The organism is Nonomuraea aurantiaca, from assembly GCF_020215705.1.
Taxonomy (GTDB): Bacteria; Actinomycetota; Actinomycetes; order Streptosporangiales; family Streptosporangiaceae; genus Nonomuraea; species Nonomuraea aurantiaca.
In genome coordinates this window covers 336,536-392,254 of the sequence record NZ_JAIWNB010000004.1, presented here as the reverse complement: position 1 = coordinate 392,254, position 55,719 = coordinate 336,536, and the positions used below count along the sequence as shown (strand labels likewise).

57 protein-coding genes (2 of these 57 only partly in view) are annotated in these 55,719 nt (G+C 70.5%); 44 read left to right on the top strand and 13 right to left on the bottom strand.

From position 1 onward, the window contains the following. A protein-coding gene (locus LDL49_RS13705) for a PrsW family intramembrane metalloprotease (RefSeq protein WP_225291387.1) crosses the window boundary here: on the top strand, positions 1–973 show its 3' portion. 221 nt of this gene lie to the left of the window's left edge; the window shows 973 of its 1,194 coding nt (coding positions 222–1,194); its start codon lies off the left edge, out of view; its stop codon occupies positions 971–973. Here LDL49_RS13705 and LDL49_RS13700 read toward each other — a convergent pair. Both LDL49_RS13700 and LDL49_RS13695 read right to left on the bottom strand, forming a co-directional pair. After that, positions 949–1,587 (bottom strand): SanA/YdcF family protein, encoded by a 639-nt coding sequence (locus tag LDL49_RS13700; RefSeq protein WP_225291386.1) that lies wholly within the window; start codon positions 1,585–1,587, stop codon positions 949–951. The genes LDL49_RS13705 and LDL49_RS13700 overlap by 25 nt on opposite strands. A gap of 163 nt (positions 1,588–1,750) precedes the next feature. Continuing rightward, entirely contained in the window at positions 1,751–2,752 is a 1,002-nt protein-coding gene (locus LDL49_RS13695) for a COX15/CtaA family protein (protein ID WP_225291385.1), read from the bottom strand. A 97-nt stretch (positions 2,753–2,849) separates the two neighbouring features. On the opposite strand from LDL49_RS13695, the gene LDL49_RS13690 reads away from it, so the two are divergent. From LDL49_RS13690 to LDL49_RS13655, 8 genes are read left to right on the top strand one after another with little or no spacing between them, the layout of a single operon-like run. Continuing rightward, positions 2,850–4,061, top strand: a complete 1,212-nt coding sequence (locus tag LDL49_RS13690; protein WP_225291384.1) for an NAD(P)/FAD-dependent oxidoreductase — start codon at positions 2,850–2,852, stop codon at positions 4,059–4,061. Further along, a complete protein-coding gene (locus LDL49_RS13685; RefSeq protein ID WP_225291383.1) occupies positions 4,058–4,300 on the top strand; it encodes a (2Fe-2S)-binding protein in 243 nt (80 codons plus the stop codon). Before LDL49_RS13690 ends, LDL49_RS13685 begins: the two co-directional genes overlap by 4 nt. Then, positions 4,297–5,697: an NAD(P)/FAD-dependent oxidoreductase gene (locus tag LDL49_RS13680; RefSeq protein WP_225291382.1), complete on the top strand. Its 1,401-nt coding sequence runs from the start codon at positions 4,297–4,299 to the stop codon at positions 5,695–5,697. The genes LDL49_RS13685 and LDL49_RS13680 overlap by 4 nt, the downstream gene beginning before the upstream one ends. Before the next feature lie 16 nt (positions 5,698–5,713). Continuing rightward, positions 5,714–6,607: a dihydrodipicolinate synthase family protein gene (locus LDL49_RS13675; RefSeq protein WP_225291381.1), complete on the top strand. Its 894-nt coding sequence runs from the start codon at positions 5,714–5,716 to the stop codon at positions 6,605–6,607. Further along, positions 6,604–7,620: a proline racemase family protein gene (locus LDL49_RS13670; protein WP_225291380.1), complete on the top strand. Its 1,017-nt coding sequence runs from the start codon at positions 6,604–6,606 to the stop codon at positions 7,618–7,620. Before LDL49_RS13675 ends, LDL49_RS13670 begins: the two co-directional genes overlap by 4 nt. Then, positions 7,617–8,582, top strand: coding sequence for a proline racemase family protein (locus LDL49_RS13665; RefSeq protein ID WP_225291379.1), 966 nt, complete (start codon positions 7,617–7,619; stop codon positions 8,580–8,582). Before LDL49_RS13670 ends, LDL49_RS13665 begins: the two co-directional genes overlap by 4 nt. Next, positions 8,579–9,517, top strand: coding sequence for an ornithine cyclodeaminase family protein (locus LDL49_RS13660; protein WP_225291378.1), 939 nt, complete (start codon positions 8,579–8,581; stop codon positions 9,515–9,517). The genes LDL49_RS13665 and LDL49_RS13660 overlap by 4 nt, the downstream gene beginning before the upstream one ends. A gap of 58 nt (positions 9,518–9,575) precedes the next feature. Further along, positions 9,576–10,247, top strand: coding sequence for a GntR family transcriptional regulator (locus tag LDL49_RS13655; RefSeq protein ID WP_225291377.1), 672 nt, complete (start codon positions 9,576–9,578; stop codon positions 10,245–10,247). Positions 10,248–10,287: 40 nt separating this feature from the next. Here the strand turns inward: LDL49_RS13655 and LDL49_RS13650 are convergent, their stop codons facing one another. Next, a complete protein-coding gene (locus tag LDL49_RS13650) occupies positions 10,288–11,199 on the bottom strand; it encodes an EamA family transporter (protein ID WP_225291376.1) in 912 nt (303 codons plus the stop codon). Between the two features lie 135 nt (positions 11,200–11,334). Between LDL49_RS13650 and LDL49_RS13645 the strand changes: the two genes are divergently transcribed. Beyond that, entirely contained in the window at positions 11,335–12,504 is a 1,170-nt protein-coding gene (locus LDL49_RS13645) for an MFS transporter (RefSeq protein ID WP_225291375.1), read from the top strand. A gap of 3 nt (positions 12,505–12,507) precedes the next feature. Here the strand turns inward: LDL49_RS13645 and LDL49_RS13640 are convergent, their stop codons facing one another. Beyond that, on the bottom strand, positions 12,508–13,275 hold the full coding sequence (locus LDL49_RS13640; protein WP_225291374.1) for an ABC transporter permease: 768 nt from the start codon (positions 13,273–13,275) through the stop codon (positions 12,508–12,510). Continuing rightward, complete coding sequence (locus tag LDL49_RS13635) at positions 13,272–14,180, bottom strand: ABC transporter ATP-binding protein (RefSeq protein ID WP_225291373.1); 909 nt, start codon at positions 14,178–14,180, stop codon at positions 13,272–13,274. Before LDL49_RS13635 ends, LDL49_RS13640 begins: the two co-directional genes overlap by 4 nt. A gap of 204 nt (positions 14,181–14,384) precedes the next feature. On the opposite strand from LDL49_RS13635, the gene LDL49_RS13630 reads away from it, so the two are divergent. The 11 genes from LDL49_RS13630 to LDL49_RS13580 all read left to right on the top strand — a co-directional run bounded on the left by LDL49_RS13630 (position 14,385) and on the right by LDL49_RS13580 (position 25,222). Further along, positions 14,385–15,161, top strand: coding sequence for a VOC family protein (locus tag LDL49_RS13630; protein ID WP_225291372.1), 777 nt, complete (start codon positions 14,385–14,387; stop codon positions 15,159–15,161). A gap of 92 nt (positions 15,162–15,253) precedes the next feature. Then, positions 15,254–16,474, top strand: a complete 1,221-nt coding sequence (locus LDL49_RS13625; protein ID WP_225291371.1) for a multidrug effflux MFS transporter — start codon at positions 15,254–15,256, stop codon at positions 16,472–16,474. Positions 16,475–16,566: 92 nt separating this feature from the next. Further along, positions 16,567–17,280, top strand: coding sequence for a helix-turn-helix transcriptional regulator (locus LDL49_RS13620; RefSeq protein ID WP_225291448.1), 714 nt, complete (start codon positions 16,567–16,569; stop codon positions 17,278–17,280). Then, positions 17,277–18,689: a Fe-S cluster assembly protein SufB gene (gene sufB / locus LDL49_RS13615; protein ID WP_225291370.1), complete on the top strand. Its 1,413-nt coding sequence runs from the start codon at positions 17,277–17,279 to the stop codon at positions 18,687–18,689. Before LDL49_RS13620 ends, sufB begins: the two co-directional genes overlap by 4 nt. Further along, positions 18,689–19,813, top strand: coding sequence for a Fe-S cluster assembly protein SufD (gene sufD / locus LDL49_RS13610; protein ID WP_225291369.1), 1,125 nt, complete (start codon positions 18,689–18,691; stop codon positions 19,811–19,813). The genes sufB and sufD overlap by 1 nt, the downstream gene beginning before the upstream one ends. Beyond that, positions 19,810–20,127, top strand: coding sequence for a non-heme iron oxygenase ferredoxin subunit (locus LDL49_RS13605; RefSeq protein ID WP_225291368.1), 318 nt, complete (start codon positions 19,810–19,812; stop codon positions 20,125–20,127). The genes sufD and LDL49_RS13605 overlap by 4 nt, the downstream gene beginning before the upstream one ends. 4 nt (positions 20,128–20,131) lie before the next feature. Next, on the top strand, positions 20,132–20,878 hold the full coding sequence (sufC, locus tag LDL49_RS13600; RefSeq protein ID WP_225291367.1) for a Fe-S cluster assembly ATPase SufC: 747 nt from the start codon (positions 20,132–20,134) through the stop codon (positions 20,876–20,878). Beyond that, positions 20,875–22,137, top strand: coding sequence for a cysteine desulfurase (locus LDL49_RS13595; protein ID WP_308016116.1), 1,263 nt, complete (start codon positions 20,875–20,877; stop codon positions 22,135–22,137). The genes sufC and LDL49_RS13595 overlap by 4 nt, the downstream gene beginning before the upstream one ends. 2 nt (positions 22,138–22,139) lie before the next feature. Further along, positions 22,140–22,580 (top strand): Fe-S cluster assembly sulfur transfer protein SufU, encoded by a 441-nt coding sequence (sufU, locus tag LDL49_RS13590; protein WP_225291366.1) that lies wholly within the window; start codon positions 22,140–22,142, stop codon positions 22,578–22,580. Further along, on the top strand, positions 22,577–22,936 hold the full coding sequence (locus tag LDL49_RS13585) for a metal-sulfur cluster assembly factor (protein WP_214636283.1): 360 nt from the start codon (positions 22,577–22,579) through the stop codon (positions 22,934–22,936). The genes sufU and LDL49_RS13585 overlap by 4 nt, the downstream gene beginning before the upstream one ends. A 315-nt stretch (positions 22,937–23,251) precedes the next feature. After that, entirely contained in the window at positions 23,252–25,222 is a 1,971-nt protein-coding gene (locus tag LDL49_RS13580; RefSeq protein ID WP_225291365.1) for a DEAD/DEAH box helicase, read from the top strand. Positions 25,223–25,336: 114 nt separating this feature from the next. On the opposite strand, the gene LDL49_RS13575 is transcribed toward LDL49_RS13580, so the two are convergent. The 4 genes from LDL49_RS13575 to LDL49_RS58335 all read right to left on the bottom strand — a co-directional run bounded on the left by LDL49_RS13575 (position 25,337) and on the right by LDL49_RS58335 (position 29,021). Continuing rightward, on the bottom strand, positions 25,337–26,185 hold the full coding sequence (locus LDL49_RS13575) for a hypothetical protein (protein ID WP_225291364.1): 849 nt from the start codon (positions 26,183–26,185) through the stop codon (positions 25,337–25,339). Next, positions 26,182–26,958: a MerR family transcriptional regulator gene (locus tag LDL49_RS13570; protein WP_225291363.1), complete on the bottom strand. Its 777-nt coding sequence runs from the start codon at positions 26,956–26,958 to the stop codon at positions 26,182–26,184. The genes LDL49_RS13575 and LDL49_RS13570 overlap by 4 nt, the downstream gene beginning before the upstream one ends. 119 nt (positions 26,959–27,077) lie before the next feature. Further along, positions 27,078–27,911, bottom strand: a complete 834-nt coding sequence (locus LDL49_RS13565) for an MFS transporter (protein ID WP_225291362.1) — start codon at positions 27,909–27,911, stop codon at positions 27,078–27,080. Positions 27,912–27,989: 78 nt separating this feature from the next. Beyond that, a complete protein-coding gene (locus LDL49_RS58335; protein WP_225291361.1) occupies positions 27,990–29,021 on the bottom strand; it encodes a cytochrome P450 in 1,032 nt (343 codons plus the stop codon). 322 nt (positions 29,022–29,343) lie between these two features. Here LDL49_RS58335 and LDL49_RS13555 point away from each other — a divergent pair, with 322 nt between their 5' ends. From LDL49_RS13555 to LDL49_RS13525, 7 genes are all read left to right on the top strand, one after another. Then, positions 29,344–29,607 carry a phosphoribosyl-ATP diphosphatase gene (locus LDL49_RS13555; protein ID WP_214636287.1) on the top strand — a complete coding sequence of 88 codons (264 nt, stop codon included), beginning with the start codon at positions 29,344–29,346 and terminating at the stop codon, positions 29,605–29,607. A 62-nt stretch (positions 29,608–29,669) separates the two neighbouring features. Further along, complete coding sequence (gene hisG / locus LDL49_RS13550; RefSeq protein WP_225291360.1) at positions 29,670–30,515, top strand: ATP phosphoribosyltransferase; 846 nt, start codon at positions 29,670–29,672, stop codon at positions 30,513–30,515. Positions 30,516–30,558: 43 nt separating this feature from the next. Further along, positions 30,559–31,176 carry a carbonic anhydrase gene (locus LDL49_RS13545; protein WP_225291359.1) on the top strand — a complete coding sequence of 206 codons (618 nt, stop codon included), beginning with the start codon at positions 30,559–30,561 and terminating at the stop codon, positions 31,174–31,176. Positions 31,177–31,245: 69 nt separating this feature from the next. Continuing rightward, a complete protein-coding gene (locus tag LDL49_RS13540) occupies positions 31,246–32,130 on the top strand; it encodes an ABC transporter ATP-binding protein (RefSeq protein ID WP_225291358.1) in 885 nt (294 codons plus the stop codon). Further along, positions 32,130–32,864: an ABC transporter permease gene (locus LDL49_RS13535; RefSeq protein WP_225291357.1), complete on the top strand. Its 735-nt coding sequence runs from the start codon at positions 32,130–32,132 to the stop codon at positions 32,862–32,864. Before LDL49_RS13540 ends, LDL49_RS13535 begins: the two co-directional genes overlap by 1 nt. Further along, the gene (locus LDL49_RS13530; RefSeq protein ID WP_225291356.1) at positions 32,861–33,994 is read left to right on the top strand and encodes a sensor histidine kinase; all 1,134 of its coding nucleotides are present in this window, start codon (positions 32,861–32,863) and stop codon (positions 33,992–33,994) included. Before LDL49_RS13535 ends, LDL49_RS13530 begins: the two co-directional genes overlap by 4 nt. Beyond that, positions 33,991–34,596 (top strand): response regulator transcription factor, encoded by a 606-nt coding sequence (locus tag LDL49_RS13525; protein ID WP_225291355.1) that lies wholly within the window; start codon positions 33,991–33,993, stop codon positions 34,594–34,596. The genes LDL49_RS13530 and LDL49_RS13525 overlap by 4 nt, the downstream gene beginning before the upstream one ends. Here LDL49_RS13525 and LDL49_RS13520 read toward each other — a convergent pair. After that, positions 34,512–34,952, bottom strand: coding sequence for an endonuclease/exonuclease/phosphatase family protein (locus LDL49_RS13520; RefSeq protein ID WP_225291354.1), 441 nt, complete (start codon positions 34,950–34,952; stop codon positions 34,512–34,514). The two genes, LDL49_RS13525 and LDL49_RS13520, sit on opposite strands and share 85 nt — an antisense overlap. A 264-nt stretch (positions 34,953–35,216) precedes the next feature. Here LDL49_RS13520 and LDL49_RS13515 point away from each other — a divergent pair, with 264 nt between their 5' ends. The 13 genes from LDL49_RS13515 (at position 35,217) to LDL49_RS13455 (ending at position 50,384) form a co-directional block, all read left to right on the top strand. Further along, entirely contained in the window at positions 35,217–35,888 is a 672-nt protein-coding gene (locus LDL49_RS13515) for an acVLRF1 family peptidyl-tRNA hydrolase (protein ID WP_225291353.1), read from the top strand. Positions 35,889–36,158: 270 nt separating this feature from the next. Further along, the gene (locus tag LDL49_RS13510) at positions 36,159–37,226 is read left to right on the top strand and encodes a LacI family DNA-binding transcriptional regulator (protein ID WP_225291352.1); all 1,068 of its coding nucleotides are present in this window, start codon (positions 36,159–36,161) and stop codon (positions 37,224–37,226) included. Beyond that, the gene (locus tag LDL49_RS13505) at positions 37,223–37,879 is read left to right on the top strand and encodes a DUF1961 family protein (protein WP_225291351.1); all 657 of its coding nucleotides are present in this window, start codon (positions 37,223–37,225) and stop codon (positions 37,877–37,879) included. Before LDL49_RS13510 ends, LDL49_RS13505 begins: the two co-directional genes overlap by 4 nt. A gap of 144 nt (positions 37,880–38,023) precedes the next feature. Next, positions 38,024–38,632: a YesL family protein gene (locus LDL49_RS13500; protein ID WP_308016119.1), complete on the top strand. Its 609-nt coding sequence runs from the start codon at positions 38,024–38,026 to the stop codon at positions 38,630–38,632. Continuing rightward, positions 38,629–40,176, top strand: a complete 1,548-nt coding sequence (locus LDL49_RS13495) for an extracellular solute-binding protein (RefSeq protein WP_225291349.1) — start codon at positions 38,629–38,631, stop codon at positions 40,174–40,176. Before LDL49_RS13500 ends, LDL49_RS13495 begins: the two co-directional genes overlap by 4 nt. A 55-nt stretch (positions 40,177–40,231) precedes the next feature. Next, positions 40,232–41,203 carry an ABC transporter permease gene (locus tag LDL49_RS13490; protein WP_225291348.1) on the top strand — a complete coding sequence of 324 codons (972 nt, stop codon included), beginning with the start codon at positions 40,232–40,234 and terminating at the stop codon, positions 41,201–41,203. Between the two features lie 11 nt (positions 41,204–41,214). After that, entirely contained in the window at positions 41,215–42,099 is an 885-nt protein-coding gene (locus LDL49_RS13485) for a carbohydrate ABC transporter permease (protein WP_225291347.1), read from the top strand. Beyond that, the gene (locus LDL49_RS13480; protein WP_225291346.1) at positions 42,096–42,716 is read left to right on the top strand and encodes a rhamnogalacturonan acetylesterase; all 621 of its coding nucleotides are present in this window, start codon (positions 42,096–42,098) and stop codon (positions 42,714–42,716) included. Before LDL49_RS13485 ends, LDL49_RS13480 begins: the two co-directional genes overlap by 4 nt. After that, on the top strand, positions 42,713–45,373 hold the full coding sequence (locus tag LDL49_RS13475) for an exo-rhamnogalacturonan lyase family protein (RefSeq protein ID WP_225291345.1): 2,661 nt from the start codon (positions 42,713–42,715) through the stop codon (positions 45,371–45,373). The genes LDL49_RS13480 and LDL49_RS13475 overlap by 4 nt, the downstream gene beginning before the upstream one ends. 117 nt (positions 45,374–45,490) lie before the next feature. After that, complete coding sequence (locus LDL49_RS13470) at positions 45,491–47,089, top strand: ABC-F family ATP-binding cassette domain-containing protein (protein WP_225291344.1); 1,599 nt, start codon at positions 45,491–45,493, stop codon at positions 47,087–47,089. Positions 47,090–47,202: 113 nt separating this feature from the next. After that, complete coding sequence (locus LDL49_RS13465) at positions 47,203–47,418, top strand: helix-turn-helix domain-containing protein (RefSeq protein WP_020547488.1); 216 nt, start codon at positions 47,203–47,205, stop codon at positions 47,416–47,418. Positions 47,419–47,539: 121 nt separating this feature from the next. Then, positions 47,540–48,367: an enoyl-CoA hydratase/isomerase family protein gene (locus tag LDL49_RS13460; RefSeq protein ID WP_225291343.1), complete on the top strand. Its 828-nt coding sequence runs from the start codon at positions 47,540–47,542 to the stop codon at positions 48,365–48,367. A gap of 130 nt (positions 48,368–48,497) precedes the next feature. Continuing rightward, the gene (locus LDL49_RS13455) at positions 48,498–50,384 is read left to right on the top strand and encodes an ABC transporter ATP-binding protein (RefSeq protein WP_225291342.1); all 1,887 of its coding nucleotides are present in this window, start codon (positions 48,498–48,500) and stop codon (positions 50,382–50,384) included. On the opposite strand, the gene LDL49_RS13450 is transcribed toward LDL49_RS13455, so the two are convergent. Further along, on the bottom strand, positions 50,356–51,240 hold the full coding sequence (locus tag LDL49_RS13450; RefSeq protein ID WP_225291341.1) for a sulfotransferase family protein: 885 nt from the start codon (positions 51,238–51,240) through the stop codon (positions 50,356–50,358). The genes LDL49_RS13455 and LDL49_RS13450 overlap by 29 nt on opposite strands. 76 nt (positions 51,241–51,316) lie before the next feature. On the opposite strand from LDL49_RS13450, the gene LDL49_RS13445 reads away from it, so the two are divergent. Further along, positions 51,317–52,210: a S66 peptidase family protein gene (locus LDL49_RS13445; RefSeq protein WP_225291340.1), complete on the top strand. Its 894-nt coding sequence runs from the start codon at positions 51,317–51,319 to the stop codon at positions 52,208–52,210. 43 nt (positions 52,211–52,253) lie between these two features. Continuing rightward, complete coding sequence (locus LDL49_RS13440) at positions 52,254–53,123, top strand: hypothetical protein (RefSeq protein ID WP_225291339.1); 870 nt, start codon at positions 52,254–52,256, stop codon at positions 53,121–53,123. 15 nt (positions 53,124–53,138) lie between these two features. Here LDL49_RS13440 and LDL49_RS13435 read toward each other — a convergent pair whose 3' ends face one another. Both LDL49_RS13435 and yczE read right to left on the bottom strand, forming a co-directional pair. After that, positions 53,139–54,902, bottom strand: coding sequence for a glycoside hydrolase family 15 protein (locus LDL49_RS13435; protein ID WP_225291338.1), 1,764 nt, complete (start codon positions 54,900–54,902; stop codon positions 53,139–53,141). Between the two features lie 113 nt (positions 54,903–55,015). Then, a complete protein-coding gene (gene yczE, locus LDL49_RS13430) occupies positions 55,016–55,618 on the bottom strand; it encodes a membrane protein YczE (protein WP_225291337.1) in 603 nt (200 codons plus the stop codon). 64 nt (positions 55,619–55,682) lie between these two features. Here yczE and yczR point away from each other — a divergent pair, with 64 nt between their 5' ends. Beyond that, on the top strand, positions 55,683–55,719 hold the start of the coding sequence (gene yczR / locus LDL49_RS13425) for a MocR-like transcription factor YczR (RefSeq protein WP_225291336.1). 1,397 nt of this gene lie beyond the right edge of the window; only the first 37 of its 1,434 coding nucleotides appear in the window; it begins with the start codon at positions 55,683–55,685; its stop codon lies off the right edge, out of view.

Sequence of the window (55,719 nt, the reverse complement as noted above, 5' to 3'; positions counted from 1 at the left end):
CGGCGACCTCATCTTCGCCTTCGCCTGGGGGGCGGGCGTGGCGGTGCTGGTCGCGGGCGTGATCAACTCGCTCAACCTGCACTACATCATCGACGCGGCCAACCTGAGCGCGGCCAGCGCGCGCAACGTCGCCGCCACGTTCGGCGCCCCGGTGGTCGAGGAGACGATGAAGGGGCTGGTGCTGCTCGGCCTGCTCAGGTTCCGCCGGGCCGAGCTCGACGGGCCGACCGACGGCATCATCTACGCCAGCATGGTCGGCCTCGGCTTCGCGATGAGCGAGAACGTCAGCTACTACATCGCCGCGCTCAACTCCGACCAGGGCGGCATCGGGCTGGCCGTCACGGTGGTGCTGCGCGGCGTGCTGTCGCCGTTCGCGCACCCGCTGTTCACCTCGATGATCGGCGTCGCGGTCGCCTACGCCGCCCAGCGCCAGGGATCGGACCGGATCTTCTCCATCCTGGCCGGCTGGGTCGGCGCGATGCTCCTGCACGGCCTCTGGAACGGGCTGAGCTCCTACGGCGGCTTCCCCGGCCTGGTCATCGCCTACCTGGTGCTGCTGGTCGTGCTCGTGGTGCTGATCGCGCTGGTGATCGGGGACCGGCGGCGCATCGTCGCCCTGATCCAGCGCTACCTGCCGCCGTACGAGCCGACCAAGCTGGTCAACCAGGCCGACATCTTCATGCTGTCCGCCCTGTCGCGGCGCCGGCAGGCCAGGCAGTGGGCCAAGGTCCACGGCGGCAAGCGCGGACTGCGCGCGATGAGCGACTACCAGCTCGCCGCCACCGAGCTGGGCCTGCTGCACGAGCGGGCGGCCCGGCGGATGATCGACGAGCAGACCTTCCACGAGGAGCAGCGGGCCCTGCTCGAATGCATGAGCACCGCCAAGGCGAGCTTCCCGGTGCCCCCCGCCCACCTCGGAGCCGCGAGGCGGGGCACTCCGCCACCGGGCTACGCGCCCGGCGCTCCCGGCTGAGCCAGGATCGCGCGCAGCGAGGTCTCTCGCGGGCCGGGATAGACGGGGTCGGAGTGCAGCAGGAGCGCGTCGGCGAACGCCTTGCCGGTGGCGAACACCTCGCGGGCGGCCGAGGCGTAGGTGGTCACGGCCCACTGCTTGGCGGAGTCGTCGCCCACGCCGAAGGTCGCCAGGCCCGCCGTACGGCAGAGCGTGACCGCTCTCGGCAGGTGGAACACCTGCGTGACCACGGTCAGCCGCTCGGCGCCGAAGACCTTGCGGGCACGCACGCACGAGTCCCAGGTGTCGAACCCGGCGTAGTCGAGCACCATCACCGCCTCCGGCACGCCCTTGGCCCGCAGGTAGTCGCGCATGGCCGTCGGCTCGTCGTACTCCTTGCGGCTGTTGTCGCCCGACAGCAGCAGCGCCCTGACCTTGCCCGCGTGGTAGAGCTCGGCCGCGATGTCGAGCCTTCGGGCCAGCATGGACGAGGGGCGGCCGGCGTACAGGCCCGCGCCGAGCACGAGCGCCACCTGCGACGTGGGCACCCGCGCCAGCCAGCCGGCGGTGTCGGCCACCTCGCGGTGGTCCGAGCTGTCGAGCCACGCCCAGGTCATCGGTGCCAGGACGAGCACGCTGAGGAGTACCAGTCCTTGGTACAGGCGTCGCAGGGTCTTCCGAGCGGGACGGGCCCAAGCCACTCAGGGACCTCACAAGGTAGGGGGAGGTAGTCCCTCATACCTTGGCATAGCGGCCCAAAGTGTGGCCGGCGTTTCGGTGGGGGAGGGGCTCAGCGGCTCAGACTTTGGCCGCTGTCGCGGTGGGGGAGGGGGTGGCGGGGGCCGTCAGCGGGTCGCGGGTGCGCAGTGAGGTGACCACCCTGAGCGTGGCGATCCAGACCAGGGTCGAGCCGAGCACGTGCAGGCCCACCAGCAAGGCGGGCACCGCCAGGAAGTACTGGATGTAGCCGATCACGCCCTGGGCCAGCTCCACCATGAGCAGCGCCAGCGCCGCCCGGCGGGCCGCTCTGGGCGAGTCGGTCACGTGCAGCGCGAACAGCAGCGCGAACGACAGCCCCAGCACGATGTAGACGATGTCGGAGTGCAGGCGCACCACGCTCTCGATGTCGAGGTCGAAGCGGGAGGCCACCGCGTCGCCGGAATGCGGCCCCGTGCCGGTCACCAGCACCCCGGCCAGGAGCAGCACCGCCACCGCCGCGACCAGCACGAAGCCGAGGCGCCGGATGTCGCGGTGCGTCACCCTGCGAGCCGGGCCGTCGCCTTCGCCGGCCCGCGCGTAGAGCGTCCAGCAGGCGGCGATCAGCGCGATGGAGACCAGGAAGTGCACGCTGACCGTGAACGGGTTGAGCAGGCTCCTGACCACCAGCCCGCCCCACAGCGCCTGGAAGACGATGCCCGCGGGCTGCACCAGGGCCAGCCAGAGCAGCGAGCGGCGCCGCGGGACCAGCCGCATCGCCGCCACCACGCAGGCGAAACCCACCGCCAGCACCAGGAACGTGAGCAGCCGGTTGCCGAACTCGACGGCCATGGTGACGGCCGAGATCTCGGGATGCGCGACGGGCACGAAGCTGTCGGGCGTGCACCTCGGCCAGGTCGGGCAGCCGAGCCCCGAACCGGTGAGCCGCACGGCCGCGCCCGTCACGGTGATGCCCGCGTTGACCACCACGGACGCCAGTGCCCAGCCCCGCATCGACTGGGCGGTCGGCGCCCAGAAGGAGAACAGGCGCCGCACCAGGGCGTTTGGGTGGTCTGTGGGTAGTTTCACGTCGACGAGCTTCACGTGAACGATGGTAAGGGGCTGGTCGTCCGGTCCTTGACCCGGGAACGTGCTTCTCAAGCGGCATGGGTATGTGACATATTACAGATGGGAGGTGAGGATGTCGGATGTGATCGTCATCGGCGCCGGAGTGGTGGGCGCCGCGTGCGCCTATTACGCCGCACGGGCCGGGCTGGACGTGACCGTGGTGGACCGCGGCCCCGTGGCCGGAGGCACGACGGGCGCGGGCGAGGGCAACGTGCTGGTCTCGGACAAGGGGCCGGGCCCGGAGCTGGACCTCGCGCTGCTGTCCAACCGTCTGTGGGGGGAGCTGGCCGCGCTCGGCGAGTTCGAGTACGAGCCCAAGGGCGGCCTGGTCGTCGCCGAGACCGACGAGGTCCAGCGGCAGCTCGTCGAGCTGGCGGGCAAGCAGGGTGTCGAGTACACCGTCGTGCCCGCGGCCGGCCTGCGCGACTACGAGCCGCACCTGGCCGAGGGGCTCGCGGGCGGCGTCCACTACCCGCAGGACGCCCAGGTGCAGCCCATGCTGGCCGCCGCGCGGCTGCTCGGGCACGGCGCGGAGAGCTACGGCCACGGCACGCTCCACCTGCGCACCGGCGTCACCGTGACCGGGTTCACGCGGTCCGGGGACCGGGTGACGGGCGTACGCACCGACCAGGGCGACATCCTCGGCGGCGCGGTGGTCAACGCGGCCGGCACGTGGGGCGGCGAGATCGCCGGGCTCGCGGGCGTGGCGCTGCCGGTCCTGCCCAGGCGCGGGTTCATCCTCGTCACCGAGCCGCTGCGTGAGCCGCTGATCCGGCACAAGGTCTACACCGCCGCCTACGTCACCAACGTGGCCAGCGACTCCGCCGATCTGGAGACCTCGGCCGTCGTCGAGGGCACCCCGGCGGGGACCGTGCTCATCGGGGCCAGCAGGGAGCGGGTCGGCTTCGACCGCACGACCTCGCCCCGGGTGCTGGCCCGGCTGGCGGCCCAGGCCGTCGCCCTGTTCCCGGCGTTGCGGGAGGTGCGGGTGATCAGGTCGTACTGCGGGTTCCGGCCGTACTGTCCGGACCACCTGCCGGTGATCGGGCCGGATCCGCACGCGCCCGGGCTGTATCACGCGTGCGGGCACGAAGGGGCCGGGATCGGGCTCGCGCCCGCGACCGGGCTCCTGCTGTCCCAGCTGCTGACCGGCGCCCGCCCCGAACTCGACCTGCACCCCTTCCGCCCGGACCGCTTCGCGAACTCGTCCGGATCCCCGACCGCGACCCGGGGCGAGACCGAGACCTCCGCCGGGTCCTCCCGTGCGAGCGAGGAGTCCGCGTGACCTTCCAGATCACGATCGACGGCCGGGCCGTGCCGGTCGAGCCGGGGCAGACGATCGGCGCGGCCCTGCACGCCGCCGGGGTCCGCGCCTGGCGGACCACCCGCTTCGGCGGGCGGCCGCGCGGCCTGTTCTGCGGCATCGGCGTCTGCTTCGACTGTCTGATCACGGTGAACGGCCGCCCACCAGAACGCGCCTGCCTGCTGGAGGCCCGGCCCGGAGACGAGGTGACGACCGCATGAGCCCCACCGACGACCGTGTGGGCGTTCCCAACGACCGCATTCCCCACGACCGGGTTCGCGACGACTACACCTGCGATCTCGCCGTGGTCGGTGGCGGGCCCGCCGGAGTGGCGGGGGCCCTGACGGCGGCCCTGCGCGGCCTGAGCGTGGTCCTCGTCGACTCGGGTGCCCGCCTCGGCGGCCAGTACTTCCGCCACCCGCCCGGAGCGGCGCGCGGCGGCACACCGGGTCTGGACCGGTTCCTTAGGCAGGCCCGCGCGCTCGGCGAGCGGGCCGAGGTCCTGCTCGGGCACCAGGTGTGGACCGTGACGCGAGACGGCGACCGGCTCACCGTCCACTGCCGCACGCCGGACGGCCGCACGGTGGCGATCCGCTGCCGTGACCTCCTGATCGCCACCGGCGCCCACGACCGGCCGCTGCCCTTCCCCGGCTGGGACCTGCCCGGCGTCCTGACGGCGGGCGGCGCCCAGGCGCTGCTCAAGGGCAACGGCGTCGTCGCGGGCGGCCGGGTGGTCGTCGCCGGCACCGGGCCGTTCCTGCTGCCCGTGGCCACCGGCCTGGCGGGAGCGGGGGCCGAGGTGCTGGGGGTGTTCGAGGCCAACGGCGGCCTGGGCCTGGCCCGGCATCCGGTGCTGGCCGCGGGCAAGGCGGGGGAGGCGGCGGGCTACGGGCTGGCCATGGCCCGGCACCGCGTGCCGTACCGGACGCACCAGGCGGTGATCGCCGCCCACGGCGAGCGCGAGCTGGAGGCGGTCACCGTCGCGCGGCTCGACGCCGACTGGAACGTGCTCGCCACCCGCGAGCTGGCCTGCGACACGCTGGCCGTCGGCTACGGCTTCGTCCCCCAGATCGAGCTCGGCGTCGAGCTCGGCTGTGAGACCCGCCAAGACGCGGACGGCATGCCCGTGCTCGCGGTGGACGACCGCCAGCGCACCACGGCGCGCGGCGTCTGGGCGGCGGGCGAGCCGGTCGGCGTGGGCGGGCGGTACCTGGCCGAGCTGGAGGGCCGCATCGCCGGCCTGGCCGTGGCCGGCGTGCCGGTGCCGGGCGTGCTGGCCAGACGGCGCCGGCGGCTGCGCGCGTTCGGCGAGGCGCTGCATCACGCGTATCCGGTCAAACCGGGCTGGCAGGGCTGGCTGCGCGACGACACGCTGGTGTGCCGGTGCGAGGAGGTGCCGGTCGCCCGCGTACGCGCCGCGCTGGAGCTCGGCGCCACCGACGCGCGCTCGGTCAAGCTGCTGGCCAGGCCCGGCATGGGCTGGTGCCAGGGCCGGATCTGCGGCTACGCGGTCGCCTGCCTCGCCGGGGAGTCGCCCCGGCCCCCTCGCCGCCCCATCGCGCAACCCATCTCTCTCGGCGCTCTCGCCGAGCTCGATCTCGATTTCGATACACCCTGATTTGGAGGACTCTTTAATGACAAATCGCATTAAACCCTGGCACGGTGTCATGGTGGCCACGGCTCTCCCTCTGCGTGAGGACCTGTCCGTCGACTTCGACGGCTATGCGGAGCACTGCCGCTGGCTGGTCGAGAACGGCTGCGACGGCGTGGTCCCCAACGGGTCGCTGGGCGAGTACCAGACGCTCACCGCCGAGGAGCGGGCCAAGGTCATCGAGACGGCCGTCGAGACGGTCGGCGGGCCGAACGTGATGGCGGGCGTTGGCGCGTACGGCGCGGCGGAGTCGCGGCTGTGGGCCGAGCGCGCGGCCGCGGCCGGCTGCGGTTCGGTGCTGCTGCTGCCGCCCAACTCCTACCGGGCCGACGAGCGCTCCGTGATCGCGCACTACCGCGAGGTGGCCAAGGCCGGGGTGCCGATCGTGGCCTACAACAACCCGTACGACACCAAGGTGGACCTGACGCCCGCGCTGCTGGCCACCCTGCACGGCGAGGGCCTGATCGTGGCCGTGAAGGAGTTCAGCGGCGACCCGCGCCGGTCCTATGAGCTCGGCGAGCTGGCCCCCGGCCTCGACGTGCTGATCGGGTCCGACGACGTGCTGCTGGAACTGGCGATCGCCGGGGCTGTCGGCTGGGTCGCCGGCTACCCCAACGCGCTGCCCGCCTCCAGCGTCGCCCTCTACCGGGCCGCGCTGGCCGGTGACCTCGAGACCGCGCTGCCCCTGTACCGTACGCTCCACCCGCTGCTTCGCTGGGACTCCAAGACGGAGTTCGTGCAGGCCATCAAGCTGTCGATGGACATCGCGGGCCGTCACGGCGGGCCCTGCCGCCTGCCGCGCGTGCCGCTGACCGAGACGCAGGAGGCGGCCGTACGCGGTGCGACGGAGAAGGCGCTCGCGGAGGGCATGCGATGAGGACGAAGCGGGTCTTCCACGCCGTCGACTCGCACACCGAAGGCATGCCCACCCGCGTGATCACCGGCGGCGTGGGCGTGATCCCCGGCGCGAGCATGGCCGAGCGGCGCGTCTACTTCCGCGACCATCTCGACCACATCCGCAGGCTGCTGATGAACGAGCCGCGCGGCCACGCCGCCATGAGCGGCGCCATCCTGCAGCCGCCCACCCGGCCCGACGCCGACTGGGGCGTGCTGTTCATCGAGGTGTCCGGGCTGCTGCCGATGTGCGGTCACGGCACCATCGGCGTGGCGACCGTGCTGGTGGAGACCGGCATGGTGGAGGTCGTCGAGCCGGTCACCACCGTACGACTGGAGGTGCCCGCCGGGCTCGTCGAGGTGGACGTGGCCGTCGAGGACGGCATGGCCATGTCGGTGACGCTGCGCAACGTGCCCGCCTACTGCGACCGGCTCGACGCCGTCGTCACGGTGCCCGGCTTCGGCGACATCCGCTATGACCTGGCGTACGGGGGCAACTTCTACGCGATCGTCGACCTCGACGACTACGGCCTGCCCTTCGACCGCAAGGCCAAGAACGAGATCCTCGCCGCCGGGCTGGCCACGATGGCGGCGATCGACGCGGCCGACGAGCCCGTGCACCCCGAGGACGACCGCATCCGGGGCTGCCACCACGTCTACTTCGCCGCGCCGGGCTCGGACGCGCACCACTCGCGGCACGCGATGGCCATCTACCCGGGCTGGTTCGACCGCTCGCCGTGCGGCACCGGCACCAGCGCCCGGATGGCCCAGCTGCACGCCCGTGGCCAGCTGGCCGTGAGCGGGGGGCCGGGGAGCGGGGAGTTCGTCAACGAGTCGTTCATCGGGACCCGCTTCATCGGCCGCCTGCTGGGGGAGACCACCGTCGGCGGCCGGCCCGCGGTCGTGCCGGCCATCACCGGGCGCGCCTGGGTCACCGGCACCGCTCAATACTTCCTCGACCCGCGCGACCCGTTCCCCGAGGGATTCGAGCTGTGAGCGTCACCACGGTCGACTACCACACCGCCGGCGAGCCGTTCAGGATCGTCACCGGTGGCGCCCCGGACATCCCGGGCGCCACCGTCCTCGAACGCCGGGCCGCCGCACCTGGCGGCCCGGCCGAGCGGGTACGGCGGCTGCTCTGCCACGAGCCGCGCGGCCACGCCGACATGTACGGCTGCTTCCTGGTCCCGCCCGACGACCCCGGCGCCCACTTCGGCGCGCTGTTCTGGCACAAGGACGGTTACTCCACCGCCTGCGGCCACGGCACGATCGCGCTCGGCGTGCACGCCGTCCGCGAGGGCCTGGTCGAGGCGGACCCCGGCGGCGAGACGGACGTGGTCGTCGATGTGCCCTCGGGCCGCGTCACGGCCCGCGTGCGCGGCTCGCGGGACCGCGTCGAGTCGGTCACCTTCGTCAACGTCCCGTCGTACGCCATCGCGCGCGCCGTCCCCGTCGCCGGGGTCGAGGTCGACCTCGCCTACGGCGGAGCCATCTACGCCACCCTGCCCGCCTCGGCCGTCGGCCTGTCCGTCGAGGCCGGGAACCTGACGGAGTTCGTCGGTCACGGCCGCCGCGTCAAGGCCGCCCTGGCGGGCCACCCGGCCACCCGGCATCCGTCGGACGACCGGCTGTCCGGCGTCTACGGGGTGATCTTCTACGAGGACGAACCGGGTGAAGGACTGCGCCAGCGCAACGTGACCGTGTTCGCCGACGGTGAGGTGGACCGCTCGCCGTGCGGGTCCGGCACGGCCGCGCGGCTCGCCCTGCTGTACGACGACGGTCACCAGGGTCCGCTGATCCACACCGGCATCGCGGGCGGCACGTTCGTCGCCACCGTGGGGAAGGTGACGGACCAGGGCGTCGTCGCCGAGATCGAGGGCATGGCCTACCGCACCGGGCGGCACACCTTCGAGCTCGACCCCGAAGACCCCCTCGGCACCGGGTTCGTGCTGCGGTGAACGCGCTGCCCTACCTCGACGCCGCCACCATCGAGCGGCTGGTGCCCGTGGCGCGGGCCGTACGCATCCTGGAAGAGGCCCTGCGGGACGGGCTCGATCCGGAGGAGACGCCGCTGCGGCCGATCGTCGAGCTGCCCGCCGGGCAGCTCCTGCTGATGCCCGCCGCCGCGGGGCGGTACGCGGGCGTGAAGGCCGTCACCATCGCGCCCGGCAACGCCGAGCGCGGGCTGCCCCGCATCCAGGGGACGTACCTGCTGCTCGACGGCGACACCCTGAGCCCGCTGGCCGCCATGGACGGCATCACGCTCACCTCGCTGCGCACCCCGGCGGTCTCGGCGCTCGCCGTCAAGCACCTGGCCGGGCCGGACGCCCGTAACCTGGTGGTGTTCGGCACGGGCCCGCAGGCGTGGGGGCACATCCTCGCGCTGGGCGCGGTCCGGCCGGTCGAACGGGTCACGGTCATCGGCCGTGACCCCGAACGCGCCGAAAGCCTCGCCGCACGCTGCCGTGACCACGGCCTGCCGGCCCGCGCGGTGCACGGCCGGGCTCCGGATCTGAGTGCCGTGGCCGAGGCGGACCTGATCGCCTGCTGCACCACGGCCAGGGAGCCGCTCTTCCCCGGCGGGCTGGTCCGCGACGACGCCACGGTGGTCGCGGTCGGATCGCACGAACCGGAGGCCCGTGAGCTGGACGGAGACCTCGTCGCCCGCGCCACGGTCGTCGTCGAGGCCAGGTCGTCGGCGCTGGCCGAAGCGGGGGATGTGGTCATCCCGGTGCGCCAAGGTACGATCACCACCGGTCACCTCGCCGGGAACCTCGCCGACCTGATCGCCGGCCGGGTTCCTGCGGGCAGCGGTCCCCGCGTGTTCAAGAGCACCGGGATGGCGTGGGAGGACCTGGTGGTCGCCGCCGCCGCGTACGAGGCGTGGGTTTAGCGGCGTGCCCCCAGCGAGGGGTGATCAGCGGGCGTGTACTGAGCGAAGGGATGGCCGGATGGCTGCCGAGGACCGGCTCGACCTGCCGATGGTGGGCGAGCGGCAGAGCTTGCGCGAGCAGGTCGCGCACGCGCTCCGCGCCGCGTTGATCACGGGTGAGATGCGCCCGGGGGTGGTCTACTCCGCGCCGGTGCTGGCCGCGCAGTTCGGCGTCTCCGCCACGCCCGTCCGTGAGGCCATGCTCGACCTGGCCAAGGAGGGACTGGTCGAGGCGGTGCGCAACAAGGGCTTCCGGGTCACAGAGCTGTCCGACCGCGATCTCGACGAGCTGACCGAGATCCGGCAGCTCATCGAGGTGCCCACCGTGACCCGGCTGGCCGACAGCTCGCGCGCGGCCGACTTCGAGCGGCTGCGGCCCGTCGCCGAGGAGATCGTCGCCGCCGCCGAGCGGGGTGACCTGCTCGCGTACGTGGACGCCGACCTGCGCTTCCACGTGGAGCTGCTGACGCTGTCGGGCAACGCCCACCTGGTCGAGGTGGTCAAGGACCTGCGCAACCGGGCCCGGCTCTACGGCCTGTCGCAGCTGTCGGAGCGCGGCACGCTGTCGGACTCGGCCCGCGAGCACGTCGCGCTGCTCGACGCGCTCAAGGCCGGTGACACCGAGGCGGCCCGCCACATCATGTCGGAGCACATCCAGCACGTCCGCGGCATCTGGGCCGACCCGCACTGATCACCTGGGGGCCGACCCGCATTGATCGCCTCCGGCGAGGCTACTTGGTCGGGCGGGTCGTGCCCAGGCTCGCGGCCACGATGCAGATGATCGCCGCCCACTGCTGCGCGTGCAGCATCTCGCTCAGCACCAGCAGGCCGACCAGCGCGGCCGCCGCGGGCTCCAGGCTCATCAGGATGCCGAACACGTGTTTCGGCATCCGCCGCAGCGCCTGCATCTCCAGCGAGTACGGGATCACCGACGACAGCAGCCCCACCCCCAGCCCGATCAGCAGCAGATGCGGCTGGAGCAGGTCGCCGCCGCCCGACGCGATGCCCACCGGCGCGACCACCACGGCCGACACGATCATCGCGACCGACAGCCCGGTGGTGCCGGGGAAGCGCCGCCCCACCGAGGCCGACAGCAGGATGTAGGCCGCCCACAGCACTCCCGCCCCCAGCGCGAACCCGATGCCGATCCAGCTCACCGACGCCGACTGGCCCCAGGGCGCGAGCAGCGCCACGCCCGTGGCCGCCAGGCCGATCCACACCAGGTCGAGCCGCCGCCTGGAGGCCGCGACCGCCACGCCCAGCGGCCCGAGGAACTCGATCGCCACCGCGATCCCCAGGGGCAGCCGCGCTATCGCCTCGTAGAACGACAGGTTCATCAGCGCCAGCGTCACGCCGAAGACGAGCCCGACCCCCATGTCACGCCACGACATCCCCTTCAGCTTCGGCCTGGCCACCGCGCCCATGATCAGCGCACCCGCCCCGATGCGCAGGAACACCACCGCGCTCGGCGGCAGGGCCGCGAACAACTCCTTGGCGAAGCCCGCCCCCAGCTGCACGGAGAAGATCGCCAGCAGCACCAGCCCGGAAGGCGGGATCGAGTCTGCGGCGCTGCGCAGCACACTGCCGGGTCTGGGCAGGCCCGATCCCCGGTCGAAGGGATCATCGAGGGCGAAGGCGCTCACGGCACTCCTCAATAGGCAGGACGGCTCAGTAGCGGAACGGCGGTTAGAACGGTACCGAGCTGGGCCGACATTCCCCCACTAGGGTGGTATTAATACGCACTGAACCGTTGAAGCCGACCATTCGACCATGGAGTCATGACCGCACCCCCGGCCTCCCTCGTCCGTCCTCCGCTCGTGCTGTCCGCGGCCACCTTCGTCAGCAGCTTCGACCGGTTCGCCGTGAACCCCATGCTCGTCCTGATCGCCGCCGACCTCGGCGTCCCACTGTCGGCGGCGGTCGCGGTCGCCAGCGGCTACTACCTGGCCTACGGCCTGACGCAGCCGCTGTGGGGCGTGCTCTCCGACCGGTTCGGCCGGGTGCGGGTGATGCGGGCGGCGATGTTCGGCGCCGCGCTGGCCGGAGTGGCCTCCGCCCTGATGCCGGTGCTGGGCGCCCTGGTGGTGTCGAGGATCGTGGCGGGCGCCTGCTTCGGCGCGGTGATCCCCACCTCGCTCACGTACGTCGGCGACACGGTCGCGCCCGTCGTCCGGCAGCGCGCCCTGTCGGACCTGATGGGCGCGGGAGCCCTGGGCATCGCCATGGCCACCGGTCTGGGCGGCGTGCTCGCCGACCTGGTCGACTGGCACGTGGCGTTCACCGTGCCCGCGGCGTGCGCGCTGGCCTGCGCGCTCGCGCTGCGCTCCCTGCCCGAGCCGCCCCGGGCCGAGATCGGCGGGCTGGGCAGGCACGTGGGCGCGGTGCTGCGCGAGCCGTGGGCGCTGCTGGTGTTCGGGCTGGCCTTCGTGGAGGGCGCGGTGCTGCTCGGCACGATGTCCTTCCTCGCCACGGCTCTGGAGCATGACGGCGTCAGGGCGGCGGTCGCCGGTCTGGCCACCGCCACCTACGGCCTGGGCCTGTGGGTGTTCACCAGGCTGGTCAAACGCCTGTCGCGGACGTGGTCCCCGGCCGCGCTCATCGCCGTCGGGGGAGCGCACCTCTGCGCCGGGTACGCGCTCGTGGCGGTCCACGTCAACCTGGCGACCGTCGGCGTCACCGCGCTGCTGCTGGGCGTCGGGTGGTCGTTCATGCACTCCTCGCTGCAGACCTGGATCACCACCGTCGCGCCCAACGCCAGGGGGACCAGCGTGGCCTTCTTCGCCGCGGCGCTGTTCGTCGGCAGCGCGGTGTCGTCGTGGGCGGGCGGCCCGGCCGCTCAGGACGGCAGGTACGCACTGCTGTTCGGCGTCTCGGCGGCCGTGGCGGTGCCGCTCACCGTGGTCGCCGTCATCGGCCGCCACCGCTACGGGGTCACCGGCCGCGCCTGACACTTACTCCCAGCGGAACGTGCGCGCGGCGATGCCCAGCGACAGCACCGCCCAGGCGGCCAGCACCGCCAGCGCCCCCAGCGGCAGGGCCGCGCCCCCGGCGAGCACGGCACGCAGCCCGCCCGTCAGCGCCGAGATCGGCAGCACCTCCAGGGCCGGCCGCATCCCGGCGGGGAACTTCGACAGGGGGAAGATCACCCCGCCCGCGCCGAGCAGCACGAGGTAGACGAGGTTGGCCGCGGCCAGCGTCGCCTCGGCCCGCAGCACCCCCGCCATGAGCAGCCCCAGCCCGCTGAACGCCGCCGTCCCCAGCAGCACGAGCAGCAGCGCCCCGACCGGCGAGCCCTGGGGCCGCCAGCCGAGCGCCAGCGCGACCGCCACGATCACCACGACCTGGACGCCCTCGACCGCGAGCACCGCCACCGTCTTGGCCAGCAGCAGCCCGGCCCGCGACAGAGGAGTCGCGCCGAGCCGCTTCAGCACGCCGTAGCGGCGCTCGAAGCCCGTCGCGATCGCCTGCCCGGTGAACGCCGTCGACATGATCGCCAGCGCGAGCACCCCCGGCGCGAGGAAGTCGATCCGCCGGCCCCCGCCGACGTCGATCAGCGGAGCCAGCGAGAACCCGACGAGCAGCAGTACCGGGATGATCAGCGTCAGCAGCAGCTGCTCGCCGTTGCGCAGCGTCGCGCGCGTCTCGGCCGCCGCCTGCGCCAGCACCATGCGGGCGAACGGCGCCGCCGCCGGGGCGGGGGTGAAGTCGAGCGTGGTCATCGCAGCTCCCTGCCGGTCAGCTCCAGGAAGACGTCTTCGAGCGTGCGGCGCTCGATGCTCAGGTCGTCGGCCATGACGCCCTCCGCGGCGCACCAGGTCGTCACGGTCGCCAGCAGCTCCGGGCCCACCTGGCCCTCGATGATGTAGTGGCCGGCGGGCGACTCCTTGGCCGCGCTGCCTCCCGGCAAGGCGTGGAGCAGCTCATCCAGCGAGAGCCCCGGCCGGGCACGGAAGCGCAGCTGCCGCTCGGCCCCGGTCAGCGACGCCGGGCTGCCCTCGGCCACCACCCGGCCCCGATCGATGATCACCACGTGGTCGGCCAGCCGTTCGGCCTCGTCCATGTGGTGGGTGGTGAGCACCACGGAGACCCCCGCGGCCCGCAGCTCGCCCACCAGGTCCCAGCAGGCGTGCCTGGCCTGCGGGTCGAGCCCGGCCGTCGGCTCGTCGAGGAACACCAGCTCCGGCCGGCCGATCACCGCCGCGGCCAGGGAGAGCCGTTGCTGCTGGCCGCCCGACAGGCGGCGGTAAGGGGTGCGGGCGTGGTCGGCCAGGCCGAGCCGTACCAGAAGGGCGCCGGCGTCGAGCGGGCGGGCGTAGAAGCGCGCGACCAGGCGCAGCCACTCCCCGCAGCGCACCGCGGGCGGCACGCCGCCCGCCTGGAGCATCACGCCCACCCGGGGCCGCAGCGCGGGTTGGTCGGGCGGCAGGCCCAGGACGCGTACGGTGCCGGAGTCGGCCCTGCGGAACCCCTCGCAGATCTCCACCGTGGAGGTCTTGCCGGCGCCGTTGGGCCCGAGCACGGCGGTGACCGCGCCCCGCTCGGCGCGCAGCGACAGGCCGTCGACCGCCGTGGCGCCGCCGTAACGCTTGACCAGGTCGATGAGCTCGACGGCTGGGGATTCCATGGCCACGAGTTTAGGGACTGTCCGCGGCGGTCCGCCTGGCAACCCTGCCCGGCCGCACCCGGCCGATCTGGGGGCCGATCGCGGGGCCGATCGCGTGACTGATCCTGTGGCCGGATATGGACAGCTGTTGACCCGGCCGTTTCCCGGAAAGTCCCCACCAGGAGTGAAAGTCTGAGAGTGACGTCCACATCACAGGAGGTTGCCATGTCACAGCGCAGTGGCTATGAGCCCGGTGTTCCGTGCTGGGTGGATCTGTCGAGCACCGACGTCGAGGCGTCCGCCCGCTTCTACGACGGCGTCTTCGGCTGGCAGGCGGAGATGATCGACGACCCGGCGGCCGGCGGCTACGGCCAGTTCACCTACGACGGCGAGAAGGTCGCCGGAGTGGGCCCGGCCATGGGGCAGGGCATGCCCTCGACCTGGAACACCTACATCGCCGTCGACGACGCCGCCGCCGCGGCCGACCGGGTCAAGAACTCGGGCGGGACCGTCATCATGGAGCCCATGCAGGTGTTCGAGGAAGGCACCATGGCCGTCTTCCAGGCGCCCGACGGGTCGTTCGTCTCGGTCTGGCAGGCCGGCCGCCACAAGGGCGCCGAGCTGGTCAACGAGCCGGTCGCGTTCTGCTGGAACGAGCTCGTCACCCGCGACGTCGCGAGCGCGGAGCGGTTCTATTCGGCCGTCTTCGGCTGGACCGCGCGCCATCAGGAGACGGAGGGCGTCAAGTACACCGAGTGGCGGCTCGGGGACGCGAGCATCGCCGGCATGATCGAGCTGTCGCCGAACTATCCGCCGCAGACGCCGTCCCACTGGATGACGTACTTCGCCGTCGACGACCTCGACGCCACCGTCGCCGCCGCCGAGCGCGCGGGCGCCACGATCCTCGTCGCCGCCATGGACGCGCCTCCCGGGCGGTTCGCCATGCTCACCGACCCGCAGGGTGCGGCACTGTCCGTGATCCAACTCCACGAAGTCAGCTAAATATCCCATAACCGGGAATTAGGCAGACCGGATCTTGGTTCCATCCCTCGGCCCTCGTGGGTCACAAGCCTGCGAGGGAGAGGGGTTCACGCATGTCCGTGGCAGAAGCCACGCCGCTCACGTCACCTGTGGTCAAGGGGAACCGGCGCGGACTGCTGTTGATCATTCTCGGAGCGCTGTCGGCCATCGGCCCGCTCTCGATCGACATGTACCTGCCCGCGCTGCCCGCCATCACCGGCGAGCTGGTCAGCACGCCCGCCCAGGTACAGCTGACGCTGACCGCCTGCCTCATCGGCGTCTCCGTCGGCCAGGTGGTCGCCGGGCCGGTGAGCGACGTGCGCGGCCGCCGGCTGCCGCTGATCGTGGGCGTGGCCGGGTACACGCTCGCCTCGCTGCTGTGCGCCTTCGCCCCCTCGGTGCCCGTGCTCATCGTCTTCCGCCTGCTGCAGGGCGTTCTCGGCGGCGCGGCCCTGGTCATCGTCCGGGCCGTCGTCCGCGACCTGTACGACGGCGCCGCCATCGCGCGCATCTTCGCCACCCTCATGCTCGTCAGCGGCCTCGCGCCGATCCTGGCCCCGATCGCGGGCGCGCAGCTGCTCGGCTTCACCTCCTGGCGCGGGGTGTTCGTCGCGCTGAGCCTGGCCGGGATCGTGCTGCTCGCGGCCGTGCTCGGCGGGGTCCGTGAGACGCTGCCCGCGTACGAGCGGGAGAGCGGCGGGCTCGGTCACACCGTGCGCGTCTTCTGGCAGCTGCTGCGCGACCGCTCGTTCATGGGCGGCGCGCTGACCGCCGGGCTGGCCTTCGCCGCCATGTTCGGCTACATCTCCGGCTCGCCGTTCGTGCTGCAGGAGGTCTACCACGCCACCCCGCAGCAGTATTCGCTCATCTTCGGGCTCAACGCGCTCGGCCTGACCCTCATGGCCCAGGTCGGCGGCCGGCTCTCGGGGCGGGTGCCGCCGGCCCGGCTGGTGGCCGTCGGCCTGTGCGTGGGCCTGGCCGGCGCGGGGCTGCTGCTGGCCGCGGCCATGATCGGCATGGGGCTGGCGGGCATCGTCGTCGGGCTGTTCGTCATCATGTGCGGCCAGGGCCTGGTGCTGCCGGGCACCGGCGCGCTGGCCCTGGCCGGCCAGCCGCAGCAGATCGCGGGCAGCGCCTCCGCCCTGCTCGGCGTGCTCCAGTTCGCGCTGGGCGCCCTGGCCGCGCCGCTGGTCGGCCTGGTGGGATCGGGTTCGGCGGTGCCGATGGCGTCGGTGATGCTGGGGCTCATCGCCTGCTCGGCCGTGTCGTTCCTGGTCATCGGCAGAGTTAGGTAAGCCTACCCTGCGTGAGAAATTCCATTCCTCCGTCTTCCTGGATCCATTTGTGAATCGGGAAGGAATTACGGCACACTGATGTTGTGAAAAACGTGCCCACGTCGATCGAGCCCGGACACGAGCGCGGCACCCGCGCCCGTGTGGCACGGCTGATCCTTGAGCACGGTCCCGTCGCGGCGGCCGCGTTGGGCGAGCGGCTCGGGCTCACGCCCGCCGCCGTCCGCCGGCACCTCGACGCGCTGCTGGCCGACGGGATGATCGAGCCCCGCACCGTGCGCCCGCACGGGCAGCGCGGGAGAGGGCGGCCGGCCAAGCTGTTCGCCATCACCGACGCGGGGCGCAGTGCTTTCGAGCACGCCTACGACGACCTGGCCGGCAGTGCGCTGCGTTTCCTGGCCGAGCGCGTGGGCGAGGAAGCCGTGACCGACTTCGCCCGTTCGCAGGTGTCCAGCCTGCTGCGGCGCCTGGAGCCGGTCATGCGGACGGTGCCGGCCGACCAGCGCGTACAAGTGCTGGCGCAGGCGCTGTCGGCGGACGGATACGCCGCCTCGGCCACCAAGGCCAATCTGGGCGGCGACCAGCTCTGCCAGCATCACTGCCCGGTGGCGCACGTGGCCGCGGAGTTCCCGCAGCTGTGTGAGGCCGAGACCGAGGCGTTCGCGCAGCTGCTCGGCACCCCCGTGCAGCGCCTGGCCACGATCGCGCACGGCGACGGGGTCTGCACCACACATGTGAGCCCGCACGCGCTGGGTCTTGCGACGAGCAGGGCCACCCATAGCGACAAAAGCAAGGAGACCGGAAGGTGACTGTCACCGACCGCCCGGAGCTGGAAGGCCTCGGGAATTACAAGTTCGGCTGGTCCGACTCGGATGCCGCAGGGGCGGTGGCCAAGCGCGGCCTGTCCGAGGAGGTCGTACGCAACATCTCCGCGCTCAAGAACGAGCCGGAGTGGATGCTCGACCTTCGCCTGAAGGGCCTCCGCCTGTTCGGCAAGAAGCCCCTGCCCACCTGGGGTTCCGACCTCACGGGCATCGACTTCGACAACATCAAATACTTCGTGCGCTCGACCGAGAAGCAGGCCGCTTCCTGGGACGAGCTGCCCGACGACATCAAGAACACCTACGACAAGCTCGGCATCCCCGAGGCGGAGAAGCAGCGCCTCATCGCCGGTGTCGCCGCCCAGTACGAATCCGAGGTCGTCTATCACAAGATCCGTGAGGACCTCGAGGAGAAGGGCGTCATCTTCGTCGACACCGACACGGGCCTGAGGGAGCACGAGGAGCTCTTCAAGGAGTACTTCGGCTCGGTCATCCCGGTGGGCGACAACAAGTTCGCCGCCCTCAACAGCTCCGTGTGGTCCGGTGGCTCGTTCATCTACGTGCCGCCGAACATCGAGGTCGAGATCCCGCTGCAGGCCTACTTCCGGATCAACACCGAGAACATGGGCCAGTTCGAGCGGACCCTGATCATCGTCGACGAGGGCAGCTACGTCCATTACGTCGAGGGCTGCACCGCGCCGATCTACTCCTCCGACTCGCTGCACTCCGCGGTCGTCGAGATCGTCGTGAAGAAGAACGCCCGCTGCCGTTACACGACCATCCAGAACTGGTCCAACAACGTCTACAACCTGGTCACCAAGCGCGCCGTCGCCTACGAGGGCGCGACCATGGAGTGGATCGACGGCAACATCGGCTCCAAGGTCACCATGAAATACCCGGCCGTCTACCTGATGGGCGAGCACGCCAAGGGTGAGACGCTGAGCGTCGCCTTCGCGGGCGAGGGCCAGCACCAGGACGCCGGGTCCAAGATGGTGCACCTGGCTCCGCACACCAGCTCCACCGTGATCTCCAAGTCGGTGGCGCGTGGCGGCGGCCGCACCTCCTACCGCGGTCTCGTGCAGATCGAGGAGGGTGCCCACGGCAGCGCCAGCACGGTCAAGTGCGACGCGCTCCTGGTCGACCAGATCAGCCGCTCCGACACCTACCCCTACGTCGACGTCCGCGAGGACGACGTCTCGATGGGTCACGAGGCCACGGTCTCCAAGGTGAGCGAGGACCAGCTGTTCTACCTCATGAGCCGCGGTCTCAACGAGGACGAGGCGATGGCGATGATCGTGCGCGGCTTCGTCGAGCCGATCGCGCGCGAGCTCCCCATGGAGTACGCCCTCGAGCTGAACCGCCTCATCGAGCTGCAGATGGAAGGAGCCGTCGGCTGATGGGCCTGACCGAGAAGCCCTTGTCGACCCTGCACGAGAAGGCGTCCTACGACCTGGACGACTTCGAGGTCCCCACGGGGCGCGAAGAGGCGTGGCGCTTCACGCCGCTGTCGCGCCTGAAGGGCCTGCACAGCGGCAAGGCGGAGATCACCGGACGGGTGCTCACCCAGGCCTACACCCCGGCGGGCGTCACCGCCGAGTGGGTCGGGCGTGAGGACGCGCGCATCGGCAAGGCGTACGTGCCGGCCGACCGCGTCAGCGCGCAGGCCTACAACGCCTTCGAGAAGGCGCTGGTCGTGACCGTGCCCAAGGAGGCCGTGCCCGCCGAGCACATCCGCATCGAGGTGCGCGGCGGCGGCACCGACGGGGCCACCTACGGCCACGTCGTGGTCGTGGTCGAGCCCCTGGCCGAGGCCGTGGTCGTCATCGAGCACCAGGGCAGCGCGGTCTACGCCGACAACATCGAGTTCGTCGTCGGCGACGGCGCCACCCTCAAGGTCGTCAGCCTGCAGGACTGGGACGACGACGCCGTACACGTCTCCCACCACCACGCCCAGCTCGCCAAGGACGCCACGTTCAAGGGCTTCGCGGTGACCCTGGGCGGCGACCTGGTGCGCCTGTCGCCGAGCGTGTCCTACACCGGCCCGGGCGGCGACGCCGACCTGTCCGGCGTCTACTTCGTCGACGCGGGCCAGCACCTGGAGCACCGTCTCCTGGTCGACCACTCGCAGCCCCACTGCAAGAGCAACGTCGACTACCGCGGCGCCCTGCAGGGCGAGGACGCGCACGCCGTGTGGATCGGCGACGTGATCATCAGGGTCGAGGCCGAGGGCACCGACACCTATGAGCTCAACCGCAACCTGATCCTGACCGACGGCGCCCGCGCCGACTCGGTGCCCAACCTGGAGATCCTCACCGGCGAGGTGGCCGGCGCCGGCCACGCCAGCGCCTCCGGGCGCCTCGACGACGAGCACATCTTCTACCTGCAGGCCCGCGGCATCCCCTTCGACGAGGCCCGTCGCCTGGTCATCCGGGGCTTCCTCGGTCAGCTCATCGAGAAGATCCAGGTGGCCGAGATCCGTGACCGCGTCATGAACGCGGTGGAGGCGGAGCTCGCGCGATGAGTTTCGAGAAGGTGTGCAAGGTCGAGGACATCCCCGACGGCGGGGTCCTCGGCCTCGAGGTCGGGGAGACCCCGGTCGCGCTCGTCCGCAAGGGCGGCGAGGTGTTCGCCCTGCACGACGTCTGCTCCCACGCCGAGGTGAAGCTCAGCGAGGGAGAGGTCTACGACGGCACCCTCGAGTGCTGGCTGCACGGCTCGTGCTTCGACATCCGCTCGGGCAAGCCCACCGGCCCGCCCGCCATCAGACCCGTGAACGTCTACACAGTCCAGATCGACGGCGACGACGTCCTCGTCTCGCTCTCGAAGGAGTCATAAACACATGTCCACCCTTGAGATCCGTGACCTGAAGGTCGCCGTCGAGGACAAGGAAATCCTGCGCGGCGTCAACCTCACCGTGCAGTCGGGCAAGACCCACGCCGTGATGGGGCCCAACGGCTCGGGCAAGTCCACGCTCGCCTACGCCATCGCCGGCCACCCGAAATACACCATCACCGGCGGTGAGGTGCTGCTCGACGGCGTCGACCTGCTGGAGCTGACCGTCGACGAGCGGGCCCGCGCCGGCCTGTTCCTCGCCATGCAGTACCCGGTCGAGGTGCCCGGCGTGTCGGTCTCCAACTTCCTGCGCTCCGCGGTCACCGCGGTCCGCGGCGAGGCGCCCAAGCTGCGCCAGTTCGCCAAGGACCTCAAGACCGGCATGGACGCGCTGGCCATCGACGCCGAGTTCGCCCAGCGCAACCTCAACGAGGGCTTCTCCGGCGGCGAGAAGAAGCGCCACGAGATCCTCCAGCTGGAGCTGCTCCAGCCGAAGATCGCGGTGCTCGACGAGACCGACTCCGGCCTCGACGTCGACGCGCTGCGCGTGGTGTCCGAGGGCATCAACCGCTTCCGCGCCGCGGGCGACACGGGCATCCTGCTGATCACGCACTACACCCGCATCCTGCGGTACGTGAAGCCCGACTTCGTCCACGTCTTCGCCGGCGGCAAGATCGTGGAGGAGGGCGGGCCGGAGCTGGCCGACAAGCTCGAGGCCGAGGGCTACGAGCAGTACACGAAGGCATCTGTATGACTTCCACCAGCTTGGACGTGGAGAGGATCAGGAAGGACTTCCCGGTTCTCTCCCGCGAGCTGCCCGGCGGGCGTCCGCTCGTCTACCTCGACTCGGGCAACTCCTCACAGAAGCCCACGGCGGTCGTCGAGACCGTCCGTGAGCACCTGGCGATGCACTACAGCAACGTCGGGCGGGCCATGCACGCGCTCGGCGCGGAGTCGACCGAGGCCTACGAGAGCGCGCGCGACAAGGTGGCCGAGTTCATCGGCGCCCCGTCGCGCGACGAGGTGATCTTCACCAAGAACGCCTCTGAGGCGCTCAACCTGGTCGCCTACTCCTTCGGCAACCCGGGCAACACCGACCCCCGCTTCACCCTCGGCCCCGGCGACGAGGTGGTCATCTCCGAGATGGAGCACCACTCCAACATCGTGCCGTGGCAGTTCCTGGTGCAGCGCACCGGGGCGACGCTCAAGTGGTTCGGCGTCACGGACGACGGCCGCCTCGATATTGCGGATATTTCAGGACTGATCACTGAGCGCACGAAGATCGTGTCGATCGCGCACCAGTCCAACGTGCTCGGCACCATCAACCCAGTCGCCGACGTGCTCCGCCGGGCCCGCGAGGTGGGCGCGCTGGTGATGCTCGACGCCTCCCAGTCGGTCCCGCACCACGCCGTCGACATGGCCGCGCTGGGCGCCGACTTCGTGGCCTTCACCGGCCACAAGATGGTCGGACCCTCGGGCATCGGCGTGCTCTGGGGCCGGGCCGAGCTGCTCGATGCCATGCCCCCGTTCATGGGCGGCGGCGAGATGATCGAGGCCGTCTGGATGGACCACTCGACGTACGCGCCGGTGCCGCACAAGTTCGAGGCGGGCACGCCGCCGATCGTCGAGGCCATCGGCCTCGGCGCGGCCGTCGACTACCTGACCGGTGTCGGCATGGAGGCCATCGAGGCGCACGAGCGCGGCCTGACGGCCTACGCGCTCGACGCGCTGCGTGAGGTGCCCACGCTGCGCCTGATCGGACCCGACTCGCTCGACCAGCGGGGCGCCACCCTGTCGTTCACGCTCGACGGCATCCACCCGCACGACGTCGGGCAGCTGCTCGACGACGAGTTCGGCATCGCGGTGCGGGTCGGCCACCACTGCGCGCGACCGCTCCACCTGCGCTTCGGAATACCGGCGACCACCAGGGCGTCGTTCTATCTGTACAACACCACGGACGAGATCGACGCCTTGGTCCGCGGCCTCCATCACGTTCAGAAGGTGTTCGCATAGCCATGATCGGCGAGTCGATGTACCAGGAACTGATCCTGGAACACTACAAGCACCCGCAGGGGCGGGGGCTGCGTGACCCCTACGACGCCGAGGTTCACCACGTGAACCCCACGTGCGGCGACGAGATCACGCTCCGGGTCAAGCTGGGCGACGCCGGCAAGATCGAGGACGTCTCCTACGACGGGCAGGGCTGCTCGATCAGCCAGGCCGCCGCTTCGGTGCTGCACGAGCTGACCACCGGCTCGACGGTCGAGGAGACGCTGTCGGTGGTCGACGAGTTCACCCGGCTCATGCAGGGCAGGGGCAAGGTGGAGGCCGACGAGGACGTGCTCGGCGACGCGGTGGCGTTCGCGGGCGTGGCCAAGTTCCCGGCGCGCGTCAAGTGCGCGCTGCTGTCGTGGATGGCCTACAAGGACGCTGTAGTGAGGAGTGCTGCGCGATGAGCAAGCCGGTGGAGACACCGACCGGGTTCGACGGTGAGGCCACCGTCGACGAGGTCATGGAGGCGCTCAAGGACGTCGTCGACCCCGAACTCGGCATCAACGTCGTCGACCTGGGCCTGATCTACGGGCTCAATCTCGACCCCGCCGAGGGCGGCCGGCCCGTGGCCACCATCGACATGACGCTGACCAGCGCGGCCTGCCCGCTGACCGATGTCATCGAGGATCAGGCGCATTCCGCGCTCGAGGGCATGGTTTCGGATGTTAAGATCAATTGGGTCTGGCTCCCGCCGTGGGGACCGGACAAGATCACTGACGAAGGGCGCGAGCAACTTCGTATGCTAGGCTTCAACGTCTGATCGTTGCTGTACGGCTGGCATCTCGGTGTCAGCCGCTTCAGCCTGCCAAAGTCTGAAATTCAGACAAGTCGGGGAATACATGGTGTCTTCCCCGTGTTGGCAACACGTGCACCTAGCGCACCAATGTGCGTTCCACTGCCGCCTGCGGCCGGCAAATGGGTGCGCGTAGACGGCCCGTCCTCCGGGCCAGTCCCCACCCAGCAGGTGCCGACCACCTGCGCCTCGCAATGAAGTACGGCACCGCCGTACGTCCCGGCTCGTCCTTTTCGCAGAAGTGACGCGCCACTTCGACTGAAAGGCACGAAGTTCGTGACCATGCTTGACGCTGTCCTGCCCGAGTTCAACGAGGTCCTGCCCGAGCTCGACGAGAGCACCCCCGAGGCGGGTCCCGGGTTCGAGGAGCTCGGCCTGCCCAAGCCGCTCGTCACCGGGCTGGCCAAGCAGGGCATTGCCAGCCCGTTCCCCATCCAGAGCGCGACCATCCCCGACGTCCTCACCGGCGCCAACGTTCTCGGCCGCGGCCAGACCGGCTCCGGCAAGACCCTCGCCTTCGGGCTGCCCCTCATGGCCCGCATCTCCGGCGTCCGGCCCACCCCGGGCCGCCCCCGCGCGATGATCCTCGTCCCCACCCGTGAGCTCGCGCTCCAGGTGCACGACGCCCTCGAGCCGCTCGGCCGGGGCCTCGGCCTGCGGATGAAGGTCATCGTCGGCGGCATGTCGATGGGCAAGCAGATCGAGGCGCTGCGCCGCGGCGTCGACGTCGTCATCGCCACCCCCGGCCGGCTGGGCGACCTCATCCGGCAGGGTGAGTGCTCGCTGGGCGACATCGAGGTCAGTGTCCTCGACGAGGCCGACCACATGTGCGACCTCGGCTTCTTCCCCGTCGTCACCGAGCTGCTCGCGCAGACCCCGGCCGACGGGCAGCGGTTGCTGTTCTCGGCCACGCTCGACGGCGACGTCGACAAGCTGGTGCGGCGCTTCCTCAAGGACCCGATCACGCACTCGGTGGCTCCCGCGACCTCCCCGGTCGAGCTCATGGAGCACCACGTGATCCAGGTGACGCGCGACGACAAGTTCGACGTCACCGCGGAGATCGCCAACCGCGAGGGCCGTACGATCATCTTCGTCCGCACCCAGCACGGCGTCGACCGGCTGTGCAAGCAGCTGGCCCGCGTCGGCATCAAGTCGGGCGGCCTGCACGGCGGCAAGCGCCAGAACCAGCGCACCCGCATCCTGGCCGAGTTCCGTGAGGGCTCCGTCAACGTGCTCGTCTGCACCGACGTCGCGGCGCGCGGCATCCACGTCGACAACATCAGCCTCGTGCTGCACGTCGACCCGCCGCAGGACCACAAGAGCTACCTGCACCGCGGCGGCCGCACCGCCCGCGCCGGCGAGAAGGGCACCGTGGTCACCCTGGTGCTGCCGAGCGAGCGCCGTTCGACCGACCAGCTCACCCGCCGGGCCGGGATCCACCCGTTCCGCCTCAAGGCCGAGCCGGGTCACCCCCGTCTGGCCGAGGTGACGGGCGCCCGGGTCCCGAGCGGCGAGCCCGTCCCGGTCTGGGAGCCCGACGTCCGCAAGCCGCTGCGTCCCCGCCGCGAAGGCGGCCACAGCGGCTCCGAGCGTCGCGGGCGCCGTCCGCGCCGCGAGTTCGACGGCGAGCGCCGTCCGCGTCGCCACGAGGACGGGCAGCGCCCCTTCGTCGCGGGCGACGACCGGCGCCCCCGTCGTCACGACGTGGACGACCGCTACCCGCGCCGGCACGCCGAGGGCGGCTCGCAGGAGCCCCGCACCTTCGGCGGCGACGACCGGGGCGGCGACCGCGGCCAGGGCGGCGGCTTCCGTGGCGGTGACCGTGGTCCGCGTGGCGGCGGCTACCGCGGCGACGACCGCCCGGCCCGCTCGGACGCGCCGCGTGGCGGCTACCGCTCCGACGACCGTCAGAGCGCACCTCGCTCGGACGACCGTCAGGGTGGCGGCTACCGTTCCAACGACCGTCAGGGTGGCTTCCGCTCGGACGACCGTCAGGGTGGCTTCCGTTCCGACGACCGCGGCCCGCGTGGCGGCGGCTACCGCTCCGACGACCGCGGCACCCGCGCTCCCGCCGGCGACCGTGGCCGTCCGTTCTCGGCCGACCGCGACCGCCCCGCCCGCACCGACGACCGCCCGCGCGACGGCTACCGCTCCGGCGGGGCCCGCTCGGACGAGCGTGGCGGCTACCGCTCCGACGACCGTGGCCAGGGCGGCGGCTTCCGCAGCGGCACCGGCCGCCGCTTCGACCGCTGACCCCGGCGGGCCACCGGTGAACGCCGGTGGCCGACGCTGACCGACGCACGGCGCTGCCCGCCGTACCCCTTCATCGGGGGTACGGCGGGCAGCGCCGTTTTCTGCTCGTGGGCCTCAGGGTTCGGGCACGTGTTCCCGGCGGGGTCGCAGCGCGTGGATCGCGGCGCTGGGATCGTCGGCGAAGAAGCGGATCACGCGGGCCTCGGCGCGGCGGCCGAGGGGGCGGACGGCGGTGATCGGTTCGGCCAGTTCGAGGATCAGGTTGGTCTGGGAGGCCACCGCCACGGCCAGCCGGTCGCCCTCCACCTTGATCGTGCCGTGCTCGTTGAAGTTGCGGACCTGGCGTACCTCGGCGATCTGCTCGCGCGGGACGCGCAGGTCGAAGAACGCGCCGTAGCGGATGCGCACCTCGTCGGCGGAGACGACGTGGGGCCGGGTGACGCAGGCCGCGATGACCGAGAGCACGATGAGGACCGTGTAGGCGTCGGCCACGAGGAACACGGTACGCAAGCCGACCGGCGCGCCGAACGCCCGCAGCAGGATCTCCGCGCCCACCAGCTCCACGACCATCGCGAACAGGAAGATCATCATGGTCGGGGTCTGCGCGCGGGAGTAGGAGAGGGCGGTGGCGCCGTACGGCACGCCGTGGCGGCGCCGTACGACCCACAGGGCGAGGCTGACCATGCCCTTCGCGTCGAACCCCATGATCCGTCGCACCTGATCGGGGACCAGCCGCCCATAGGCCGCCCGCAACGCCGTCCGCCGGCTCGCGCCGGCCCGGCGCTCGGCTCCGAACAGCCGGTAGAGGGTCGCCGCCTCCAGGACGAGCACGGCGAGGACGGCCGCCTCGGCTGTCGCGCTCAGCGGGCGGGGCAGCGCCACGCCGGACACGAGCAGGACCGCGAGCAGCAGCTCCATGGGCGCCATGGCGAACAGCACGGCGCGCGCGATCCGCACCATCATCCTCGCTCCCTCAGCATGACCATCACCAGCCGGAACACCTCGGCCTGGGCGGCGGACATCTCGCTGTACATCGTCGTCAGCCACTCCCCGCCACCCACGTTCTCGGTGGTGGGCGGGCGCAGGCGATCGGGAGCCGCGTCCAGGTTCGCGAGCATCGCCGTCACCATCTCCCCGGGAAGGTGGGCGGCGAGCGTGGCGACGCGGGAGTCGCCGGGGTCGGCGTCGGCGAGCTCGTCCAGCCGCGCGTAGAGGGCGTGCCCCCGGGCGACCGCCTCGGGTTCGGTGAGCGGGCGGAACAGATCGATGAACTCGGCCCGGTCGGCGGGGTCGGCCACGGTGTCCATCAGAGCCAGCAGCTCCCGGTCCATTTCCGCGAACTTCGAGCCCTCGACGGAGAGATCGCGCAGGACCGTCGCCATTTCCGGCGACACCGTGGAGTCGGGATGCACATCCGTCTCCGCCAGCAGCGCGGCCAGCCGGTTCCGTCTGGCGCCGATCGTCTCCTGCTGCCGGGCCAGGTCGGCGTCCAGCTCCAGGAGCACTTCCCGCAGCTCGCGGCCCTGGTCGTCGGCCAGGACGTCGCGGATCTCGTCCAGGGACATGCCCAGCTCGGCCAGCCGGCGCACGCGGGTCAGAGCCACCGCGTCCCGCAGCCGGTACTCCCGGTAGCCGTTGGCCAGCCGCTCGGGCTCGGGGAGAAGGTTCAGGTGGTGGTAATGGCGCACGGTCCGGGTGGACACCCCGGCCAGCGTGGCAAGCTCGCCGATCCTCATGACCCCTATTGGACACGTTGACGCTACGACAAGGTCAAGCGGTGACGGTTCGTCGTGGCTGAGGTCCTTTGAGGGGGAGAGGAAGGACGGAGTTCCGGCGAACGGTCGTGGGTGCCGCGCTAGCGGGGCCGGAGCAGTGGTACCAGGGCGAGCCCGGCCACTGCGGCGGCCGTGATGACCACCGGCGGCGCGAGCAGCTGGGCGGCCGAGCCCGCCACGGCGAAGCCGATGCCCTGCCAGAACATCAGTCCCGCGGTCTGGATGCTCAGCGCCCGGCCCACCACCTCCTCCGGGGCCGCGTCCATGAGGAGCTGGTCCAGGCCCAGGTGGTGCGCCAGACCCATGCCCGACAGCACGATCAGCCCGACCGCGAGCGGCAGCCCGGGACGCAGGCCGAAGGCGAGTTGCGGCAGGAACATCAGCAGCACCAGCGGCACGACCAGCCGCAGCCGGCGGGCGGGCGAGGGGATCCACAGGCACAGCACTTCACCCAGGACCGTGCCGACCGGCAGGGCCGACATGAGCAGCCCCAGCCCCACCGTCCCGAACCCCGCCAGCTGGGCGTACGGGGCCGCCAGCGCCTCGGGTGTCACCCCGATGGCGGGCACGGCCCAGCCGAACACCAGGACGCGGCGCAGCCGTACCAGCCGGAAGACCCGCCCGAGTCCCGCCAGCGAGTCGCGTACGAGCGAGAGTGACCGGGCCGAGGCGGCGGCGGGACGGGCCTCGACCCCCACGGCGAGCAGCGCGGCCGACACCAGGAAGGCGCCCGTGTTGAGGAGCAGGGCGGCGCGCGGGGTCAGCGCGATGAGCAGCAGCCCGCCGAGCGCGAACCCGCCCACCTGCGCGGCCTGCGCCACCAGCCGGAACAGGCTGCGGCCCGCGATGTAGACCTCGCCGCCGAGGACGCGCGGCAGAACCGCGGCCCGCGCGCCCGCGAAGACCGGGGCCACCAGGCCCATCCCGAACGGTCGCCGTGGCCTGTCCCGGACCACGGCGACCGTCGATCAGTAGGCGTATCGCATGCCTGGTCACCTCCCCAGCTCGACGGGCAGCGTCCGTACCCCGCGCAGGGTGCCGCTGTCCCACATCACCGGCTCGGCGCACGGCCTGACGGCCGGATAGTCGCGAGCGAGCTCCGTGAACAGCGCCCTGGTCTGCATGGCGGCGACACCGGCCCCCAAACAGGCGTGCAGTCCGCGGCCGAAGCCGAGGTGGGGATTGGGGGTACGGTCCAGTCGAAGGGCGTCGGGGTCGGAGAACGCGGCGGGGTCGCGGTTGGCGGCGCCGATGATCAGGGTCACGCCCTCTCCCTTGCGGACCTTCCGGCCGCCGACTTGGGCGTCGGTCAGGCAGCCGCGGGCAAGCACCTGCACCTGGCTGGTATAGCGAATCAACTCTTCAACCGCTAAATCGGGATTTTTGGAGAATTCGCGGAGGCTGCCGGGATTGTCAGTCAGGGCCAGGAGTGAGAGCGTCAGCAACCGGGCCGATGATTCGAAGCCGGCGTGGAAGATGGAGCGGAGCGAATTCAGCAGCAGGCGGCGGTGGACACTGGCGCTGGGTAGCTTTTTACTGATATATGCGAACATGCCGTCCGGGCGATGTTCGACCATCCAGCGTTCCATTAACGCGTCGAGTTCGGCCCGCGCGGCCAGGCCCGCCGGTATCACCTCGGGGCGCAGACCGCCGTCCATGGTGTCGATGACAGGTGGGGAAACGGAGTGGAGCCAGTCGAGATCCGGGGGATCCACTCCCAGCACCTCACAGATCGTCTCCACGGTCAGCGGGATGGCCAGCCGGTGGACGAAGTCGAACTCGGTGCCCGCCAGCGCCGCCACGTGCCGCCGTATCCGCTGCTCGGTACGTACGGCCAGCGCCGCGTGGTCCTGGGCCCGGTAGGCGGCGGTGAGCAGCCGCCGCACGGGCGGGTGGTCGGGCGGATCGACGGTCTGCAGCATGACCAGCTCGGCGGGCGTCCGCTCGCCGAGCCGCCGCCAGTCGGAGGTGAAGCGGTCGAGCCCTTTCAGTACGGCGGCGCAGTCGGCATACCGGGTGAGCACCCAGGTGCCGAGTTCGCCATACCAGAAGAACGGCTCCGTTTCCCGCCAGGCGGCATAGACAGGTGCTGGATTCCGGAGTATTTCCGGTTTTAGTAGGACACGGAGCGAATGCGGAAAGGGACTTTCCGTCGACACTAAGTCTCCATAAATCGATAAAATTGCTCCAAACAATTGATTTAGCCGGTGTGACAATAGATGAGTAAGAAGGGATAGTCAACAGTGCTTTAGTCGCACGGCCGTCTCGCGTGGCGGACGGGGGCCCGTTGACCCGCGCGCGCAGACTAGGCTTGTCACGCATGCCAGCCGACCGACGAGAGAGATCATGAAGACCTTCGAAGAGCTGTTCGCCGAGCTGTCAGAGAAGGCACGCACCCGGCCCGCGGGTTCGGGCACCGTGGCCGCGCTCGACGCCGGCGTCCATGCCATCGGCAAGAAGGTCGTCGAGGAGGCCGCCGAGAGCTGGATGGCCGCCGAGCACGAGTCGAGCGACCGAGCCGCCGAGGAGATCTCCCAGCTGCTCTACCACGTGCAGGTGCTCATGCTCGCCAAGGGCATCGGGCTGGACGAGGTGTACAAGCATCTCTAGGGCGTCCGCGCCCGTCAGCCCGTACACCTAACAGCCCGCGAGACATCAAGGACACCACGGACATGTTGCGTCTGGCCGTACCCAACAAGGGCGCGCTCAGTGAGGCCGCCCAGACCATGCTCAAGGAGGCCGGCTACCGGTCCCGCAAGGACAGCAAGGAGCTCGTCGTCGTCGACGAGGACAACGGTTGCGAGCTGTTCTTCCTGCGCCCGCGCGACATCGCGGTCTACGTCGGCGAGGGCACGCTCGACGCCGGCATCACCGGCCGGGACATGCGCGTCGACTCCGGCGCCCCCGTCGAGGAGATCATGCCGCTGGGCTTCGGCGGCTCCACCTTCCGGCTGGCCGCCAGGGCGGGTGCCATGACCTCGGTCAAGGACCTCGACGGTCTGCGCATCGCCACCTCCTACGCCGGGGTGCTCGGCAAATACCTGTCGGAGTCCGGTGTCGACGCCCGCGTCATCAAGCTCGACGGTGCGGTCGAGACCGCCATCAGGCTGGGTGTCGCCGACGCGGTCGCCGACGTCGTGGAGACCGGCACCACGCTGCGCAACGTCGGCCTGGAGGTGTTCGGTGAGCCGATCATGCGCTCCGAGGCCGTGCTGATCAGGCAGCAGGGCAACGGCGCGGACGCCGGCGTCGAGCAGCTCGTCCGCCGCCTGCAGGGCGTCGTGCACGCCCGCGACTTCGTGATGATGGACTACGACATCCGCGCCGAGCGGATCGAGGAGGCCATCGCGCTCACACCCGGCATGGAGGGGCCCACGGTCTCGCCGCTGCACCGCGAGGGCTGGGTCGCCGTCCGCGTGATGGTCCGGCGGCGCGGGCACCAGCAGGTGATGGACCAGCTCTGGGAGATCGGGGCAAGGGCCATCCTGGCCACCGACATCTACGCCTGCCGCCTCTGAGATCTGTCCGCTAGGTGATGTCCCGTCCGGGAATCACCTAGCTGTGGGTGACGAAACGCTTGCTCGTAGTTATATCCCGTTCTGTGATGCCGCCGCCCTGCAGGCCTGGGCGGCGTTGCAGCGCGGCAACCGGCGCTGGGCGGCGGGCGCGTCCCGCCGCCCCCGCCAGGACCCCGCCCGCAGGAGGCAGGTGGCGGCGGGGCAGTCTCCCTACGCGGTGGTGCTGTCGTGCATCGACTCGCGGGTGCCGCCCGAGGTCGTCTTCGACGCCGGGCTGGGCGATCTGCTCGTCGTCCGTACGGCGGCGCACACCGTCGACCGGCTCGTCACCGCGGCGGTCCAGTACGGCCCGCAGGACTTACGCGCCAGGCTCGTCGTCGTCCTGGGACACCAGCGCTGCGGCGCCGTCACCGCGGCGGCCAGGGCGCTGCGCGAGCGGGAGGCACTGCCCGGAGAGCTGCCCAGCATCGTCGCCGCCCTCGAACCCGTCTACACCGGCTCCAGCGGTGAGGTGGACGACGGTGAGGTGGACGACATGGTTCATGCGCACATCGTACGGACGGTGTCGGTGCTGAGAGCCGACGTCCTGTTATCCGGCAAGGCCACCGTGGTCGGCGCCTACTACAGCCTCGACACGGGCCTGGTGCGGCGCGTCGCCTGACAAATGTCACCGCCAACCCTGGAGGTAACGCACTAACCCGGAAAGATCCACCGCCCTAGCGTTGATGCCATGAACGCCATCGTGTTCGACCACGTCAGCAAGGACTACGGGGACGTCCTTGCCGTCGACGATGTGTCCCTCTCGATAGAGCCCGGCAAGACCGTGGCCCTGCTCGGCCCCAACGGCGCCGGCAAGTCGACCTCCATCAACATGCTGCTCGGCCTGCTGCGGCCCTCCAAGGGGACGGTCAGCGTGTACGGCCGCACACCCCGCCAGGCCGTCGCGGCCGGCCAGATGGGCGCCATGCTGCAGAGCGGCCAGCTCATCCCCGAGCTGACGGTCAAGGAGCTCATCGACCTGATCCGCAACCTGTACCCCCAGCCGCTGGACCTGGAGGAGATCCTCAAGCTGGCCGACCTCACCGACCTGGTGAACCGGCGCGCGAACAAGCTGTCGGGCGGCCAGTCCCAGCGCGTCAGGTTCGCCCTGGCGATCGCGGGCGCGCCCAAGACGCTGCTGCTGGACGAGCCGACCGCGGCCATGGACGTGGAGTCCCGGCTGCGGTTCTGGGAAAGCATGCGCGCGTACGCGGCGGGCGGCCGGACCGTGCTGTTCGCCACGCACTACCTGGAGGAGGCCGACGAGCACTCCGACCGGGTGATCGTCATCGCCAGGGGCAAGGTGGCGGCCGACGGCACCGCCGCGCAGATCAAGGCGGGCGTCGGCGGGCAGGTCATCCGCTTCACCCTCGGCGAGCAGCCCGCGGCCGGGCTCGACCTGCTGCCCGGCGTCACGGCGGTAGAGATCGCCGCGGGCACGGCCACGCTGCGTACCTCCGACGCCGACGCGACCCTCGCCGGGCTCTACCGGGGCACCACGCTCGACGTGCGCGGCCTCCACCTCGCCGGCGCCGACCTAGAGGACGCCTTCCTCGCCCTCACCAGGGAGTCCTGATGCTCTACTACGCCAAGACCGAGGCGCTGCGGATGCTGCGCAACCGCCGATACATCATCTTCGTGGTGCTGTTCCCCGTCGTGTTCTACCTGATCAACGCCAACATCTACGGCACCCAGACCGACTCGGCCGGCGTGCGGATGAGCACCTACCTGCTGGTGTCGATGGCCGCCTACGGCGCGCTCGCCTCGTCCATGATGAGCTCGGCCGTGCCCTGGGCGCAGGAGCGACAGTCCGGCTGGCTGCGTCAGCTGCAGATCACTCCGCTGCCGAGCTGGGCGATCATCGTCACCAAGCTCGGCGCCGCGATGGTCCTCGTGCTGCCGTCCCTGCTGCTGGTCAGCGTGGCGGCCGTGCTGCAGCAGGGCGTGTCGATGCCCGCCGGCCAGTGGGTGGCGCTGCTGCTGTCGCTGTGGGTGGGCGCGATCCCGTTCATCGCGCTCGGGTTGTTCATCGGCTCCCTGCTGAGCGCCGACGCCGCCCAGCCCGCCGCGATGATCTGTATGTTCGCCCTGTCGCTGCTCGGCGGCCTCTGGTTTCCCATCGACGCCATCGGCGGCACGATGCGGACCATCGCCGGCTTCATGCCCTCCTACCACTACGCCAGCCTCGGCTGGAACGTGATCGCGGGCCACGGCGTGTCCATGTCCGACGCGCTGATCGTGGTGGTGTGGGGGATCGTGCTCGGCGGCGCCGCCGCCTACGCCTACCGGCGGGCTACTGTTCGGGCATGAGTTGGACCAACAGGTTCACCTTCGGCGGGACGGGTGAGACCTCGTCCCGCTACCGGCGGCTGTACGGGATCTCCTTCGGAATGGTCTACCTGTTCCTCCTGGTGGCGGAGATCCTGAGCGGGGAGTTCCACGGGGCCAAGGCCGTCTGGGCGTGGCTGTCTCTGATCGCGTTCGTGATCTCGTACCTGGCGACCGTCGTGAGCCCGCGCAGCATGACGGAGCGGTCGCGGTCGACGTACCCGCTGCTCGCCCTCACCACGGCGCAGGCGGTGGTCGGCGCGTTGGTCTTCGGCGGCGGCTGGCTGGCCCTGCCCATATACGTCACGGTGCTCTTCGCCATGATCCTGCCGCCCCGGCGGGCGGGCTTCGGCATCGCCGGAATGCTGGCGGTCGTCGTCGGCTGCGGGTTGCTGCACCATTCCGACGGCACCACCCTCCTCATCCTGGGGCTGGAGGTGGTCACGCTGGGCATGCTGTTCATCGGCGTACGCAACACCAGGCTGCTGGCCGGGCAACTTCGCGAGGCGCAGGGCGAGGTGGCCCGGCTCGCCGCGGCGGACGAGCGGCTGCGCATCGCCCGTGACCTGCACGACCTGCTCGGCCACAGCCTGTCGCTGATCGTGCTCAAGAGCGAGCTGGCCGGGCGGCTGGCCGAGGACTCGCCGAAGGTGCTCCAGGAGATCCAGGACATCGAGTCCGTCGCCAGGAAGGCGCTGACGGAGGTGCGCGAGGCCGTCACCGGCTACCGGCAGCGCAGCCTGCCGGAAGAGCTCGACAACGCCAGGACCGTGCTGCGGGCGGCGGGCGTGGAGCCGCTGGTGCGGGTCTCGGGCACGCCGCTGCCCGGCCTGCTCGACGGCCTGTTCGGCTGGGCGGTGCGCGAGGGCACCACCAACGTCGTACGGCACGCGCGGGCGCGCAGCTGCCGGATCGAGGTGACGTACGACGGCGAACACGCCATCCTGGAGATCATGGACGACGGGCGGGGCGAGGAGCCGTTCCGGCTCGGCAGCGGTTTGCAGGGGCTGACCGAGCGGGTGCGGGAAGCGGGCGGGAACGTCGAGGTGGGACCGGGAGCCAAGGCGGGCTTCCGGCTGCGGGTGCTGGTCCCCGTGGGAGCGGCGGCGTGATCCGCGTGATCCTGGCCGAGGACCAGGCCATGGTGCGCGGCGCCCTGGCGTCGCTGCTCGGCCTGGAGCCCGACATCGAGGTCGTCGGCGAGGCGGCCGACGGCGAGGCGGCCGTGGCCGTCGCGGTCCAGCAACTGCCTGACATCGCGCTGCTCGACATCGAGATGCCCGTCATGGACGGCCTCAGCGCGAGCGCCAAGATCACCTCACAGGTGCCCGGCTGCCGGGTGATGATCCTGACCACGTTCGGCCGTCCGGGTTACCTGCGAACCGCCATGGAGGCGGGGGCGGTGGCCTTCCTGGTCAAGGACAGCCCGGCCCGGGAGCTGGCGGCGGCGATCAGGCGCGTGCACGCGGGGGAGCGGGTCATCGACCCGGGCCTGGCGGCGGCGGCGCTCAGCGCGGGGCCCAACCCGCTGTCGGTGCGTGAGCGGGACGTGCTGGCCGCCGCGGTGGACGGCTCGACCATCGGCGACATCGCCCGGCACCTGCACCTTTCGGAGGGCACCGTACGCAACTACCTGTCGTCGGCCATCCAGAAGACCCATGCCCGCAACCGCATCGAGGCGGTCCAGCGCGCGAAGTCACAGGGTTGGCTCTGAGGTTCTAATAACGCAGCCAGCTCGCAGAACAGCACGCTGCCCGCCATCGCTTTGCCCGGCTTCCCAGTGCCCGCCCGCGCGCCGCCCGGCAGTGCGTGCTCCCCGCGGCGGGTGATCGGCCAGCGCGACAGTACCGCGCAGGGCAGCGGGCCCGAGGAGTGCGCCTCGTGGTAGCCGAGACCCGTCACCTGGCCCGCCCACTCCTGCATGGTGATCACATCGGGGTCGAGCTCCCCGACGAGCTTGCCGATGCCCGCGGACCGTTCGGCGTGCGGGCCGTACTCGCCCCAGACGTTCCAGGTCAGCACGCGCATGGTGGTCTCGATCAGCGGCCCGTACGGCTGGGCCCAGTCCATGTAACCACTTTTATCCTGTATTGATCATCCTGCCCAGGCCACGTGCCGGATGAGGTCCGACACCCGGACGATGCCCAGGCAGCGGTTCAGCTCGTCGGTCACCACCAGGTCGTCGTAGATCACCGATATTTCGTTCGGAGTTCCCGGCCCGGGGGAGGGGTGGGCGCGGACCCTGGTCGGCTGGCTTTCTGGCAGGCGGGCTCCAGTCGGCCTTCCGGCACGTGGGCTCCGGTCTCCTGGTCCCCGGTCGGCTAGCCTTCACCCATGAGTGCGCGACCGGCGAAGGGCGGCGGCCGGTGGGTGTCCGTGGTGCCCGAGCGCGTACACCCGTGGATCGACGGCTTCGCCGACCGGCACGGTCCGTTCGAGGCCACCGGTGACGAGCTGGTCGTGCGCCTGGTGGCCGCCGACGGGGCGCTGGCGGAGCTGCACGTGCCCTTCCCGCCCCTGCAGCTCGGCCCACCGTACGTGACCAGGCTGGTCACCCACGCGCGGGCCGAGCGGCGCGTGGGGGTGATCCTGGTACGGATGGGCGGCTACGCGACGGGCATGTTCCATGGGTCGCGGCTGGTGGTGTCCAAGGTCGGGTCCCGCCTGGTCCAGGGGCGTACCGCGGCGGGCGGCTGGTCGCAGCAGCGCTTCGCCAGACGCCGCCAGAACCAGGCGGACCAGGCCTTCGAGGCGGCGGCCGAGACCGTGTTGCGCGTCCTGTCGCCGTGCCTGGGCGAGCTGGACGCGGTCGTGCTCGGCGGCGACCGCCGGGCCGTGGACACGCTGCGCGCCGACCGGCGCCTGGCAGGCCTGCTGGCGCTGGAGACGGAGCCGTTCCTCGTCGTCCCCGACCCGAAGCTGGCCGTACTCAAGGACACGCCCGCACTGTTCCGCGCGGTACGCATCCGTGTGGTGGACCCACCCACTACGGGCGGGGAGTCGTAAGCGGTACGCATCCAGGTCGTGCGCGGGGCCGCGTCCTGACGATCTCCGAGGCGACGGAGAGGGAGCATGACCGACCTCAAGGCCACGTCCGCCGGGGGAAGTGGTGAGCCCTGAAGGCCCGAGTGGTGACCCTGAGGACACGTCCGTCGGGGGAGCACTGACCGTGAGGGTATCTTCGCCGGAAGATCGGTGTCTTGAGTCGATTCAAAAAGATCATGAGTAAGGCTATGATAAGCCGCGTTCAACTATGGAGCGGCCTCGTGAGGATCAATGTCGACCACGAACATCAAGGAGGTCGCGCAGCGGGCACGCGTCTCCGTGGGCACCGTGAGCAACGTGCTCAACCGCCCCGAGATCGTCTCACCCGCCACGCGTAAGCGCGTCTTCGACGCGATCCGCGAGCTGGGTTTCGTCCGCAACGAGGTGGCTCGCCACCTGCGGGTCGGCCGCAGCCGCACGGTCGGCCTGATCGTGCTCGACGTGGCCAACCCGTTCTTCGCCGACGTCGCGCAGGGTGCCGACGCCCTGGCGGACGAGCACGACACCATGGTGGTGCTGTGCAACAGCGCCGCCGACCCGGCCCGCGAGCTGCGCCACCTCGACCAGCTCGAACAGCAGCGGGTGATGGGCATACTGATCACGCCGGTCGACGCGAGCAGTCCGAGGCTGGCGGAGCTCGCCGCCAGGGGCACGCCCGTGGTGCTCGTCGACAGTGCGGCCACCGGGCTCCAGTGCTCGGTGGCGGTCGACGATCGGCTCGGCGGTCACATCGCCGGAGTCCACCTGATCGAGCGGGGGCACCGCAAGATCCTGTTCGTCGGCGGGCCGCGGTCGATCAAGCAGGTGGGGGACCGGCATTTAGGGATCATGAGCGCCGTCTCCGAGGCCCGGGACACCGAGCCGGGCGGGGGAGTCGAGCCCGGCGGCGGGCCGGGTGGCGGGGTCGAGCTGGTCGCCTGGTTCATGCCCGCGCTGAGCGTGACCCACGGGCGGATCGCGGGTGAGCGCGTGGCGGCGCTGCCCGTCGAGGAGCGGCCGACGGCCGCCTTCTGCGCCAACGACCTGCTGGCCCTGGGGTTCCTGCAGGCCATGGCCGCGCACGGGCTGCGGGTGCCGCACGACATGGCGATCGTCGGCTACGACGACATCGACTTCGCCGCGGCGGCGACCGTGCCCTTGTCGTCGGTCGGCCAGCCACGCGAGCTGCTCGGGCGTACGGCCATCGACCTGCTGCTGGAGGAGGTGGCGGAGCCCGAGCTGCACCGGCACCGGCAGGTCATCTTCCAGCCGGACCTGGTGGTGCGGCAGTCCAGCGACCTGCACAGGAGCCCACCTTGACGGAGATCTACCGCAACCCGCTCGCCGGCCCCGACGACCTGGCGGGATTCCGCCTGGAGGGGGATGGCGCGACGACGTTCCCGATGGGGCGGATGCGGCTGGAGAGCCTCAGACCGCCCGCCGACGGGCAGGCGGCCAACGTGGTGCTGTGGTGCCCCGAGGACCTGCCCGCCGACGTACGGATCGAATGGGACTTCTGGCCGGTCAGGGAGCCGGGGCTGTGCATCATGTTCTTCCATGCCCGCGGCCGGGGTGGTGAGGATCTGTTCGACCCGGGCCTCGCGCCGCGCAGCGGTCCTTACGAGCAGTATCACCACGGCGACATCGACGCCTACCACGTGTCCTATTTCCGGCGGATGTGGCCGTCGGAGCGCGCTCTGCACACCTGCAACCTGCGCAAGAGCCACGGGTTTCACCTGGTCACGCAGGGCGCCGACCCGCTGCCCGCGGCGCTGGACGCCGCCGGGCCGTACGCCGTGCGCCTGGACGTCCTGGGCGGCGAGATCACCTTCTCGATCAACGGTGTGGTCTCGTTCCGCTGGACGGACGACGGGAGCGTCGGCGGTCCCGCGCTGCGCGGCGGCAAGATCGGATTCCGGCAGATGGCCCCGATGATCGGGGAGTATGCGAATCTGCGGGTTTCACGTCATTGACATTGAGTCGATTCAACACTAATTTCGCACCAACCGCCGTTCACCCGTATGAAACGGACAAGGAACGGCGGCGCAACACTCCACCCCCGTGTCCGCGCACACGCCACGAGAAGGTGGTGCCGGATGAACCATCCCGCCACGTCGATCAGGATTCAGGCTGCCTGCTCAGAGCTCATCTGGGCGGCCCGGCTGAACCTCCTCTGGATCGTGTTCACCCTCCTGGGTGGCGTGATCCTCGGGCTCGGGCCCGCCACCGTCGCCGCCTACACGCTCGCCCGGCGGCACAGCCAGGGTGAATCGTTTCAGGCTTGGCCGGAGTTCTGGACCGTCTACCGGCGGGAGTTCGTCCGCGCCTCGCTGCTGATCCTGCCGGTGGCGGTGCTCGGCACCATTCTCGTGGGCAACTACCTGTACTTCTCCGCTCTCGGACCTGGTTCGGAAGCGTTGCGGATCGCGACCTTGGTGGCGATGGTGGCGCTGGCCGGGGTGGGGACCTATCTCGGGCCGCTCTACGCGCACTATGAGCTACCGCTGTGGGCCTACCTGCCCAAAGCGTCGCTGTTAGCGCTCACTCGGCCGGCCTCGTCAGTGGTGCTGCTGTTCGCGCTCGCAACCATCGTCTTCGTGACCTCGGCGGCGCCCGTTCTCACCGCGGTGATCAGCATCGGTGCGTGGATCTATCTCAACACGTGGCTCTGCCTGCGTTTCTTCGAGGAGAACGAGGCGCGCCTGCATTCGAAAGGGAACTCATGAGCGCATCTCGTCGCCGGCTGATCGCCGGTGCACTAACGCTGACGGCGGCGCTACTCGCGTCCGCGTGCTCCAGCGGCGGTGGGGGGAGTGAGGCCGACAGCGGCACGGTGACCATGATGGTCCCGCTGTTCGGCACGGCCCCCGACCCCAAGGGCGAGATGCAGCAGGCGGTCGAAAAGCTCGTCGGCAAGAAGCTCCAGATCACCTGGGTGCCCAACGCCGACTACAACGACAAGACCAACGTCACGCTGGCCTCGGACAAGATGCCGCAGATCATGGTCATCCAAGGCGACAAGACCTCGTCGTTCGTCCGCGCCGCCCAGGCTGGGGCGTTCTGGGACCTGACCGACAAGCTGGACAAGTATCCGAACCTGAAGAACCGGGACGCGCAGACGGTCCGGAACTCCTCCACCAACGGCAAGATCTACGGTCTCTACCGGATCCGTCCCCTGCTCCGCTCGGCCGTAGTGATCAACAAGCAGTGGATGGACAAGCTCGGGCTGAAGACGCCTGAGACCGTCGACGACCTCTATGACATCGCCAAGGCGTTCACGGAGAAGGACCCCGATGGCAACGGCAAGAAGGACACCTACGGACTTATCATCCCGAAGTGGCCGTCCCCGCAGTACGCCAGCTCCAGCCCGTACGACGTGATCGAGACCTGGTTCGGCGCCCCGAACGGCTGGGGTGAGCGAGGCGGCAAGCTCGTCCCCGGCTTCGACACCCCCGAGTTCGTCGAGGCGAACAAGTTCGTCAAGAAGATGGTCGACGAGGGCTTGGTCAACCCCGACTACGCCACCCTCGACTCGGCCAAGTGGAACGACCCGTTCATCCAGGGCAAGGGCGGCATCATCATCGATGTCAACGTCCGCGGCACCAACCTCCTCGACCTGCTCAAGGAGCAGGACCCCAACGACTTCGACAAGGTCCTCACGGTCGGCAACCTCAAGCGCTCGGACGGCAAGAAGTTCTCCTCCCCGTTCACCGGCTACAACGGCGTCATCGCCATCCCGCGGCAGAGCGTGCAGACCGAGCAGCAGCTCGATGAAGTGCTGACGGTCCTGAACAAGATGGCCTCCAAGGAGGGCGGGATCCTGCTGAGCAACGGGCTCGAGGGCCGCAACTTCAAGGTCCAGGACGGCTACGCCGCCCGCGTCAACCAGGACGACCCCAAGGTCAAGCAGATCCAGCAGGACGTGGACAAGGCGTTCATCCAGCTCGGCACCACAGCCAGCGTCGGCCTCGGCGCCTACCCGGACCTGTACCCGGACAAGCCGCACCAGGACCAGGTCACGCTGCGCACCAAGCTGGCCGAAGAGGACCTGAAGACCGCCGTGCACAATCCGGCGCTCCCGGTCATGGCGCCCACCACCATCGCCAAGGGCCAGACCCTCGACCCGATCATCACCGACGCCCGGATCAAGTTCATCTCCGGCGCGATCGACGAGGCGGGGCTGAAGGCCGAGATCAAGCGCTGGTACGACAACGGCGGCACCCAGATCGCCGCTGAGACCAACGACCTGGTCTCCAAACTCGGCAACTGATCTCGCCCAAGGGGCCCGGGACACTCCCGGGCCCCTTCTGTGAAAGGAGGTGGCTGTGGCCACCGACCTGGCGCCGCCTCCCGTGAAGGCGGCCACCAAGCCCGGGCGTCCCCGCGAGAGGCTGACCTTCCGGACCGCCATGCTGCGTTACCGCTGGCTGTACCTGATGCTGCTGCCCGGTCTCGCGTACTTCGTCGTCTTCAAGTACCTGCCGATGTACGGCGTGACCATCGCCTTCCAGGACTTCCTGCCGTTCCTCGGCTACTCCGGCAGCCCGTGGGTCGGCTTCAAGCACTTCGAGGAGCTGTTCAACGGGCCGGACTTCGGCCGCCTGATGTTCAACACGCTCATCCTGGCGCTGCTGACGGCGGTCTTCGTCTTCCCCGCGCCGATCATCGTCGCGCTTATGCTGAACGAGCTGCGGCACAGCGTGCTCAAGCGGTCGATCCAGTCGCTGGTCTACATTCCGCACTTCTTGTCTTGGACGATCGTTGCCTCGCTGACGTACCTGCTGTTCTCCGTGGACTTCGGGGTGATCGCCACCTTCTTCCACGAGCTGCTCGGCGGCAAGAAGGTCGACTATGTGGCCCAGCCCGACTGGTTCCGGCCGATCATCGTCTTCCAGCTGCTGTGGAAGCAGACCGGCTGGGGCACGATCATCTACCTGGCCGCGCTCGCGGGCGTGAACACCGACCTGTACGAGGCGGCCCGCATGGACGGCGCCGGGCGCTTCCGGCAGTTCTGGCACATCACGCTGCCCGCGATCCGGCCCACGATCGTGGTGATGGCCGTCCTGACCTCGGGTCACCTGCTCGACACCGGTTTCGAGCAGATCTGGCTGATGACCGGCGCGCTGAACCGCTCGTCGGCGGACGTGTTCGACACCTTCGTCTACTACATGGGCATCACCCAGGGCGCCTTCAGCTACTCCACGGCCGTCGGCCTGTTCAAGGGACTGGTGGGCGTCCTCCTGATCTTCGGCTCCAACTGGCTGGCCAAGCGCCTCGGCCAGCGTGGACTGTTCTAAGGAGCGCTTGAATGCCCAACCAGTCGCCCACACACCAGCACACGCTCAGCAGCCGCGTGTTCGATGTGCTCAACATCGCCGTGCTGCTGTTCCTGGCGCTGATCACGATCCTGCCGCTGCTGTACGTGCTGGCCGGGTCGTTCGCCTCGGAGGCGGAGATCGCCTCGCGGCCGTTCTTCCTGTGGCCGGAGAAGTTCGTCACCACCACTTACGAGTACATCTTCGACTCGGGCACGTTCGTCCGGGCACTGCTCACCACGATCTGCGTGACGGCGGTGGGCACGGTGGTGCAGGTGCTGCTGACGTTCACGATGGCCTACCCGCTGGCCAAGCGGTACCTGCCGGGACGGACACTGGTCCTGAACCTGGTCATCTTCACGCTGGTCTTCACCGGCGGCATGATCCCCACCTACCTGGTGGTGCGGGACCTGGGGCTGCTCGACAGCTACTGGGCGCTGATCCTGCCGTTGGCGATCAATCCGTTCTATCTGATCATCGTGAAGAGCTTCTTCCAGGAGTTGCCGCAGGCGCTGGAAGAGGCGGCGCGCATCGACGGCTGCAACGAGATGGGCGTCTTCTTCAAGATCGTGCTGCCTCTGTCGAAGCCGATCATCGCGACGTTCTCGCTGTTCTACGCGGTGGGCATCTGGAACGACTACATGTCGCCGCTGCTGTACATCGACGACTCCAAGAAGTGGACGCTGCAGGTGCTCGTCAGGCAGCTGACCAGCCCTGACGCCCAGAACGCGATGGCCATGCTGGAGTCGGTGTTCTTCCCCACCCAGGGGCTGAAGTTCGCGGTGGTCGTCATCGCGACGCTGCCGATCCTGTTCTTCTACCCGTTCCTGCAGAAGCACTTCTCCAAGGGCGTGCTGCTCGGGTCGGTCAAGGAGTGACCCGCACCGTGCTGCTGGCGGGTGACTCGACGGTCGCCTCCTGCCCGGCGTTCGAGGCGCCGATGTCGGGCTGGGGCGCGCAGCTCGGCGCCCATGTCGGCGGCCCGGTGCGCAACTTCGCCAAGGGCGGCGCCACCACGGCCAGCCACCGGGCGGAGGGGTTGTGGGCGGCGCTCCTGCGGGAGGCCGCCCTCGGCGACGTCGTGGTGCTCCAGTTCGGGCACAACGATCAGAAGGAGCCTGACCTGCCGTACCGCGACAACCTGCGCGCCTTCGTCGAGGAGGCGCGTGGGGCGGGGGCGCTGCCGGTGCTGTGCACGCCGGTGCAGCGGCGCAGGTTCGACGGCGAACGGCTGGTGCCGACGCATGGCGGCTATCCCGGCCAGGTGCGCGAGCTGGCGGCGGCCGAGGGTCTGCCGCTGATCGACCTGACCGCCGCGACCACCGAGCTGTACGAGCGGCTCGGTCCCGAGGGCTCCAAGGCCCTGTTCACCCATTTCGCGCCCGGCGAGCACCCGCTCTATCCCGATGGCGTCGCCGACGACACCCACTTCTGCTTTCGCGGCGCCGACGAGGTGGCGGCGATCGTCGCCGGGCGACTCAAGGAGATCTGTTGACCACGCTGAACTGGCTCGACCACCCCAAGGAACAGGGCGTGACCTGGGGGGTCCCGTGGGCGCGCGGCACGGTGGAGCGCGACTCGCCGTTCGCGCTCACCGATCCCGAGGGCCGCGCGGTGCCGGTGCAGAGCTGGGTGACCGCCACCTGGCCGGACGGGTCGGTCAAGTGGTCGGCGCACGCGATCGCGCCCCAGGCCCGGCCCGCCGCGTCGTACGAGCTGACGGTGGCGCGGCCGGCCGCCGACCAGGGCGAGCTCACGGCGGCCCAGCCAGGCGCCGACCAGGACAACGCGGCAGGAGTGAACGCGGCAGGACTGCCGGAGCGGTCCGTCACCGTCGTCCGTGAGGACGGCGTGCTGCGGGTGAGCACCGGACCCGTCACCTGGACGATCGAGGAGGCGGGTGACACGCTGGCCCGCTCCGTCTCCCACGGCTCCCGCGAGATCGCCAGGGACGTCCGCCTGGTCAGCCTCCACCAGGACGGCCCCACCCCGGACGAGGGCGGCACCGTCACCCGCGAGCAGGCCACGGGCATCGTCCGCGAGGTCACCGTCGAGCAGGACGGACCCGTCCGGGCCGTGGTCCGCCTGACGGGCGACCACGGCGGGCGGCTGCCGTTCACCGTCCGCCTGTACTTCTACGCGGGCGCCGAGGACGTGCGCGTCATGCACACCTTCGTCTGGGACGGCGACCCGGAGCGCGACTTCCTGGCCGGGCTCGGCCTGCGCGCCGACGTGGTCATGCGCGACGAGCTCCACGACCGCCACGTACGGCTGGCCGGGCAGGACGGCTTCCTCACCGAGGCGGTACGCGGCCTGACCGGGCTGCGCCGCGACCCCGGAGAGGACGTGCGGCGGGCCCAGGTCGAGGGCAGGCCGTGCGGCCCGATCGGCAACCCCGAGGTGGCCGATCGCCTGCACCTCATCCCCGCCTGGAACGACTACACCCTCGACCAGACCTCGGCCGACGGCTTCACCCTGCGCAAACGCACCGCCGACGGCCACGCCTGGGTGACCGTCCCATCGGGCACCCGCTCGGCCGGGTACGGCTACCTCGGCGGCGCGAGCGGCGGCCTCGGCTTCGGCCTGCGCGACTTCTGGCGGCTGCACCCGGCCCGGCTCGACGTCAGAGGCGCCGCCACGGATCTGGCCACCGCGACCGTCTGGCTCTGGTCGCCCTCCGCGCCCGCCATGGACCTGCGCTTCTACCACGACGGGATGGGCCAGGACACCTTCGCCGAGCAGCTGGAGGGCCTGGAGATCACCTACGAGGACTACGAGCCGGGCTTCGGCCACGCCCAGGGCATCGCGCGTACCCACGAGCTCACGCTGCGCGTCCACGACGCCACGCCGTCATCAAAGTCTCTGGCCGGGCACGCGGACGCGATGAACGAGCCCGCGCTGCTGGCCGCCGCCCCGGAACGCGTCCGCGAGGCGGGCGTGTTCGGCGACTGGGCGCTGCCGGACCGCTCCACCCCCGCCCGTGCCGAGATCGAGGACCGGCTGGACCTGCTGTTCGACTTCTACCGGCGCGAGTGGGAGCAGCGCAGGTGGTACGGGTTCTGGGACTACGGCGACGTCATGCACACCTACGACGCCGACCGGCACACCTGGCGCTACGACGTCGGCGGCTACGCGTGGGACAACTCCGAGCTCTCGCCCGACCTGTGGCTCTGGTACCAGTATCTGCGCACGGGACGGGCCGACGTCTTCCGCTTCGCCGAGGCCATGACCCGCCACACCGGTGAGGTCGACGTCTATCACCTCGGCCGCTGGAAGGGCCTGGGCACCAGGCACAACGTGCAGCACTGGGGCTGCAGCGCCAAGCAGCTGCGCATCTCCAACGCCGCCTACCGGCGCTTTCTCTACTACCTGACCGCCGACGAGCGCACCGGCGACCTGCTCGACGAGCTGGCCAGGCCCGAGGAGACGTTCCTCGTGATCGACCCCACGCGCAAGGTGCGCGAGGACGTCTACACCCCCGATCCGTCCGCCCTGGCGGTCGGGCTCGGCACCGACTGGGGCGCGCTCGCGGCGGCCTGGCTCACCCGGTGGGAGCGGTACGGCGACGAGCACGCCAAGGACCGGCTGCTGGGCACGATGGCCGGCATCGGGGCGCTGCCACGTGGATTCCTGACCGGCGAGGCCCGCTTCGACCTGGCCACGGGCCGGTTCGACACCTCGCGGGACCAGATCTCCGTCTCCCACCTGTCGTCGGTCTTCGGGCTGCCCGAGATGTGCTCCGAGCTGATCGCGCTCGATCTGGACGTCCCCGGGTTCGAGCAGGCGTGGCTGGACTACTGCCGGCTCTACCTGGCCTCCGCCGAGCGGCAGGCCGCCGAGGTGGGCCGGCCGCTGAGCGGCATCTCGCTGGTGCAGGCGCACAGCCGCCTCGCCGCGTACGCCGCGGCCCGCTCGGGCGACGCCGGGCTGGCGGACCTGGCCTGGCGCAAGTTCTTCCTCGACGAGGGCGACCAGCTCAACCGCAACCCCCTGCAGCGCGAGCCGGACTGGCGCCTGACCCGCGTCGAGGGGCCGCACGTCCTGGCGCACGTGCTGGAGGCGCCGTTCGTCTCCACCAATGACGCCGCCCAGTACGGCCTGGCCGCGATCCAGAACCTCGCGCTGATCGGAGACCACCTGCCGGGGGATTAAGCGGAGGTGGGGCTCCCGGCGAGGGCTCTACACTGATCTGTATGCACACTCCCGATTGACCGGCGTCCCCCCACGCCCACCTCTTCTTACCCCTAGCTCGGGAGTGTTCCGTCAATCATGATCATCGCCAGTGACATCGAGCTGCGCGCGGGCGCGCGGCTACTCATAGAGAACGCCTCGTTCCGGGTCAATCCCGGCGACAAGATCGGGCTCGTCGGCCGCAACGGCGCGGGCAAGACCACGCTGACCAAGGTGCTGGCCGGCGAGGGCATGCCCGCCAGCGGCACCGTCACCACCAGCGGCGCCGTCGGCTACCTGCCGCAGGACCCGCGCACCGGTGACCTGCAGGTGCTCGCCCGCGACCGCATCCTGTCGGCCAGAGGGCTCGACGAGGTCCTGCGCAAGCTGCGCGAGGCCGAGCTCGGCATGTCCTCCGCCGACGTGCGCACCCGCGACAAGGCCGTCAAGCAGTACGGCCGGCTCGAGGACCAGATGCACGTGCTCGGCGGCTACGCGGCCGAGTCCGAGGCCGCCTCCATCGCCTCCAGTCTGGGCCTGCCCGACCGGGTCCTCGGGCAGCCACTGGAAACGCTTTCAGGCGGCCAGCGAAGGCGCGTGGAATTGGCACGCATTCTTTTCAGCGGAGCGGAAACTCTCCTTCTTGACGAGCCGACAAACCACCTAGATGCGGACTCAATCGGGTGGCTTCGTGATTTTTTGCGATCGCATCAGGGCGGCTTGGTGATCATCAGCCACGACGTGGGCCTTCTTGAAGCGACGGTCAACAAGGTGCTGCACCTCGACGCCAACCGCAGTGTGATCGACCACTACAACGTCGGCTGGAAGGCCTATCTGGCGCAGCGCGAGACCGACGAGAAGCGCAGGAAGCGCGAGCGGGCCAACGCCGAGAAGCAGGCGGGCGCGCTGCTCTCGCAGGCCGACAAGATGCGGGCCAAGGCCACCAAGGCCAAGGCCGCCCAGGACATGATGCGCCGCGCGCACCGGCTGCTGGCCGGCACGGAGGAGGAGCGCCAGAGCGACAAGGTCGCCAAGCTGCGCTTCCCCGAGCCGCTGCCCTGCGGGCGCACCCCGCTCACGGGTGCGGGCCTGTCCAAGTCCTACGGCTCGCTGGAGGTCTTCACCGACGTCGACGTGGCCATCGACCGAGGTCACCGGGTCGTGATCCTCGGGCTCAACGGCGCGGGCAAGACCACGCTGCTGAGGCTGCTGGGCGGGGTCGAACAGCCCGACAGCGGTGAGATCAGGCCCGGCCACGGCCTCAAGCTCGGCTATTACGCCCAGGAGCACGAGACGCTCGACGGCGAGCGCACCCTGCTGGAGAACATGCGCTCAGCCGGTGGCGAGTTCACCGACACCGAGTTGCGCAAGGTGCTGGGCTCCTTCTTGTTCTCCGGAGACGACTCCGACAAGCCGGCGGGCGTGCTGTCCGGCGGCGAGAAGACCCGGCTGGCGCTGGCCATGCTGGTCCTGTCGAGTGCGAACGTACTTCTGCTCGATGAGCCCACGAACAACCTAGATCCAGTCAGCCGCGAGCAAGTTCTGAACGCTCTGAGGTCATATTCAGGAGCCATCGTGCTCGTCACTCATGATGAGGGTGCCGTTGACGCCTTGTCACCGGATAGGGTGATCTTGCTACCAGACGGAACTGAAGACGCGTGGAGCGAGGAATTTTCCGATCTTGTGGCACTTGCCTGATCTTAATTTGGGTGGGTACGGATCTTTTCCCGTGGAGTAGGTAGCCGATCCCGCTGAAATGACTGATCATGGCGGAGTAACGCTGCGGAAGTCCGGCACTACAGGAGGTACTCGTGGCCGAGACACTGAAGAAGGGCACCCGGGTAACCGGGGCCGATCGTGAAAAACTGGCCGGCGATCTCAAGAAGCGCTACGCCGCGGGCGAGAGCATCCGCGCCCTGGCCGCTTCGACCGGTCGGTCTTACGGGTTCATCCACCGCATCCTGAGCGAGTCCGGTGTGACTCTGCGCGGGCGCGGGGGAGCGACCCGAGGCAAGTCCAAGCGCTGACGGCCGCCTCGGAACGTGCGACCGCAGCCGCTCGTCCCAAGTCAGCCGCCGTCGCGCCCGAGTCCCAGAATGACATTCTGTAGGCTCGGGCGCGACGGCTAAGGCAAAGAGGGAGCGGGCGATGGCGGAAGCGCAGGCGCCACAGCGTGGGGGGTACACGGAGGAAGTCTCCGCCGAAAGGCTGGCGGAGATCGGACTTCGCTTCGAGGTGGACGGTGAGATCGCGACGATCGCGCTGGATCGGCCCGGCAAGCGGAACGCACAGACGTTCGCGACCTGGGCGGCACTGGCTGACATCGGGGGCAACCTGCCCGAGCAGGTGCGCATCGTCGTCGTGAAAGGTGAGGGACCGTCCTTCTCAGCAGGCATCGACCTGCGAATGTTCACGCCTGAGGGAGTGCCCGGACAGGGCTCGTTCAGCTCGGCGGCGCAACTCGACACCACAGCGTTCGAGCAGCAGATCAGGAAAGCCCAACAGGGATTCCTGTGGTTCCGCCGACCAGAGATCGTCTCCATCGCGGCCGTGCAGGGGCACGCGATCGGCGCGGGGTTCCAGCTCGCGCTCGCCTGTGACCTGCGCATCGTGGCCGACGACGTCAAATTCTGCATGAAAGAGCCCGCTCTGGGGCTGGTGCCCGATCTGACCGGCACCAAGCCACTGGTCGAGCTGGTGGGGCTGGCCAAGGCGATCGACATCTGCCTGACGGCGAGGACGATCGGGGCGGAGGAGGCCATGCGGATCGGCCTCGCCGAACGCGTGGTCGCGGCGGATGACCTGGCGCGAGCCGTACAAGACAAGATCGCGGAGCTGCTGTCGACCAACCGGGACGCGGCGGCGGCGACCAAGCGTCTCCTCCAGGGAGCGCGGGCGCGCACCCTGGAGGAGCAGAGCGTGGCGGAAGGTGTCGAGCAGGCACGCCGCCTCAAGGCGCTCTTCGGCGGAGCCTGAGCGTCGCGCTGACTCGGGAGCCGCTGGGTGCCGCGTCGAGCCGGCCCGGCGGCGCCGGGGTTTCGCGCTGAGCTGAGCCGGGAATCGCACGGGCCTCCCGGGTGCTGAGCCGGGGGAGGAGGACCCCCGAATGGCGATGATGGGAGGGGGCTTCGGCCCCCAGGTATGGGCGTCCATGCGGCGCGACGGCTCCGTGACCAAGCAGCGGCTCACGCCGGGCACGGTCCGGCGCATCGCGCGCTACGCGAAGCCATATACCGGGCAGATAACCGCGTTCCTTCTGCTGGTGATGGCGGGCGCGGTGATCGTGATCGCCAACCCGCTGCTGATGAAGGCGATCATCGACGACGGCATCCTGCCCAGGCAGAGCGGGGTCGTGGTCGGCCTGGCCCTGGCGATCGCCGCGCTCGCGCTGGTCGACGCGGCTCTCACGCTCGTGCAGCGCTGGTTCTCCGCGCGCATCGGCGAGGGGCTGATCTACGACCTGCGCACCGAGGTGTTCGACCACGTGCAGCGCATGCCGGTCGCGTTCTTCATGCGCGCGCAGACCGGCGCGCTGGTCAGCCGGCTCAACAGCGACGTGATCGGCGCCCAGCGCGCCGTGACCAGCACGCTGTCCTCGGTCGTCAGCAACGTGATCAGCCTGGTCCTGGTGCTGGGCGCGATGCTGGCGCTGTCGTGGCAGGTGACGGTGGTCGCGCTGGTGCTGCTGCCGATCTTCATCGTGCCCGCCAAGTGGGTCGGCCGGCGCATGTCCGCGCTGACCCGCGAGCAGATGCAGCTCGACGCCGAGATGAGCTCGGTCACGACCGAGCGGTTCAACGTGGCGGGCGCGATGGTGGCCAAGCTCTACGGCCGTCCCGAGGACGACACCGCCGTCTACAGCGCCCGCGCCGCCAGGGTGCGCGACGTGGGCGTGACGGTCGGCATGTACGGCACCGTGTTCCGGGTCGCGCTCGGCCTGGTGGCGGCGCTGGCCACCGCGCTGGTGTACGGCATCGGCGGCGTGCTGGCCGTCGGCGGCGCCTTCGAGCTGGGCACCCTGGTGGCCCTGGCCGCCCTGCTGATGCGGCTGTACGGGCCCCTCACCTCGCTGTCCAACATGCAGGTGGACGTGATGACCGCGCTCGTCAGCTTCGACCGGGTCTTCGAGATCCTCGACCTCAAGCCCATGGTGTCGGAGAGGCCCGGCGCGCGGCCGCTGCCGGACGGGCCGGTGACGATCGAGTTCGACGGCGTCGAGTTCCGCTACCCGGCGGCCGAGGAGGTGTCGCTGGCCTCCCTGGAGTCGGTGGCCAGGCAGGACACGGGCCCGTCCCAGCAGGTGCTGCGCGGCGTGTCGTTCACGGCGGGGCCGGGCCGGCTCATCGCCCTGGTCGGCCCCTCGGGAGCGGGCAAGACCACGATCACCTCGCTGGTCTCCCGGCTCTACGACGTCAACGAGGGCGCGGTGCGGATCAACGGGCTCGACGTGCGCGAGGCCACGCTCGCCTCGCTGCGCGACACCGTAGGCGTGGTCATGCAGGACGCTCATCTCTTCCATGACACGATCGGGGCCAACCTCCGTTATGCCAGGCCAGGGGCGAGCGATGAGGAGATCTGGGACGCTCTCAGGGCCGCGCAGATAGGCGACCTCATCGCGGCGCTCCCCGACGGGCTGGACACCGTCGTGGGCGACCGCGGCTACCGGCTGTCCGGTGGCGAGAAGCAGCGGCTGGCGCTGGCCAGGCTGCTGCTGAAGGCGCCGCGCGTGGTGGTGCTCGACGAGGCCACCGCGCACCTCGACTCGGAGTCGGAGGCGGCCGTGCAGCAGGCGCTGAAGACCGCGCTGGCCGGCCGTACCTCGCTGGTGATCGCGCACCGGCTGTCGACGATCAGGGAGGCCGACGAGATCCTCGTCGTGCAGGACGGCCGCATCGCCGAGCGGGGCCGCCACGAGGAGCTGCTGGCGCGCGGCGGGCTCTACGCCGAGCTCTACCGCACCCAGTTCAGCGCTTCAGATAGCCCAGTCGCGTGAGCTCCTGCCTGGCGACCTTCTCCACCAGGGTGAGGTCGCCGGGCCGCAGGCGCGTGCGCCAGGAGCCGACCTCGGAGACCCGCGGGGCGTACAACCCGATCTTGGACACGCGCGTCTCCAGGAACTCCGTGAGCGCCGCCACCGGCTCCGCGGGCCGTTGCACGAGATCCTCGTAGCGCAGCGTGAGGAGCTGGTCGGCCGGCAGCTCCTTGCGCAGCGTGGCGCTGAGCCGTACGGCGCTGCGCCAGCGCAGGGCGCTCTTGCCCGCGGCGGGCATGCCCTTCCAGCGGTCGCGGTGCTCGTCGCGGTTGACGCCGAGGAAGGGATTGGGGAACTCGGTCTCCTCCGACAGCATCACCGGCTTGAACCAGGCCAGGCAGTCCGGGTCGTCGAGCATGTCGGCGGTCACGTCGCGGCCGTCGCGGATCAGCTGCACGAACCGGGCGTCGGGGAAGGCCCGGAGCAGCACGGGCGCGCTGTAGAGCAGGTCGGGACTGCCGTCGCCGAACCTGGTCACCTCGCTGGTGGCCACGCACGGGCCCATGCTCGTCACGCCGCCCGCCTCCCTGCACGCCTCGGCGCACTGGCCGCACGAGCGGGGCAGCACCTGCCACGACTCGGCCAGCGCGTCGCGCAGCACGCGTACGGCACCCGACGTCTGGCCGATCGACGGCTTGCGGGCGAAGGCGTACACCACGTGGGCGACGGACGTCCGGCCCATCGTGACGTGGAAGCCGGGGGAGCGTTTCAGGGCGCGGGCGAGCAGGTCCGCGCCGGAGTGCGGAGCACCGAGCAGGAAGACCGGCCGGCGGACCTTGATGCCGTTGACCACGAGGATGTGGGGCGGAAGTCGCATACGAGAGGTAAGTGTGACACCGTTTGGCGGGTGAAAAAGCCAACGTCGGCGTCGCCGCTCGTCCGGGAGTTGATCAATGCGGCAGGGTGACACCGTCGCCGTCGTCTCGCCCTCGGGGCCGCCCAACGCCGTCCTGCTCAGGCGGGGGGTCGAGCGCCTGGAGGGGCTTGGGCTGAAGGTCGTGGTCGGCGAGCACGTTCTCGGCCGCCAGGACCTTCCCTACCTCGCCGGAGCCGACGCGGCGCGCGCCGCGGACCTGCAGGCCGCCTGGTGCGACCCGGCCGTCTCCGCGGTGTTCTGCGCCAGGGGCGGCTACGGCGCGGCCCGGCTGCTCGGCCTGCTCGACTGGGGCCTCATGCGCGCGGCGGGACCCAAGACACTGATCGGGTCGAGTGACATCACGGCGCTGCACCACGCGTTCGCGGCGGAGCTGGGCGTGCCCACGCTGCACGGCCCGATGCCGGCCTGCGACGTGATCGCCGACGAGAAGGGGGCCGAACCGCGCACCTGGGAGCACCTGCGGGCCGCCCTGGCCCGCCAGGCTCCGCCCGTCGCCGGCGACCTGGTGCTGTCTCCCGGCCGAGCCGAGGGCATACTGGCGGGCGGTAACCTGTCGCTGCTCGCCTCCATGTGCGGCACCCGCTACCACCCGTCGTTCGCCGGGAAGATCGTGCTGCTGGAGGACATCGGCGAGGAGCCCTACCGCATCGACCGGATGCTCACCCAGCTCTTGCAGGCGGGTGCCTTCGACGGCGTGCGCGGGATCGCCCTCGGTTCGTGGGTGGGCTGCGGGGATCCCTATCCCGTGCTTAAAGACCGGCTGCTGCCGCTCGGAGTGCCTGTCCTGGCGGGGTTGCCGGTAGGTCACGGCGCACCACAGATGAGTGTGTGGCTTGGGGCTCTTGGGGCTATCGATACCGAATCGTGCTCGCTGGCTGGTCTGTTCCGCGACGAGGAGCAGGCAAGGTAGGAATACAGGTATACGGACGAAACGGACAGAGGGGACACGGCGCGTGAACTTGTTCAGGCGTGACCGGGAGCCCTCGCGACGGTCGGTCGAGGACACCGACCTCGACTCCCTGCTCGGGCTCGTCGCCGATTCCCTCGGCTTCACCTGCGTCTTCGCCGCCGACGGCGCCTCGCTGACACTGGGTGGCGGCAGGGAGATCCTGGTCAGGCTCACCGGGCTGCGCCGCGAGGCGGGCCGCAGGCCCAGGGACGACTGGCCGATGCTGGTCTCCGAGCACCTCGCCAACGCGGTCGCCGCGGCCGACGAGCTGCTCGACGTGTGCGACCTCGACCAGGTCAAGCCGCTGCTGCGGACCCGCGTCGAGGCGGTCGACGAGGTCGCCGACCTGACCAGGGTGGTCGGCCGCCACCTCAACGGCGACCTGGTCGAGCTGCTCACGGTGGGCTCCAGGCCGGTACGCCCCGAGGAGGCCGGCTGCTGGCCCGTCCCGTCGGGCAGGGCGCTGGAGCTGGCCGTCAGGAACGTCGGGCAGGACGAGCGGCTGGAGATCGAGTCCATCGAGCTGTCGGGCACGCCGGTGTGGCGTCTGACCAGCCGCACCCCGGCCGCCGCCACCCATCTGCGCTGGCTCGGCGACTATCTGCCGCTGCCCGCCGACGGGGTGCTGGTGGTGCTGCCGGATCCGTACACGCTGATCGTGCACCCGGTCGACGGGATCGGTGTGGTGCGGGCCCTGGAGCGCCTGCGCGTCCACGCCGTACGCACCGACGGGCTCAGCCCGCAGGTCTACTGGTGGCACGAGGGGCGGCTGACACTCATCCGGGCGGACATCGTCCTGCAGGACGGTCTGGCCCGCCTCGTGGTGGCGCCGCCGCCGGAGTTCGCCAAGGTGCTGGCCCGGCTCGCCGCCTGACCTCCGCCCTGCCCCTCAGCACAGCCGGGAGAGGGCGCGGGCGGCGTGCACCAGGGGGACGTGGCTGAACGCCTGGGGGAAATTTCCCACCATACGCTCGTATCGCGGGTCGTATTCTTCGGCGAGCAGCCCCACGTCGTTGCGCAGCGCGAGAAGCCGCTCGAACAGCTGCGTCGCCTCCTCCTTGCGTCCCTGCATGGCCATCACCTCCACCAGCCAGAAGCTGCAGGCCAGAAACGCGCCCTCGCCGCCGGTCAGGCCGTCGACCTGGTTGTCCTCGGCCACCGGGTAGCGCAGGACGAAACCGTCGGACATCAGCTCCTTCTCGATGGCCGCCACCGTGCCGACCACGCGCGGGTCGTCGGCCGGCAGGAAGCCCACCATGGGCATGAGCAGCAGCGAGGCGTCGAGGGCCGTCGAGCCGTAGTACTGGGTGAAGGTGTTGCGCGTGGGGTCGTAGGCCCGGTCGCAGATCTCGGCGTGGACGACGTCGCGCAGCTCCCGCCACCGGTTGACGGGGCCGGTCCTGCCGAAGCGCTCCACGTACTTCACGGCACGGTCGAGCGCCACCCAGCACATCATCTTGGAGTGGGTGAAGTGCCGGCGCGGGCCGCGCACCTCCCACAGCCCCTCGTCGGGCTCGTCCCAGTGCTCGGCCACGTAGTCCAGCAGCTGGCGCTGGATCGCCCAGGCGCGGTCGTCGGCGGCCAGGCCGGAGGTCCTGGAGAAGAACAGGCAGCTCATCACCTCGCCGTAGACGTCCAGCTGGAGCTGCATGGCGGCCTCGTTGCCGATCCTGACCGGGCGGGAGCCCTCGTAGCCGTCGAGCCATTCGAGCTGCATCTCCGGCAGCCGCCGCTCGCCCGCGACGCCGTACATGATCTGCAGGTCCTGCGGGCGGCCCGCGATCGCGCGCAGCAGCCACGACCGCCAGGCGGCGGCCTCGTCCAGATAACCGGAGTTGATCAGGGCGTCGAGCGTCATCGTCGCGTCGCGCAGCCAGCAGTAGCGGTAGTCCCAGTTGCGCACCCCGCCCAGGTCTTCGGGGATGGAGGTGGTGGGCGCGGCCACGATGGCGCCGGTGGGGTCGTAGATGAGGCCCTTGAGAGTGATCAGCGAGCGGACGACGGCCTCGCGGTACGGGCCTTCATAGGTGCATTTGGCCACCCATTCGCTCCACATCGCCTCGGTCTCGGCGAGCTGGGTCTCGGCGTGGATCTGCGACGGCATCGGCTGATGCGACGGGTGCCAGGTGAACACGAACGGCAGCCGCTCGCCCTCCTTGACGGTGAAGGTGGCGCGGTGCGCGTAGTCGCCGCCCTTGAGCGGGACGGGGGAGTGCAGCCAGATGGAGTCGGGGCCGCCGATCGCCTGCAGGTGGCCGTTGGTCCGGCGCACCCACGGCACGATCCTGCCGTAGTCGAAGCGGACCCTGAGCTGCGTGGACATCTCGACCGTGCCCGAGACGCCCTCGACGATGCGGACCACGTCGGGGTTGCGATCACGCGGCGGCATGAAGTCGATGACGCGGACCGTGCCCGTCGGGGTGTCCCACTCGCTCTCCAGGATGAGCGTGTCGGGGCGGTAGCGGCGCCGCGTGGCGGGCCGCCTGCCGGTGGGGCCGAGCCACCAGTGGCCGTTGCGCTCGCTGCCGAGCATGGCCGCGAAACAGGAGGGGGAGTCGAATCTGGGCAGGCAGAGCCAGTCGATGGAGCCGTCTCTGCCCACCAGGGCCGCCGACTGCATGTCCCCGATGAGCGCATAGTCCTCGATCCGCATGTATTGACGCTACCGGCGGGAGGGCGATCTCGCGGCCGGTCCGCTCACGTCGCGTCGTGAGCGGACACGGCCGCGAGATCAGTCATGGGGAAGCAGCGGGCGAGCAGCCGGGATCACGTCATGGGGAACCAGCGGGTGAGCAGCTGGGTCAGCGGGCCGATGGCCAGCGCGAAGATCAGGGTCCCGACGCCGACCGTGCCGCCGAGCAGCCAGCCCGCGGCCAATACCATGATCTCGATGAGGAAGCGGGCGAGCCGGAGCGACAGCCCCAGCCGGGTCAGGCCGGTCATGATGCCGTCCCGCGGTCCCGCGCCCATCCCCGCGCCGATGTACAGGACAGTGGCCAGGGCGATCGACAGCACGCCGAGCACCAGGTAGAGCCAGCTCGCCACCCAGTTGGTGGCGATGGGCAGCACGGAGAAGGCGGCGTCGGCGAACAGGCCGACGAACAGGACGTTGCTGATCGTGCCGAGGCCGGGCTTCTCCTTCAGCGGGATCCACAGCAGCATCACCAGCACGCCGACCAGCAGGATGATCGTCCCGACTGACAGGCCCGTCCGCATGGCCAGGCCCTGGTGCAGGGTGTTCCACGGGGCGTTGCCCAGCCCGGACACGAGCTGGAAGGCGATGCCCAGCCCGTACAGCGCCAGGCCGCCGTAGAGACGCAGGAGGCGGACGGGGAGGGCGTTCAGGCGTGGGATGGTCGCTTCGCTCATAGTGGTCCCAGAGTGGCAGGGAGGTGGCTTGCCAAAACAGGGCCAATCCCGGAAAGTGGCCTTTATGCGGCATTTGTCGGCGACTCAGGTGGCCCGGCTGG

Excerpts from the sequence above, each read along its gene's own strand:
- LDL49_RS13625 (WP_225291371.1), top strand. The coding sequence starts at position 15,254 with ATGTCCGTGGCAGAAGCCACGCCGCTCACGTCACCTGTGGTCAAGGGG.
- LDL49_RS13645 (WP_225291375.1), top strand. The coding sequence starts at position 11,335 with ATGACCGCACCCCCGGCCTCCCTCGTCCGTCCTCCGCTCGTGCTGTCC.
- LDL49_RS13580 (WP_225291365.1), top strand. The coding sequence starts at position 23,252 with ATGCTTGACGCTGTCCTGCCCGAGTTCAACGAGGTCCTGCCCGAGCTC.
- sufD (WP_225291369.1), top strand. The coding sequence starts at position 18,689 with ATGGGCCTGACCGAGAAGCCCTTGTCGACCCTGCACGAGAAGGCGTCC.
- LDL49_RS13485 (WP_225291347.1), top strand. The coding sequence starts at position 41,215 with ATGCCCAACCAGTCGCCCACACACCAGCACACGCTCAGCAGCCGCGTG.
- LDL49_RS13605 (WP_225291368.1), top strand. The coding sequence starts at position 19,810 with ATGAGTTTCGAGAAGGTGTGCAAGGTCGAGGACATCCCCGACGGCGGG.
- LDL49_RS13595 (WP_308016116.1), top strand. The coding sequence starts at position 20,875 with ATGACTTCCACCAGCTTGGACGTGGAGAGGATCAGGAAGGACTTCCCG.
- LDL49_RS13635 (WP_225291373.1), bottom strand. The coding sequence starts at position 14,180 with ATGGAATCCCCAGCCGTCGAGCTCATCGACCTGGTCAAGCGTTACGGC.
- LDL49_RS13435 (WP_225291338.1), bottom strand. The coding sequence starts at position 54,902 with ATGCGGATCGAGGACTATGCGCTCATCGGGGACATGCAGTCGGCGGCC.
- LDL49_RS13460 (WP_225291343.1), top strand. The coding sequence starts at position 47,540 with ATGGCGGAAGCGCAGGCGCCACAGCGTGGGGGGTACACGGAGGAAGTC.
- LDL49_RS13520 (WP_225291354.1), bottom strand. The coding sequence starts at position 34,952 with ATGGACTGGGCCCAGCCGTACGGGCCGCTGATCGAGACCACCATGCGC.
- LDL49_RS13570 (WP_225291363.1), bottom strand. The coding sequence starts at position 26,958 with ATGAGGATCGGCGAGCTTGCCACGCTGGCCGGGGTGTCCACCCGGACC.
- LDL49_RS13630 (WP_225291372.1), top strand. The coding sequence starts at position 14,385 with ATGTCACAGCGCAGTGGCTATGAGCCCGGTGTTCCGTGCTGGGTGGAT.
- LDL49_RS13585 (WP_214636283.1), top strand. The coding sequence starts at position 22,577 with ATGAGCAAGCCGGTGGAGACACCGACCGGGTTCGACGGTGAGGCCACC.
- LDL49_RS13690 (WP_225291384.1), top strand. The coding sequence starts at position 2,850 with ATGTCGGATGTGATCGTCATCGGCGCCGGAGTGGTGGGCGCCGCGTGC.
- LDL49_RS13495 (WP_225291349.1), top strand. The coding sequence starts at position 38,629 with ATGAGCGCATCTCGTCGCCGGCTGATCGCCGGTGCACTAACGCTGACG.
- LDL49_RS13675 (WP_225291381.1), top strand. The coding sequence starts at position 5,714 with ATGACAAATCGCATTAAACCCTGGCACGGTGTCATGGTGGCCACGGCT.
- LDL49_RS13470 (WP_225291344.1), top strand. The coding sequence starts at position 45,491 with ATGATCATCGCCAGTGACATCGAGCTGCGCGCGGGCGCGCGGCTACTC.
- LDL49_RS13445 (WP_225291340.1), top strand. The coding sequence starts at position 51,317 with ATGCGGCAGGGTGACACCGTCGCCGTCGTCTCGCCCTCGGGGCCGCCC.
- LDL49_RS13450 (WP_225291341.1), bottom strand. The coding sequence starts at position 51,240 with ATGCGACTTCCGCCCCACATCCTCGTGGTCAACGGCATCAAGGTCCGC.
- LDL49_RS13655 (WP_225291377.1), top strand. The coding sequence starts at position 9,576 with ATGGCTGCCGAGGACCGGCTCGACCTGCCGATGGTGGGCGAGCGGCAG.
- yczE (WP_225291337.1), bottom strand. The coding sequence starts at position 55,618 with ATGAGCGAAGCGACCATCCCACGCCTGAACGCCCTCCCCGTCCGCCTC.
- LDL49_RS13540 (WP_225291358.1), top strand. The coding sequence starts at position 31,246 with ATGAACGCCATCGTGTTCGACCACGTCAGCAAGGACTACGGGGACGTC.
- LDL49_RS13455 (WP_225291342.1), top strand. The coding sequence starts at position 48,498 with ATGGCGATGATGGGAGGGGGCTTCGGCCCCCAGGTATGGGCGTCCATG.
- LDL49_RS13555 (WP_214636287.1), top strand. The coding sequence starts at position 29,344 with ATGAAGACCTTCGAAGAGCTGTTCGCCGAGCTGTCAGAGAAGGCACGC.
- LDL49_RS13530 (WP_225291356.1), top strand. The coding sequence starts at position 32,861 with ATGAGTTGGACCAACAGGTTCACCTTCGGCGGGACGGGTGAGACCTCG.
- hisG (WP_225291360.1), top strand. The coding sequence starts at position 29,670 with ATGTTGCGTCTGGCCGTACCCAACAAGGGCGCGCTCAGTGAGGCCGCC.
- LDL49_RS13515 (WP_225291353.1), top strand. The coding sequence starts at position 35,217 with ATGAGTGCGCGACCGGCGAAGGGCGGCGGCCGGTGGGTGTCCGTGGTG.
- LDL49_RS13670 (WP_225291380.1), top strand. The coding sequence starts at position 6,604 with ATGAGGACGAAGCGGGTCTTCCACGCCGTCGACTCGCACACCGAAGGC.
- sufC (WP_225291367.1), top strand. The coding sequence starts at position 20,132 with ATGTCCACCCTTGAGATCCGTGACCTGAAGGTCGCCGTCGAGGACAAG.
- sufU (WP_225291366.1), top strand. The coding sequence starts at position 22,140 with ATGATCGGCGAGTCGATGTACCAGGAACTGATCCTGGAACACTACAAG.
- LDL49_RS13510 (WP_225291352.1), top strand. The coding sequence starts at position 36,159 with ATGTCGACCACGAACATCAAGGAGGTCGCGCAGCGGGCACGCGTCTCC.
- LDL49_RS13680 (WP_225291382.1), top strand. The coding sequence starts at position 4,297 with ATGAGCCCCACCGACGACCGTGTGGGCGTTCCCAACGACCGCATTCCC.
- LDL49_RS13640 (WP_225291374.1), bottom strand. The coding sequence starts at position 13,275 with ATGACCACGCTCGACTTCACCCCCGCCCCGGCGGCGGCGCCGTTCGCC.
- LDL49_RS13535 (WP_225291357.1), top strand. The coding sequence starts at position 32,130 with ATGCTCTACTACGCCAAGACCGAGGCGCTGCGGATGCTGCGCAACCGC.
- LDL49_RS13575 (WP_225291364.1), bottom strand. The coding sequence starts at position 26,185 with ATGATGGTGCGGATCGCGCGCGCCGTGCTGTTCGCCATGGCGCCCATG.